Source organism: Paenibacillus sp. MAEPY2, from assembly GCF_000499205.1.
Lineage (GTDB): Bacteria > Bacillota > Bacilli > Paenibacillales > Paenibacillaceae > Paenibacillus > Paenibacillus vandeheii.
In genome coordinates this window covers 1-57671 of record NZ_AWUK01000047.1, presented here as the reverse complement: position 1 = coordinate 57671, position 57671 = coordinate 1, and the positions used below count along the sequence as shown (strand labels likewise).

At 45.6% G+C, this 57671-nt stretch carries 43 protein-coding genes (1 of these 43 running past the window's edge); 8 read left to right on the top strand and 35 right to left on the bottom strand.

The window, feature by feature from the left end; all coding sequences use genetic code 11:
- A protein-coding gene (locus P364_RS0130630) for an ABC transporter ATP-binding protein (RefSeq protein WP_024633822.1) crosses the window boundary here: on the bottom strand, positions 1-477 show its 5' portion. 564 nt of this gene lie to the left of the window's left edge; only the first 477 of its 1041 coding nucleotides appear in the window; its start codon is at positions 475-477; the stop codon falls past the left edge of the window.
- A 370-nt stretch (positions 478-847) separates the two neighbouring features.
- On the opposite strand from P364_RS0130630, the gene P364_RS0130625 reads away from it, so the two are divergent.
- Positions 848-1210, top strand: a complete 363-nt coding sequence (locus P364_RS0130625) for an iron-sulfur cluster biosynthesis family protein (protein WP_024633821.1) — start codon at positions 848-850, stop codon at positions 1208-1210.
- A gap of 243 nt (positions 1211-1453) precedes the next feature.
- The gene (locus P364_RS0130620; RefSeq protein WP_024633820.1) at positions 1454-2227 is read left to right on the top strand and encodes a M15 family metallopeptidase; all 774 of its coding nucleotides are present in this window, start codon (positions 1454-1456) and stop codon (positions 2225-2227) included.
- Positions 2228-2391: 164 nt separating this feature from the next.
- On the opposite strand, the gene P364_RS0130615 is transcribed toward P364_RS0130620, so the two are convergent.
- Positions 2392-2631: a hypothetical protein gene (locus tag P364_RS0130615; RefSeq protein ID WP_024633819.1), complete on the bottom strand. Its 240-nt coding sequence runs from the start codon at positions 2629-2631 to the stop codon at positions 2392-2394.
- A 141-nt stretch (positions 2632-2772) separates the two neighbouring features.
- Here P364_RS0130615 and P364_RS0130610 point away from each other — a divergent pair, with 141 nt between their 5' ends.
- Both P364_RS0130610 and P364_RS0130605 read left to right on the top strand, forming a co-directional pair.
- Positions 2773-3405, top strand: a complete 633-nt coding sequence (locus P364_RS0130610; protein ID WP_024633818.1) for a nitroreductase family protein — start codon at positions 2773-2775, stop codon at positions 3403-3405.
- 348 nt (positions 3406-3753) lie between these two features.
- Positions 3754-4215: an AraC family transcriptional regulator gene (locus P364_RS0130605; protein WP_024633817.1), complete on the top strand. Its 462-nt coding sequence runs from the start codon at positions 3754-3756 to the stop codon at positions 4213-4215.
- A gap of 95 nt (positions 4216-4310) precedes the next feature.
- On the opposite strand, the gene P364_RS0130600 is transcribed toward P364_RS0130605, so the two are convergent.
- From P364_RS0130600 to P364_RS0130590, 3 genes are all read right to left on the bottom strand, one after another.
- A complete protein-coding gene (locus tag P364_RS0130600; RefSeq protein WP_024633816.1) occupies positions 4311-5555 on the bottom strand; it encodes an aminopeptidase in 1245 nt (414 codons plus the stop codon).
- Positions 5556-5656: 101 nt separating this feature from the next.
- A complete protein-coding gene (locus P364_RS0130595) occupies positions 5657-7198 on the bottom strand; it encodes an acyl-CoA synthetase (protein ID WP_236642220.1) in 1542 nt (513 codons plus the stop codon).
- A gap of 344 nt (positions 7199-7542) precedes the next feature.
- On the bottom strand, positions 7543-8547 hold the full coding sequence (locus tag P364_RS0130590) for an aldo/keto reductase (protein ID WP_024633814.1): 1005 nt from the start codon (positions 8545-8547) through the stop codon (positions 7543-7545).
- A 203-nt stretch (positions 8548-8750) separates the two neighbouring features.
- Between P364_RS0130590 and P364_RS0130585 the strand changes: the two genes are divergently transcribed.
- Positions 8751-9596, top strand: a complete 846-nt coding sequence (locus P364_RS0130585; protein ID WP_024633813.1) for an AraC family transcriptional regulator — start codon at positions 8751-8753, stop codon at positions 9594-9596.
- Positions 9597-9679: 83 nt separating this feature from the next.
- On the opposite strand, the gene P364_RS0130580 is transcribed toward P364_RS0130585, so the two are convergent.
- The 13 genes from P364_RS0130580 to P364_RS0130520 all read right to left on the bottom strand — a co-directional run bounded on the left by P364_RS0130580 (position 9680) and on the right by P364_RS0130520 (position 25731).
- Positions 9680-10078, bottom strand: a complete 399-nt coding sequence (locus P364_RS0130580; RefSeq protein WP_024633812.1) for an Asp23/Gls24 family envelope stress response protein — start codon at positions 10076-10078, stop codon at positions 9680-9682.
- 33 nt (positions 10079-10111) lie between these two features.
- The gene (locus P364_RS0130575; protein ID WP_024633811.1) at positions 10112-11191 is read right to left on the bottom strand and encodes an AI-2E family transporter; all 1080 of its coding nucleotides are present in this window, start codon (positions 11189-11191) and stop codon (positions 10112-10114) included.
- Between the two features lie 100 nt (positions 11192-11291).
- On the bottom strand, positions 11292-12743 hold the full coding sequence (locus P364_RS0130570; RefSeq protein WP_024633810.1) for a sensor histidine kinase: 1452 nt from the start codon (positions 12741-12743) through the stop codon (positions 11292-11294).
- Entirely contained in the window at positions 12721-13428 is a 708-nt protein-coding gene (locus P364_RS0130565) for a response regulator transcription factor (RefSeq protein WP_024633809.1), read from the bottom strand. The genes P364_RS0130570 and P364_RS0130565 overlap by 23 nt, the downstream gene beginning before the upstream one ends.
- Before the next feature lie 218 nt (positions 13429-13646).
- On the bottom strand, positions 13647-15077 hold the full coding sequence (locus tag P364_RS0130560) for a 4-hydroxyphenylacetate 3-hydroxylase family protein (protein ID WP_024633808.1): 1431 nt from the start codon (positions 15075-15077) through the stop codon (positions 13647-13649).
- A 137-nt stretch (positions 15078-15214) separates the two neighbouring features.
- Positions 15215-17173, bottom strand: a complete 1959-nt coding sequence (locus tag P364_RS0130555; RefSeq protein ID WP_024633807.1) for an FtsX-like permease family protein — start codon at positions 17171-17173, stop codon at positions 15215-15217.
- Positions 17148-17918, bottom strand: a complete 771-nt coding sequence (locus tag P364_RS0130550) for an ABC transporter ATP-binding protein (protein ID WP_024633806.1) — start codon at positions 17916-17918, stop codon at positions 17148-17150. The genes P364_RS0130555 and P364_RS0130550 overlap by 26 nt, the downstream gene beginning before the upstream one ends.
- A 278-nt stretch (positions 17919-18196) precedes the next feature.
- Positions 18197-19183: a sensor histidine kinase gene (locus tag P364_RS0130545; RefSeq protein ID WP_024633805.1), complete on the bottom strand. Its 987-nt coding sequence runs from the start codon at positions 19181-19183 to the stop codon at positions 18197-18199.
- Positions 19180-19884, bottom strand: coding sequence for a response regulator transcription factor (locus P364_RS0130540; protein ID WP_024633804.1), 705 nt, complete (start codon positions 19882-19884; stop codon positions 19180-19182). Before P364_RS0130540 ends, P364_RS0130545 begins: the two co-directional genes overlap by 4 nt.
- A 76-nt stretch (positions 19885-19960) precedes the next feature.
- Complete coding sequence (gene nagZ / locus P364_RS0130535; protein ID WP_236642218.1) at positions 19961-21289, bottom strand: beta-N-acetylhexosaminidase; 1329 nt, start codon at positions 21287-21289, stop codon at positions 19961-19963.
- 378 nt (positions 21290-21667) lie between these two features.
- A complete protein-coding gene (locus P364_RS0130530) occupies positions 21668-22771 on the bottom strand; it encodes an NADH:flavin oxidoreductase (RefSeq protein ID WP_024633802.1) in 1104 nt (367 codons plus the stop codon).
- A 320-nt stretch (positions 22772-23091) separates the two neighbouring features.
- On the bottom strand, positions 23092-24402 hold the full coding sequence (locus P364_RS0130525; protein WP_024633801.1) for a hypothetical protein: 1311 nt from the start codon (positions 24400-24402) through the stop codon (positions 23092-23094).
- Positions 24403-24681: 279 nt separating this feature from the next.
- A complete protein-coding gene (locus P364_RS0130520; RefSeq protein ID WP_024633800.1) occupies positions 24682-25731 on the bottom strand; it encodes a 2,3-butanediol dehydrogenase in 1050 nt (349 codons plus the stop codon).
- Between the two features lie 400 nt (positions 25732-26131).
- Between P364_RS0130520 and P364_RS0130515 the strand changes: the two genes are divergently transcribed.
- Positions 26132-27169, top strand: coding sequence for a LacI family DNA-binding transcriptional regulator (locus tag P364_RS0130515; RefSeq protein WP_024633799.1), 1038 nt, complete (start codon positions 26132-26134; stop codon positions 27167-27169).
- Positions 27170-27315: 146 nt separating this feature from the next.
- Here the strand turns inward: P364_RS0130515 and P364_RS0130510 are convergent, their stop codons facing one another.
- The 3 genes from P364_RS0130510 to P364_RS0130500 all read right to left on the bottom strand — a co-directional run bounded on the left by P364_RS0130510 (position 27316) and on the right by P364_RS0130500 (position 29351).
- Positions 27316-28290: a D-2-hydroxyacid dehydrogenase family protein gene (locus P364_RS0130510; protein ID WP_024633798.1), complete on the bottom strand. Its 975-nt coding sequence runs from the start codon at positions 28288-28290 to the stop codon at positions 27316-27318.
- Between the two features lie 191 nt (positions 28291-28481).
- Positions 28482-28733, bottom strand: coding sequence for a hypothetical protein (locus tag P364_RS0130505; protein WP_024633797.1), 252 nt, complete (start codon positions 28731-28733; stop codon positions 28482-28484).
- 33 nt (positions 28734-28766) lie between these two features.
- On the bottom strand, positions 28767-29351 hold the full coding sequence (locus P364_RS0130500) for a TetR/AcrR family transcriptional regulator (protein ID WP_024633796.1): 585 nt from the start codon (positions 29349-29351) through the stop codon (positions 28767-28769).
- Between the two features lie 241 nt (positions 29352-29592).
- Here P364_RS0130500 and P364_RS0130495 point away from each other — a divergent pair, with 241 nt between their 5' ends.
- Positions 29593-30813: an MFS transporter gene (locus P364_RS0130495; protein WP_024633795.1), complete on the top strand. Its 1221-nt coding sequence runs from the start codon at positions 29593-29595 to the stop codon at positions 30811-30813.
- A gap of 1 nt (position 30814) precedes the next feature.
- Here P364_RS0130495 and P364_RS37925 read toward each other — a convergent pair whose 3' ends face one another.
- Positions 30815-30973 (bottom strand): hypothetical protein, encoded by a 159-nt coding sequence (locus tag P364_RS37925; protein WP_173405258.1) that lies wholly within the window; start codon positions 30971-30973, stop codon positions 30815-30817.
- A 30-nt stretch (positions 30974-31003) separates the two neighbouring features.
- The gene (locus P364_RS0130485) at positions 31004-31456 is read right to left on the bottom strand and encodes an SRPBCC family protein (protein WP_306440235.1); all 453 of its coding nucleotides are present in this window, start codon (positions 31454-31456) and stop codon (positions 31004-31006) included.
- 109 nt (positions 31457-31565) lie between these two features.
- Here P364_RS0130485 and P364_RS0130480 point away from each other — a divergent pair, with 109 nt between their 5' ends.
- Positions 31566-31958, top strand: coding sequence for a VOC family protein (locus P364_RS0130480; RefSeq protein ID WP_024633793.1), 393 nt, complete (start codon positions 31566-31568; stop codon positions 31956-31958).
- Between the two features lie 126 nt (positions 31959-32084).
- On the opposite strand, the gene P364_RS0130475 is transcribed toward P364_RS0130480, so the two are convergent.
- The 12 genes from P364_RS0130475 to P364_RS0130420 form a co-directional block, all read right to left on the bottom strand.
- On the bottom strand, positions 32085-33176 hold the full coding sequence (locus P364_RS0130475; protein WP_024633792.1) for an HD-GYP domain-containing protein: 1092 nt from the start codon (positions 33174-33176) through the stop codon (positions 32085-32087).
- A 276-nt stretch (positions 33177-33452) separates the two neighbouring features.
- Positions 33453-35288, bottom strand: a complete 1836-nt coding sequence (locus P364_RS0130470; protein ID WP_024633791.1) for a UbiD family decarboxylase — start codon at positions 35286-35288, stop codon at positions 33453-33455.
- 274 nt (positions 35289-35562) lie between these two features.
- A complete protein-coding gene (locus P364_RS0130465) occupies positions 35563-36900 on the bottom strand; it encodes a sensor histidine kinase (protein ID WP_024633790.1) in 1338 nt (445 codons plus the stop codon).
- On the bottom strand, positions 36897-37565 hold the full coding sequence (locus tag P364_RS0130460) for a response regulator transcription factor (protein WP_024633789.1): 669 nt from the start codon (positions 37563-37565) through the stop codon (positions 36897-36899). Before P364_RS0130460 ends, P364_RS0130465 begins: the two co-directional genes overlap by 4 nt.
- Before the next feature lie 28 nt (positions 37566-37593).
- Complete coding sequence (locus P364_RS0130455; RefSeq protein ID WP_024633788.1) at positions 37594-39558, bottom strand: ABC transporter ATP-binding protein/permease; 1965 nt, start codon at positions 39556-39558, stop codon at positions 37594-37596.
- 317 nt (positions 39559-39875) lie between these two features.
- On the bottom strand, positions 39876-41168 hold the full coding sequence (locus P364_RS0130450) for an amidohydrolase (RefSeq protein WP_024633787.1): 1293 nt from the start codon (positions 41166-41168) through the stop codon (positions 39876-39878).
- 80 nt (positions 41169-41248) lie between these two features.
- Entirely contained in the window at positions 41249-41542 is a 294-nt protein-coding gene (locus tag P364_RS0130445; RefSeq protein ID WP_024633786.1) for a hypothetical protein, read from the bottom strand.
- A 282-nt stretch (positions 41543-41824) separates the two neighbouring features.
- Entirely contained in the window at positions 41825-42562 is a 738-nt protein-coding gene (locus P364_RS0130440; protein ID WP_024633785.1) for an ABC transporter permease, read from the bottom strand.
- Positions 42555-43472, bottom strand: coding sequence for an ABC transporter ATP-binding protein (locus P364_RS0130435; protein ID WP_024633784.1), 918 nt, complete (start codon positions 43470-43472; stop codon positions 42555-42557). Before P364_RS0130435 ends, P364_RS0130440 begins: the two co-directional genes overlap by 8 nt.
- Before the next feature lie 86 nt (positions 43473-43558).
- The gene (locus tag P364_RS0130430) at positions 43559-44599 is read right to left on the bottom strand and encodes a sensor histidine kinase (protein WP_024633783.1); all 1041 of its coding nucleotides are present in this window, start codon (positions 44597-44599) and stop codon (positions 43559-43561) included.
- Entirely contained in the window at positions 44592-45299 is a 708-nt protein-coding gene (locus P364_RS0130425) for a response regulator transcription factor (protein ID WP_024633782.1), read from the bottom strand. Before P364_RS0130425 ends, P364_RS0130430 begins: the two co-directional genes overlap by 8 nt.
- A 193-nt stretch (positions 45300-45492) precedes the next feature.
- Positions 45493-57663 carry a non-ribosomal peptide synthetase gene (locus P364_RS0130420; protein ID WP_268870918.1) on the bottom strand — a complete coding sequence of 4057 codons (12171 nt, stop codon included), beginning with the start codon at positions 57661-57663 and terminating at the stop codon, positions 45493-45495.
- Positions 57664-57671: the final 8 nt, after the last annotated feature.

Here is a 57671-nt window from a genome sequence, read left to right as displayed (position 1 = left end):
CAGTACAATTTCGGGATCGGCAGCGAGTGCGCGCAATACACCGATTCTCTGCTGTTGTCCACCAGATAGCTCAGCAGGCTTGCGATCACTGTATGTGGTTCCTTTCAGTCCAACCATGTCCAGCAAAGTATGTACGCGCTCCTTGATTTGCTCTGACTTCCACTTTCTCAGTTCAGGAACAACCGCAATATTTTCGGCAATCGTCATATGTGGGAACAATGCAATCTGTTGCAGCACATATCCGATATTCCAGCGCAACTCATGAATGTTATATTCATCGATGGGTTTTCCATTAATCCGTACGGTTCCATCTGTCAGGTCGATTAGGCGATTGATCATTTTGAGCATCGTGGTTTTGCCGCAACCGCTCGGGCCAATCATGACGAACAGCTCTCCCTTATTAATGTTGAGATTCACCTGACGCAGAGCATGGGTTCCATCAGGGTATTGCTTGGATACATTTTCGAACTGAATCATCCGTTCACTTCTCTCCTTTATGAAACATTCATTCTCATCTATTTCCCCAAAATTATAAACATATAATCATGGTGCTGGACTGAGGCATTGTTGTTTCTATAAAAATCGATTATGGACGGATACCTCCAAAGGTTGAACAATCAACAAAATGACGGGCATCCAGGCACCGTCTTCTTATTATTCAGCAGTATTTACTTCCAATATTTTTATAATGAATGGGGACATCATAAAAAAGGAAGGTACACTTTCCAGACTGATCAGTCAAGAAAATAAATGCTTTGGTTTTTGACAGAGTGGTATAATGATTATAGAAGTTCGATTTATCCAATTACCATTACGATCATGCCAACATATAAAGGAGTGTAGCGATATGCATATTCAAATTACAGATTTGGCTGCTGCGCGATTGACTGAAAGCCTGAATGATCAGCCCGGTTATTTCAAAGTGGTCTATGACATGGAAGGTTGTGGCTGTAACGGAATTATTGCCATACTCATCGTGGATGAACCCGAAGCTCTGGATGTACAGATGGAAACCAATCTGGTGCCGTTCTATGTGGATCCGAAGCAACAGTTAAACCTGGAGCAGCACATGAAGCTGGACACGGAACCCAACTACCCTTCATTCAAATTAAGCAGTGATTCCGGCGTACTCAGCAGCAATGTCCGTGTTCGGGATGCCCGCGCAGTGGCTGATGGAAGCTCCGGCAATTCTGTTTCGTGCGAGCTGTAATTCACAGTTTCTTTTCTAGTAAGACGAGAACTTGATTCGCATCTATGTACACACAAAGACTTTGCACCCAAGGTGCAGAGTCTTTTTTCGTGTTTTTTTCTCGACAGACCATTAAAAACTATGAATCTCGCAAACTTTGTTTACAACTCGGAAACAATTGGAGAATCTATGGATATAATCCTCTAGTATACTCGGTATATAGCAAAGAACGAGATTGATATAACCCGAGGAGGAACACACATCATGAAATCTTTCACACGTAAATCTATCGTATCCACGATACTCATAGGATCTGTCGTAGCAGGCTCAGCATTCACAACACTGCCCTTCACGAATGAGATGAACCCGGTCGCATCTGCTGCCAGCTCCAGCTTCACTCAATTCCTGCACGATAATGCACCTGGACGTACAATCAAAACGAGTGGCAGTCTGGCAACGGTTACGAATCTATCAAGTACAGTTGTGCTTGTGAATAAAAAGAGAAATCTGCCTTCGACCTACGCCCCTCAGGATCTGGTTGTTCCTAACATTCCATTCAGCTTCTCAGGCTCCAGTCCGAAAAAGCAAATGCGTAAAGTGGCTGCTACCGCGATTGAGAACTTGTTCGCAGCAGCAAAAAAAGACGGCATTGATATCAAGGCTGTGTCCGGCTATCGCTCTTATGCGACGCAAAAATCCATTTTCGATCGAAATGCGAGTATCAAAGGCGAAGCCGTTGCCAATAAAACCAGTGCTCGTCCTGGACAAAGTGAACATCAGACCGGCCTTGCAATGGATATCTCCAGCGCATCAGCGGGATATGACTTGCAGCAAAGCTTTGGGAACACCAAGGAAGGCAAATGGCTGAAAGCCAATGCACATAAATACGGATTCATCATACGTTATGGCAAAGATCAGGAGAAACTGACAGGCTACTCTTATGAGCCATGGCATGTGCGTTATGTGGGCGTGTATATTGCTGGGGAAATTACGAGCCAAAATCTTACACTTGAGCAATATCTGGAGCGCGCCAAATAAAAAACCAGGAACCTGAACAATCAAGTAACATTCGTTCCGCTCTTATGACTATAGTATGTAAACGAATAGATGAACTTACAGGATGGGGCCCAGGATCGGGCCTTTCGTTCCTGTACCACATCTACACCTACATAAATAAGCAGCAAATATCATACTTCCTTAGATTAAGGACCTACAATTTTCCTGAAAACGACTGGCAGTCTCTTTACGCTTTCCGTTCCGGCCCAAGAACCCACACCAGCAAGAAGTGCATTATGAAACAGATAAAGTGCAACATTGTACGCAAGGGTACCCAGCACCATCTCCACCACTAAAAAACGTTTTAGCGTGGAGGATTCGATGACATAGACCTGAAACTCATTTCTGGACTTCCCCTCCCTATACCTTGTAAGGAGTGTTTTCATGAATCACCTCTACTGTTTTATTTTTATCGTATGGCAGGCAGATCTTGTCTTATTCAAAAATAATACTAAATAACACTTACATAAAGTAACTAAGTGTGTTATAGTCAGTTTATAAATCATACATAAGCGAGGGAAACAACCATGAGTGAACTGGAGAACCTAGTTAAAAACCGCAGATCCGCCATTATTTTTGAAGAAGGAATTGAGATTCCAGAGTCGGAACTGCAAGAAATGTTTGCCCTGAATAAATTCGCACCTTCCGCCTTTAACCTCCAGCATACGCACTATCTGGTGCTGACGGACCCGGCCCAGAAAGAGAAAGTATACGAAGCTTCACAGCAATATAAAGTGAAAACCGCCTCTGCGGTCATCGTTGTCCTCGGCGATATCAACGCACACCATCATATCCGCACAATCAATGAGGGCCTGCTGAACCTTGGCGCGCTTACTCCGTTCCAATACGAACAAGAATCGCAGAGCGTCATCGAATTTTACGAAACGCGGGGAAGGTTCTTCCAGAGGGAAGATGCAATTCGTAATGCCAGCCTGTCAGCGATGCAATTGATGCTGATCGCTCAGGATCGTGGTTGGGACACCTGCCCCATGATTGGCTTCGACGCTGAAGAGTTGCAACGTAGCTTGGATATTCCCGACCATTATGTACCTGTCATGCTAATTACGATCGGTAAAAAATCAGACGCCAAACAGCGCCCACGAGGATACCGCAAACCGATTAACGAATATGTCAGCTTTAACAAAATGCATGCCGAATAACGAAAAGATACAAACAAAAAGCCACGATCTCGTGGCTTATATACGTTTCATATATAAGCGTTTCAGACATTTCAATTTTATCGTCAAACGATGCATAACGCGATTGACAGTGATGTAACGGTATCGATGTCGCTAGACTGAATATAACCTCGATAATCGCAGAGATGCACCAGCACCCATTGTTTAAAAGTTCGTCGGTAAAATCTCGGGTAATATCCATTACAATCATTCTCCACAGACATAAAGTCCTACGATCTTTCTTTTCCCAAAAATACATATGAATATTTTTTTATACCATGATAGCATTCGAAATGTACCCCATAACCGTAACGGAAGGAATGAAAACCAATGGAATTTCACATTGAAAACCTGCCAACATCCCGAATTGCCTATGTACGAGAAGTGGGCCCGTATGGTCCTGCCAACAGTCAGACGATGGAGACGTTAAAGACTTGGGCCAGATCCAAAGATCTGCTTACGGAAACAGCCATCTTGTTCGGCATTCCGCAGGATCACCCGGAAACCACCATCCCCTCTCAATGCAGGTATGATGCTTGTATTGTCATATCGGAGGATTATTGTCTGGGTGAATCGACTCCCCAAATTGAAGAAGCTGAACTTCCTGGCGGGCAGTATCTGGTTTGCAAAGTCAAACATACCGCAGAGGATGTGAAGCAAGCGTGGACTGAGATTTTCCCGTATTTGGAGAGTAGCGGTTACACAATGGCCAACAAACCCATACTGGAAAGATATACGGGTGATCTCCTTCCTCTGGATGTTTGCGAAATATGCGTGCCCGTAAAGTTATAATAAGCTAATGCAAAGTTAGTGCAATACGCATACGCAAAAAAAAGTGACTTCAATGTTGAAGTCACTTTTTTGTCTTTTTGCAGATGATTTACCAATTAAAATGCCCAGTTTCCTTTGCGGAATACAGGTTCTACTGTACCATCCTGCAGCTCACCATCAATGTCGAGCTCTGCGGAGCCGATCATGAAGTCTACATGGGTCAGACTGACGTTGCATTCATGTTTCAGCAATTCCTCGTTAGACATCGTCGTACCATCTTTCATATTGAACGGATATGCACTTCCGACAGCCAGATGGCAGGATGCATTCTCGTCAATACCGGTATTATAGAAGATACGATTCAAGTTGGAGATTGGGGAATCATGCGGCACGAGGGCCACTTCGCCAAGGTAGCGTGCGCCTTCATCGGTGGCAAACAGATTTTTCAGATGCTCTTCACCCGAAGCTGCTGTAAAAGCAACGACCTGTCCATCCTTAAATGTAATTCTCATCTGGTCTACCAGCTGTCCGTTCAGGTTGAGCGGCATTGTGCTGCTGACGAATCCGTTCACTCCACTACGCTTCGGCATCGTAAACACTTCTTCTGTCGGCATGTTCGCAACGGTATACACACCTTGCTTGTTCTCGCCACCGCCGCCTCCCCAGATATGATTGTTCACTAGCTCAATTTTCAAATCTGTTCCTGGTGCGCGGTAGTGCAAGCTTTTATAGTTTTTCTTGTTCAGCAAATCACTCATGGCATTCAGGGTGTCCAGATGTTTTTTCCAGTTCTGTACTGCGTCTCCGCCATCGACACGGTTCATTTTGAAGATGGTTTCCCACATAACGTTAATCCGATCTTCCTCAGGAATGTCGGCAAACACTTTGTTCGCCCATGCCTTGGTTGGCGCTTTGATCAGACACCAGCTAATCTCGTGGTTACGTGTATATTTCGAATAACCGCGTCGTGCATGAGCCGCCGCCTTGGTTGCACGCGAAACGTTGTCGGAATTGATGCCCTTGTACAATTCAGGGTCAGGTACTTTGATCGTCAGGGTTGCGCCGCCTGCTTCTGCAAACTTCTCAATCATTTCCGCCTTCCAGGCCGGGTAATAGTCGAAGCTGTCATCGGAGCCATGTTGAAAACGACTGCGTGTAATATCGTCGTCATCAAAATCAACCTGTACATACTTGGCGCCAGCTGCGTACGCTTTTTGTACGATGAGACGGGTGAATTCCAGTGTTTCGATGGGTGCCGTTACCAGCAGATCCTGCCCTTTCTGGATATTCACTCCGACTTTGACAACCAGCTCCGCGTATTGTTCCAACGACTTTTCAAAGGTTTGTTCAAAATTACTCATGGTTGTGTTCACTCCTAATTCATATTTGAATGTTTAGAATCGATTCCTTCCCCTTCACTACTTATGCTAATATTTCCAACTCTTTGATTACACACAATGATCTAAGCCTTACGTTTTTCCTGCTCACGCAGCTCAATGCGGCGAATTTTACCGGAGTTTGTTTTCGGCAGATCGGCTACAAACTCGATTTTGCGTGGATATTTGTATGGTGCTGTCCATGCCTTCACATGATTTTGCAGTTCACGCGCCAGTTCAGGTGATGCGAGAGACTCGTCTCTCAGCACAACAAATGCTTTCACTACGTTGCCACGGATCTCATCGGGGCTTGCCACAACTGCACATTCCTTCACGCTGTCGTGTTTCATCAGCGCTTCTTCCACCTCGAACGGTCCAATCGTGTATCCCGAACTGATAATGATATCATCACTGCGTCCTTCAAACCAGAAGTAGCCTTCTTCGTCTTTACGTGCGCGGTCACCTGTTACAAAATAATCCCCGCGCTGATTCGCTTCCTTCCGTCCCTCATCCTGATAATAGGCACGGAACAAGGCTGGCATGTCCTTATGCACCGCGATATCTCCTACTTCACCAGCAGGTACAGGTTGTCCCTCTTCATTGATGATCTCAATGAGGCCTGGTGTAATCGACTGCCCCATCGAACCGATTCGTACGGGAGCATCCTTCAAACTGCCGATCAGCAGTGTACTCTCGGTTTGTCCATATCCGTCCCGGATTGTCAGGTCAAAGTGACGTTGGAAAATTTCAATCACTTCCTGATTCAACGGTTCACCTGCGGACACGGCGCTGCGCAACGCGGACAGATCATGCTTACCAAGATCGTCTGCCTTGGCCATTAAGCGATATTCCGTCGGCGTACAGCAGAGGACATTGATATGATGCTCCTGCATCAGTTCCAGATAACGTTTGGGTTGGAAGGATCCATTGTAGACGAGTCCGGTCGCCCCTCTTCCGAGTACGGACAGAAACGGACTCCAGATCCATTTTTGCCATCCAGGTGCTGCGGTTGCCCAGACCGTATCCGAAGGCTGTATATCCAGCCATAACGATGAAGCGATCCGCAAATGGGCATATCCCCACCCATGACTATGTACTACCCCTTTTGGATTCCCGGTCGTACCCGAGGTATATGCGAGAATGGCCATATCGTCACGATGGGTTTCCACCGCAGCCATCGTATCAGATTGGCCTTGCATTAACTGATGTACGTTAACCCAGCCTTCTCCAGGTACGCGATCATCACCATTTGGTGAAGCGACGATGCGGTGTGCCAATGCTGGCAAATCTGCATCTATCTTTTCAACTTCAGCGGTAGTCTCGGACCAGACAATGACAGCCCGCGCCTCGGAATGCCGGAGACGATACTCCAGATCTTTCGCACGCAGCATCTCGGAAGAAGGAATAACTGCAATGCCCAGTTTCAGGCAGGCAATGTAAATGACATAGGCAATAATCCGGCGTGGTACCATGACCAGCACCCGGTCGCCCTTCTCCAAACCAAGACCACGCAAGCCTCCAGCAAGACGATTTGCCTGCTTTAATAACTCACCATAAGTGATCTCTTCCAATTCTTTATGATCGCTCAGCCATCTAAGTGCAACCCGATCCGACGGGTGATTCTCCATCTCGGATGTCAGGTTATAAGTTTCAGGCGAAATCCACTGTTGAAAATTCAAATGGAGCCTCTCCTTCATATTTCAAATGTATAGCATCTATATATTATACCCTAAATCCTAGGACCTGGTGCTATGATATGAACTAGTTTAGAAAAAAAATAAACATAGGTCAATTAAATGATGCCCTTTAAGGTACATCTCCTAAATAAAGAATGTTTCGTAAAACAAAAACGTGTCCTCCTGACTACAGGAAGACACGTTTAATTATCCCAATATATCTATATCATAGTTTTTATATTTTCCCATGGTAGACATGACTCTGAATCTCCAAAGTCATATCTCTCCGTTACAAGTTACCAAGCATAGTTTCCGATGCCATCCAAGATGCTTTCGATTTCATTCAGCTCTTCCGTTGTCAGGCCTGGTGCCTGAAGGGCGGCTACGTTTTCTTCGATCTGGGACACACGACTGGCACCAATCAGGGCTGAGGTAACCCGGTTGCCACGCAAAATCCAGTTCAGCGCCAACTGGGAGATCGTTTGGCCTCTCCGCTCGGCAACCGTCTGAAGTGCTTCGAACTTGGCGATTCGTTCGTCCGTATAGGCTTCTTTTCTCAAATTGCCTGTTGGGTTGGTGCGCTCTTCCTTGAGCTTGTCCACATATTTATTCGTCAACTGACCGCGGCCAAGCGGACAGAAGGCAATCGAACCTACACCGTGCTCATCCAGCACATCCTGCAATCCATCCTCAATCCAGCGATGCAGCATTGAATAGTTTGGCTGGTGAACGAGACAAGGCGTACCGAGACGACGCAAAATAGTAATGGCTTCCTTAGTCTGTACAGCATCATAGTTGGACAAACCTACATACAGCGCTTTGCCCTGTCTAACGATATGATCCAGCGCAGTCATCGTTTCTTCGAGCGGTGTATCCGGATCTGGACGGTGATGATAGAAAATATCTACATAATCCAATCCCATACGACCCAAACTTTGGTCCAGACTGGCAATCAGGTTTTTGCGGGAACCCCATTCGCCGTAAGGTCCGTTCCACATATGATAACCTGCCTTGGTCGAGATGAGCAGTTCGTCACGATAAGGACGCAGATGTTTTTTGAAAATGACACCAAAATTCTCTTCAGCTGATCCTGGAGGTGGACCATAATTATTTGCCAGATCGAAATGGTTAATTCCCAGATCGAATGCGCGCAGAATCATCTCTTCCTGAATATCAAGGGTACGATTTCCACCAAAGTTCTGCCATAGGCCAAGAGCAATTTGCGGCAGCTTGATTCCGCTTTTGCCGGAGCGTGCGTACTTCATTTCACTGTATCGTTGTTCATTCGCAGTATAGGGCATCGTTATTCTCTCTTTTCCTGTAAAAGTTATTGAATACCCTTTCATCTTAGACAGTTTCAAAGCAAAACGATATGGCATTTCACTACAACGATATGGAAAAATGATTGTTATCTTCATCAAATGATATTCATAAAACGATTCCTTTTCACCTTTTATATGTTAAAATGCAAGGTATAACGACCTCATAACAGGAGTGAATAGCCTTGATTACATATTTGTGCAAAAATAATCACTTTCAGGAGCTGCAGCTCCTTCATTACGGTACAGAAGCTTGCGCACCCGGTCACTACTTTGGTCCGGCCATGCGGGATTACTACAAAATCCATTACATTTTGGACGGAAAAGGCACCTTTGAAGTTGGAGGCAAAAAGGTTGAGCTGCGCAAAGGACAGGGATTTCTCATCGTCCCCCATTCTGTCGTTCATTATGAAGCAGATCAGTCTGACCCATGGGAGTACAGCTGGGTAGCTTTCCAAGGAAGCACCTGCCCTTCGCTATTGCAGCAGGCCTGCCTGTCTGAGCACCATCCGATCTTTGAGCTGGGCAATGAAGATGACGAGCTGCGCTCCTGTCTGCACCGCATGATCAGCTCTCGTAATACCCATAAAGGATGGGAGATAAGCATGACGGGATTGCTATTTCAGTTTTTCTCCATATTGATTGATCGGGCCAGTGAGGACAGACCTATTCTGTTCCAGGATTACACGAAAGAAACCTATGTCACTCAGGTCATGGATTTCATTGAGATTAATTATGCCAACGCCATAACCGTACAGTCCATTGCTTCTCATGTTGGGTTACAGCGCAGTTACTTGTGCTCCCTCTTCAAAGACAAGATGGGCACCAGCATTCAATCTTATCTGGTCAATTACCGAATGCGCAGGGCGGCTGAACTGACGCTGGACCCGACTTTGACCATTGGGGATATCTCCCGTTCCGTTGGATACGCCGACCAGCTGCTTTTCTCGAAAATGTTCAAAAAAGTCATGGGCGAAGCCCCCACGTATTATCGCAAACACAAAACAGCACCTTCCCATTTATGCAGCTAATGGAAAGGTGCTGTTTTTGTATTTTTACACAGGATATGATGACCTGCTTATAGCTGGATTCCATTCATTCTACTCGTTTTGCTTTAAATCTGCTCCTGCATGGTCACGCCTACCACTTGCACTTTAATTTCATTCACCATAATGCCTGTTAATTGCTCCACAGCTTGCTGCACATTATGTTGAAGCTCCTGACAGACTTCATGCATCTTGCTGCCATATTGAACATTGATTCGTAGCTGGATGGATGCCTGGTCATCTTTGATCGCCACATCAATCCCTTTTTGCAAGCTTTTCCCGCTGATGCTCTTGGCGATTCCTTCGGTAAGACCAACCGACATGGAGGTTATTCCTACGGTCGTCTGAGCGGCCATGCCGACAATTTTGGACACAACATCGTTGGAAATATGAATGGCGCCCATTTGAACAGATTGTGGCTCAATATACTCAGGTTCAGTGTATGGTTGTGGGATGATTTCAGACATGATTTCCACTCCTTTTATATAAGTTATCCATGTTTAAGCATTCTGCCATTTGTCCTTGAAGAATAGCTGGTAGATTCGAACCAAAATAATTTTAACGATCATGTAGACAGGGATGATAATCAGAATGGCAATAATACCACCCAGATCCCCTGCACCCAGCACCAATATAATGGTGGTCAGCGGATGAATATCGAGTTTTTTGCCGAATACATACGGTGCAACCAGATTATCCTGTATTTGCTGTGCCACCAGAATAATAATGAGTGACCAAATTGCAACCGAAGGGGATACCACCAGTCCCATAATGACAATAGGAACGGAAGACAGGATTGCCCCGATAAACGGAACAAAGTTCATGATGACCGCAATCACGGTTAACAGCAGAGCATACGGGAGACCAATGATCAGAAAACCGATATACATCAGCACGCCCAGAGCCAGATTCACGAGCACTCGTCCCACGATAAAGCCACTTAACGCCTGATCGATTTCAAGTACAACTTCACGGCTGTCTTTTTGGAAGCGTTTGGGTGCAATGTGCACCAGCTTACGACCGAACTTCTCTCCCTGCTTCAGCATGTAGAACAAAATGATCGGGAAGGTGAACAGAACAATCGCAAAGCTGGATATGAGTGAGAAGAATCCACTCACATAGTTCGTTACAAAGGTGAAGCCTTTGTTAATGTAATCCGTAATCTGAGAAAACGGGGTCGATCCTTCCGGGAACAAAGCCGTAATGGCACCGTTCTGTTCGAGCTCTTTGAGCTGCAAACTTAGTGAATTAAGCAGATTTGGTGCATTTTCTACCAGGTTAACCAGCTGCTCACGTAAAGAAGGCCATAGTCCTATAATAAACAGGGCGAACAGTATACCAAACACCAGATAGATCAGCAAAATGCTAAGTGTGCGATTCAGCTTCTTTTTTTCCATGTAATTGACGAGTGGCCTCAGCAGATAATAAAAGAATACGGACAGCATCATCGGCACGGTAATCACCGTAATCATGGTAACAAGCGGTTGGAAAATGAAACTGACACGTGATAACAGGTAGATATTAATCAGTATCAGTGCCAGTGCAATACTGAAACGTACAAACGAATTTACTTTGAACAAAAAGTTTCCCCTCCACTTAACCTTTTCTATATGAGTAATTTGCAAAATGCGATCAGCATGACAGAATGCTTATGTCAACCTTATCCTTTATGTCGGTTCTTTATTTCGGAATCTGTATAGTGAACACCGTCGTCTCCTGACCGCGCCGGGAAAGGGTTAATCGCCCACCCATCTTCTCGGTGTTCCGCCGCGCAATCGCCAGTCCAAGTCCTGTCCCTCCGGTTCCCGAACGCGCTTCATCCCCTCGGACAAATGGATCAAAGATGGTTGCCCACAATTCCTGAGGGATACCTACACCGGTATCAGCGACCTCAATAACCACATGGTTGTCCAGTGAAATTAACTCCACACGCAGCTCCGTTCCCCTTGGATTGTAGGACAAAGCGTTCGTGATCAGGTTCTGAATCACTCTGGACAACAGTTCCGGATCATATCTTGCATAGATCTCTTCATCAGGGACGAGCACATGCAGGCCAAAATGGTTCTGCTCAATCTCCCCATACGTATCCGCCATAATTTCACGTACGAATTCGCCGATTTCCCGCTGCTGAATGTGCATACGGAAGTCAGGTGAATCCACTTTGAGCAATTCCAGCATATTCTGAATCATGCGCGCGACCTGGACGGACTTGTTGTAGATATATCCCAGATATCGCTGCTGTCTGTCCTTGTCTTCCCCACGCCCTTCCACCAAAGCCTGAGCGTACCCCTGAATACTCGTGATCGGGGTCTTGAGATCATGTGACAGGTCCACAATCAGTCGCTGTTTGCTCTCTTCCGCATATCGTTTCTCCGCAGATGTATTCTCAATAACGTCCGCCATATAATTGAAGGTTTCACCAATCTGGACAAATTCCCTCTCAGCCGAGATAGACATGCGTGTACTATAATTCCCCTGAATCATCTGGGTAAGACCTAGAGAAAGGATACTCAGCGGTTTTTTGATTCGCCGGGCGACCCAATAGCTGTATACAAATATCAGCAGCAAGACCAGCCCGATCCCAATCATAATGTAAAACGATAACGGATGCTTCAAATTGGTAATCAGTTGATTATCGTTAATTCGCACACTGACCAACTCACGCGGAATCTTTAGCAAAACGTACTCAGCAGTTCCATCTGTCGATAGCGGACTAATGGAGTAGTAGTAAGGCTGTTCATTTCGGTTTTCGAGTCCTTCATACAGTTCGGCTTCACTGTATTGAGTGAACGTATCCTGCTTGTCCCCGATATAACGAATGACCCTGCGATCCGCATCGAGCACTTCAATCCATCCCCCGCTGTCCTTGAGACGCTGAATCTCGGTATTATTGGCCTCATCGGAACTACCGGACAACCATTCGTTCTCCAGTTCTGTCACATACACATGCGCCTCCACATTCAGATCGGGATCAACCACCTGATCCGAAATGCGGAAATCGACCACATCCAGCGTAATGATAATGTACACGATGGCTACCAGTAGTAACAAAAAGAAGTTGAACAGCAAAAAGTCCAGGGTCAGGGACGTTTGCAATAGTCTCTTTTCTCTAGCTTTCCATGGGCGCTTCAATTTTGTATCCCAGTCCCCTTATCGTTTTTAAATATTCCGGTTGCCTGGAGTCACGCTCGATCTTCTCCCGAATATTACTGATATGTACCATGATCGTGCTGTCCTCGTGCGCATAATAGTCTCCCCAGACGGCTTCGTATATTTTTTTACGCGTGAAAACACGGCCTGGCTGCTCCAGCAGAAGCTCCACGATTTTGTACTCTGTAGAGGTCAACGTCACAGGCTTCCCCGAGCGAAAAAGGATACATTGAGATCGATCAAGCCTGAGCTCACCGAGCACAAGATTTAACTCTTTGGCAGCAGGCACGTCCGGTGCATCAAATTGATTGACTCTTCTGAGCAAGGCTTCCACTCTGGCGACAATCTCCAAGGGATTAAAAGGTTTGGAGATATAGTCATCGGCACCTAATCCAAGTCCAAGGATTTTGTCATGATCCTGGCTTTTGGCCGACAGGAACAGAACAGGCATATGGTGTGTGGACCTGATTTGTTTGATCAATTGCAGTCCATCCATCACGGGCATCATAATATCCAGTATGACCAGATCGATCTGAGTTGAACGGATACACTGCAGCGCATCGACGCCATTAACGGCTGTCACAATGTTGTAGTCCTTCTCCAGGTACAGCTGAAGCAGCTCCACAATTTCGGGCTCGTCATCTGCAATTAATAGTGTGTATCTCATGCGAATCCTCACATTCCTATTTCAATAAATTCAGTTCTCATTCGAATTTGTATCCGTACTTCAGCTTCCTTTGGTTCACATGTCTATACGTTACTACTATATACTACGTCTCTTAATTCAATCTAAACCATTTCTAAAGATAACCTAAATAAAAAGCCCGGGCATCAGGCCAGAGCTTTAAATCCAAAGAAAAATAAGCAGCGTTTCTTCAGTTTCATTCATCCCTTGCTATGTAACCATGGTTCAACCCGTGCATATAATCGGTCCTTGTCATACTGCATATACTGACTCGCCCGATTGCGTACCGGGTCGCCGGCGTAGAAACGTTCATACAGATCATGTCTGGCTCCCAAAGGACTTCCCGTCAGCTCCCAGGCGAGCTGGAATAGTCGAATTTTCTCCGGTGCCTGCATCGTTACACCGCCAAGATACTTGTTCATCATGGGGCTGATACTATTTTGCAGCTCCAGATTCCCGGAAGGGATCTGAATGAGACCACCGGCGGCGATCGTCTTCAAAATCTCAACAGCGCGTGGATAATAACGGTTCCCCAAATTGCGGGCTGTTTCGATATATTTGAATGATGGGAGCCAGTTCCCATGAACATCCGGCGCAGCTTGTGCCTCGGAGGCAATGATGAGTCCTTCAATCGTGTGCATCTGACTAATCATTTCCCCAAGCTGTTCCTGTACGTTCAGGAAGGAATCCACTCCAATCTCCTTGGCAATGGAAGACGTGATGGCTGTGATGAATTCCAGCTTCGAATGCAGCCGAATAATGCTCTGATGATAAGCCAGACTGGAGGATGCGGCGTTGCAGCGAATCTGCCATACCGCTTCCGGATTGTTGTGCAGCAGTACGCGCTCCCATGGTACGAATACGTCGTCAAAAAATAATACGGCATCCATCTCATCATACTGCATGCTGAGCGGATGAGCGGTATCTGAGTCTGATACAGCAAAAGATTCTCTACATACCATATGTAAACCTGGACTGCCTGCTGCAACGATAACCATATGCGCCAGTTCTGGGCGATGTCCGGGAATGCGCTGAATTGGATATGCAATGATATCATCCGCATATGGAGCCGCAGTTGCCACCATCTTGGCGCCCCGGAGGACAACACCCTCGTTATTGGTACTCATGATTCGGAGCATGGCATCTTCATCTTCCCCTACAGGCAGAGCGCGATTAATCTGCGGGTCACGCTGAACAATGGTCAGGAAGGCATCCTTTCGTTTGGCTTCATCATAATAGGCAGCGATTTTACCTCCAAATGCTGGGTCGTATACAGCCATGGCGTCACGCGTGGCATACCATCCAGTCAGGCGGGATCGAGCGTAATCCGATAGACGGCTCATGACCCCATAGGTGTGATCGGACCACAATCGAAAGGCTGCCGCCCTGTTGTTGATTTCCAGCGAAGTTCGAGGTACACGAAAAGCCTGATGCACATATCCCCCCGTCTGCTCATCCCAATAAGCCACTGTTTCTCGCGTGTCCGCATCGTCCACCAGATTGAACAAACTTTCAATCGTATGCAAGGTTCCCCGGAAAGCAGGATGCTCCGTAACGCGAATACGTTCTCCATCCAGCCATACATTGCGTTCGTCATTCAACCGTTGCAGATAAGCTTGTCCACGAGACATCGTTATGCTCAATGTAATCCTCCTTCTCGGTAGCTATGACGATACAAATTGTATCTATTGAAATAGTACTTTGCTTTGGAGGAAAAAGTCAACAAACACCGAACCTAAGGTCCGGTGCCTGTTGTATTAGATTTATATCAGATCAATTTGGCATACATGTTGCGTAAATAACGCCAGCGTACTAGCAGGAAGAACAGAATCTGCATGGATGCAAATACCAAGAAAATACGCAAGGTATAACCCATGACTGAGAAATCTACCAACTGCTGCAATGCAACAAAGGCAACGGAGCTGTGGATAATGGCCAAGACGATTGGCAGGAAAAACATTAACATCAGCTGTCTGGTTACGATGTTACGAAGCTCGGGGCGACTCAGTCCCATCTTGCCAATCATGCGGTACTGCTCTTCATCCCGTTCCAGATCCGCATATAACCGGAAGTAGGTAAAGCTTGCAGCAAAGGTGAAAAAGACGATGCCAATCAAGCCGCTCAGAATAAGGATGATGCCATTGGTTTGTTTGGAATTAAGCCAATCCAGTACGAGAGCGCTGAGCTCGAAGTAGCCCTGACTACCCGAGTCATTTTGAATGGATTCGATCAGATCAGGCGCAAACTTCCGCGTTCCCATCCAATCGGTCACAACAAATTGAGTTTTTCTATCGAAATAAAAATTTTCATCCGCTTGGATTGCATTCTTAAATTCCTTATTCATTTTATCGTACAGCTCATTGGATACCACATATACGTCCCTTGTAAATTCAGCCGGGATCACGATCTCGGTTTCAGGTGTTGTTAACCGAACCTTTTCATGAGCTTCTCCGACCCACAAATCGAAGTTATTCTGAGAGGAACCCTCTCCTGCCTCTGCACGTAATGCTTTACGACTTGTAAGATTACCTGGAGTCATAAACGAGTCATTGGTATTCTCCAACGTTCGCTCTTTATAACCTAAAGCCTTGGCAAGATGATTATACTCACTGAGTTTGATCATATAGTTACCCTCGTTATCCGTCAGCGGAATATAACTTCCTTTCTGGTACGGAACTTCATTATCAATGAGTGTCTCTTCGATCTTTCTGATGTGGCGTTCTGCACTAGATGTATCCCATGAATTTTGGTAAGTAAACGCATATGGATTCGTCATGGATGACAAGCCCGGATCAGCGATCGCCAGCATTGTGCCAATGCCCGTAAAGGCTGAGGCCGAGATCACACTTACCATAAAAAACATGACCGCATTATCTTTCATTCGATAGGTAAGTTCAGACAGAAATAGCAAATTCGTTTTGCGGAAAAACAACCGTTTATTGCCTTTGAGCGCCCGAATGGCATATACACTAAGTTGGGTGAATAACAGATACGTGCCTGCAATAACCAAAACAACGCTGCCGACCAGCAAAGGGAAGGAGAATGTGATCCATACAAAGGTAAATACACCCGCATATCCACCCCCAATGAGTATGACGGAGAGCAGTGCTAATAGACGTGAAGCCTTAGGCTCAGGTTTCGGTTTTTCCTCTGATTTTACAAGGTCAATCAATGACCCTTTTCGCATCAGCAGGGATGAGGTCAACGCAATCACAAAAAACAGAATTAAAAATGCTCCGACAGTAAGTGCAATAGCCTTTCCTGGAAAATAGAAACGCAGACTTTCTTCCACAGCCAGCATGGAACCGCAGATTAAAAGGATTAGCTTGGCAAACATCATTCCTAATCCAACGCCTGTCACAATGGCAGCCAAACCAATACACATGTTTTCCATAAATAACAGTCGGTTCATCTGTTTGCGAGTCATGCCAATGATTTGAAATATGCCAAATTCCTTTTTACGTGTCTTTAGAAATGAACCTACGGAATAGAGCAGAAACAGAAACGAAAAGATGAAAATAATAATCTCTGCAATCAGAAACCCCTGATTCGCAAGCATGGTTACTGTATTACTTGAACCTTTTAATCCTTCCTTCAGATCCGGGTGAAACAAAAGCAGTGCATACGTAAAAAAGATCATGACCGAAAACGTACTGCTCAGAAAATGGGCCAGGTAAATTCGTTTGTTGCGAACAACATTATTAATGGCGAACTGGCGAAAATTCATGACCCGAGCCTCCCATCAGGGATAATACGTTAATAATTCGCTGATAGAACGCCGATCGGTTATCTCCATAATGAATTTCGTTGTAGAGTCGCCCATCCTTAATAAATACAACCCGGCTGCAATAACTTGCAGCAACAGCATCATGCGTGACCAGCAGCATGGTGGCCCGATCTTCCTGATTGCGGCGCTCCAGCATTTCCATTACATCACGCGCTGCCTTCGAGTCGAGATTTCCTGTAGGCTCATCTGCCAGCACCAGCTTGGGAGAATGAATCAGGGCTCGTGCAATTGCTGTCCGCTGGGCTTGACCGCCGGAAATTTCATACGTGCGTTTGTTCAGAAGATCTGCAATACCGAGCTTCTCTGCGAGCCGATCAACACGTTTATTCATCTCTTCAACCGATACTCCGTCGAGCGTGAGCGGCAGGACAATGTTTTCTTTTACGGTGAGTGTATTGAGCAGGTTAAACGACTGGAATACAAATCCCAGCTCTCGGCGTCTGAACAAGGCCAGTTCATCATGATTCAGTTCAAACGGATTCTTTCCTGCAATCTGCAATTCTCCTGAAGTTGGGTGGTCAATAGTTGAAATCATGTTCAGTAACGTTGTTTTGCCGCTGCCTGATGGACCCATGATGCCAACGAATTCACCTTCCTGAATACTGAGATCAATACCTGACAAGGCTTCGTAGGACACGACTCCTTTATAAATTTTGCTAATCTGTTTCACTGAACATATCTCCATAGGTTGATGGCTCCTTTTCGAATTTGAATTTGAATTAAAATAAGTTGGGCTGAACATCATTGCCAATCGATGTCGTTCTCTTACTTTCTGACTTCAGTCTATCGAAGTTTCGACTATTCTCCTATGGATTAACCTTTCATCTTCATGACATTATTGTAAGGTTACGTTATCACTTGATTAAAAGAGCCCTCTTCTATATAGAACAGAGAAAGACGCCGATACCTGTTGAGGGGTACCAGCGTCTTCCCGTTTTGTTTTGCATCCTGCAGATATAGTTTTCATGTTTCAAATGTAATGGTTACGGTTGTCCCTTTTCCCTGAACCGATGCCAGATCAATTCGATGATTCATCCGTGTCAGTACATCCTTTACAATATACAGTCCCATACCCGTGGATTCTTTAAAATGACGTCCATTCTCTCCAGTAAAGAAAGGCTGGAATACACGGTTAAGATCAGACTTTGGAATGCCCACACCCTGATCCTTCACTTCAAGGATGATGGACCTCGCGGATTCGTAAGCCTGAATGGTGACCTTTTGCCCGTCGCTGCCAGAAGAGTACTTGATGGCATTGGATAACAGCTGTACAAGGACAAACCGAATCCACTTGGCATCCGAGTGGACCATTAACGCCGAGTTAATTTCCATCTCGGGATACACATGGTTACGAATAAAGAATCGTTTCAGTTCATGAATGGCCTCTTCTGCGGCCGCCTTGAGTGATACCGGCTCCACAATGAAGTCCTGTTCAAATGTCTCCAGCCGCGCCACGTACAACACGGTTTCCAAGCCCCGCCTCATCTGGTCTGCTTCCTCTCGAATGCTAATGAACCGTGGATCTTCATCCTCCTGGTCCTCAACCGTCAGTTCAATGACGGACAACGGTGTCTTCATCTGATGTACCCATTGGTTCATAAATGTCAGGTATTCCTGCTGTCGCTGTTCCAAACGATGCAGATGGGCATGGTAATGACCATACTGCGAATCCAGCAGTTCCGCCAAAGCCTGCGGCAAAGGTGCGGGCTCATTCAGTGGAACAAATTCTTTTAAATCATTCATTCGTTGGGACATCCGGGAATAAAACATACGATGGGACAGATAACGATAAATCAGATAACCTGCGTAAAGGCATAACCCTAGAGATACCGCATACGTGGCCGTTAACCAATGGTCATAGCCGTCATACCAGAAGACTGCAACGACAGTAAGAAGCACAACGATTACCCAACAGGTCAATACGATATGTTCTTTGATAAACAACTTCATGAGGGCGACGATGCCTTCCAATTACTGTTGAGTCGATAACCCGAACCTCGAACCGTCTCCAGCGCATCTGTTATTCCCAGCTCAGTCAATCGTTTACGTACTCGAGTCACATTCACGCTAAGTGTATTATCATCCACAAAGGAATCATCCCACAGCTTTTCCAAGATGGTTTCACGGCTAACCAATTTGGGACTGCGCCGCAGGAGCGTCTCCAGCAAAATGGTTTCTTTCTTGGTCAGTTGTATCTTGCGGTCACCCAACTGCATCTCCAACCGTTCCAGATAGACCGTCAGTCCATCCAATTCCACCTTGCGTTCTTCATGACTTGCAGCATAGTCGCCGTACACCCTGCGCAGCTGACTACGAATTTTGGCCATGACAATTTCATGCTCGAACGGCTTCGTGATATAATCGTCCGCACCGTTCTCAAGCGCCATGACCTGATCCATCTTGCCACTCCGGGCCGAGATGAAAATGATCGGACAAGTGGAAATGGAGCGAATCTGTCGACACCAGTAGAATCCGTCGTAACTTGGCAAGTTGATATCCAGCAGCACAACATGAGGCTTCAGTTGTTCAAACTGCCGGACAACCTGCTCAAAATCCTCAACCGTAACAGCCCGGTCTCCATATCGCTCGATATGGGATTTGAGAAGACCCGCAATCTTCGGATCATCTTCAATAATCATTATTGTATACATAATAAAAAGGTCTCACCTCTAACCTGTCATAATGGAATATGCGATTCTCTTTCCAAAATCATAACACAGGTGGGTACTATCGGGCATCGACCTGCTTGCGCCAATCCAGAATGTCAGCGTTCAGCTGCTTCAAATCTCCAGACGACTGCTTCTCATCAGACAAGTTATACTTCTGTTTCAATGCCAGAATTCGATAGACACTTTCATCAATGCGAGATTCGGAAATCTTCCCTGACTTCACCGCGCTCTTCAACGTATCAAAAATGGTCTTGGCACTCTCATAACTGTGCGCTACCAGCAGAATATCGCTCCCTGCCTGAACCGTAGCCACGGCGGCATCGTCCAGTTTGTAATTTTTCGCGATTGCGCCCATGCTCAGATCATCTGTGATGACCACACCGTCATATTTGAATTTGCCACGTAAATGCTGACCTATGATGACGTCCGACAAGGAGGCTGGATGGTCGGGATCGAGTTTCGGAAACAGAATATGAGCTACCATAACCGCTTCCACCTGTTCCTTCACCGCAGCCTCAAACGGAATCCATTCGAGCTCGGCAAGCTGCTGTTCTGTTTTGTTCACGACAGGTAGATCCAGATGGGAGTCCACGGACGTGTCCCCATGACCGGGAAAATGCTTCACCACAGGAATAATTCCTTCGCTGCGCAGCCCCTTCATCTCGGCTATACCCATACGCGAAACCAGACTGGCTGAGCTGCCAAATGAACGATCCCCAATTACCGGGTTATTCGGATTACTGTTTATATCCAGCACTGGAGCAAAGTCAACGTTAAAGCCAACAAGCTGAATTTGTCTTGCCAACAATTTACCCATCGTTTCAGCCAAATCAGAATCCTTCGTCTTACCCACTTTCCCATTGGAAGGAATGGACTCTACTGTTTCCGGCATACGACTCACTTTGCCACCCTCCTGATCCACACTCATGAAGATCGGAACCGGATTGGAACGATTGGCATCCTTAATGGATTGCACAAACGTTGCTGTCCCCTGAAGGGTTGAGACGTTATTGGCATAGAAAATAATGCCTCCCACCTTCTGATCCATGATCATCTGTTTCGCTTGGGCATCCAAAGTGGTCCCTTGAACACCTGCGAGAATCATTTGTCCAACCTTCTCATCCAAAGACAATTGATCAAGCTGCTCTTGTACCGGATCTTTCTCCTCCTGCGGAGGCACTGTATTCTGCTGATCATCCTGATCATTTGCGCCTGCGTTTGAATTCGCATCTGTCTTCGTTCCGGTATTATGGTTACTTTGCTCTGACGAGGAAGGCTTCTGCGACTGCCCACATGCAGATAAAAGCAGGAGTATTCCGAATAGAAGGAACAGCATTTGAAGCGTGCTTATGTGTTTATTTTTTGAATTGCGACTATGGATATACAAGGATGGTCATCCTCCTTAAGCGTTGTTGTCATTCAGACTGAATATGGTTCAGGCATAACCTTATCATAAGGTGCTTCATTTTCAAAATGGAGACAGCTCGCGCACAAATAAAGATAATGGAGTCGGAATAACGAAAAAAATTCCCTTTTCGAGGTTAAAGTGTGGTATTTTTTGGCGTTATTCATTAAGGCGTGTGTGATTGGAGCAGATGAGGAAAGGTGTCAGCGGTGCGAAAAACGGTTTTCTATTGTGAATTTTTCATATGATGAAATTATTATTGAAGGAGGATGAAAAGGCCGCCCTTCGGCGGCTTCACGTTTGTTTTCAGTTTTCGTTGCCAATGGCGTTTGTTCTTACAAATCTTTTCTGAAAGTTCTCTTAATAGAGTGTTTGCAACACTTTTGTTGTGAAAGGTACGATTTCAGACTGGCGTCCTTCGCGAACTTTGTTCGGCCATTCCGGATCGCTCAACAGTACACGCCCCAATGCAATCAAATCAAATTCATTTTTCTCCATCTTCTCGTTCAATTGATCCAGGTGAGCATCGCCAGCCCCCTGGTTTTCGTTCGCTCGATCCACGAATTCCGCTTCAAGCCCTACCGATCCAACAGAAATCGCCGGTTTGCCACTTATTTTCTGTGTCCAGCCTGCCAGATTCAGCTCTGAGCCTTCGAATTCCGGCAGCCAGAAACGACGTGTTGAGCAATGGAAAATATCTACGCCTGCAGCCGTCAGAGGGGCAAGGAACTGCTCCAGTTGTTCTGGTGATTCCACCAAACGTGCGTCATAGTTCCCCATTTTCCATTGGGAGAAACGAAACATGATCGGGAAGTCAGGACCTACAGCAGCGCGACATGCTTCAATAACTTCGACAGCAAAACGCGTGCGCTGCACCAGATCGCCTCCGTACTTATCCGTACGACGGTTGGTGTGTTGCCAGAAAAATTGATCAATCAGGTAACCATGAGCTCCGTGAAGCTCAATACCATCGAAACCGATGCGCTGTGCATCGGCTGCTGCCTGTGCATACGCCTGGATAAGACCCTTGATTTCGTTCTCTGTCAGCGGTTCTCTCTCCGGTTCACCTGCCATACTTTGTCCCGATGGACCTACTGGCTCAGCTTCTGCATTAGGCAGATCGCCTGAACGGCGGGCTGTGCCCACATGCCACAATTGTGGCATGATTTTGCCACCTGCCGCATGGACTGCCTTGACTACATTCGCCCAACCCTCTAGTGACTCTTCGCCATGGAACAGCGGAATGCTTGCGCCACTAACGGATGAAGGGTGGTTAATCCCTGTTCCTTCGGTAATGATCAGCCCTACACCTCCGGCTGCTCTGCGACGATAGTATTCCACGACCTCTGGCCCGGGTACGCCTTCGGGTGAAAATCCACGAGTCATGGGCGCCATGACGATCCGGTTGGACAGGGTGAGCTTGTCCGAGGTAAATGGTTTAAACAAAGCTGTCGGTACATTCATTGTGTATTGCTCCTTTTCGATCAGATTGGAAGAAAAAATGTACACGTTCTAGCACATGTTATTGTATGCCTACCACAGATGTTTTTCAGGAGTCGATTAAGATATCTTCTTTCTATATTATAGTTTCTGATTTTTATTTTCAAATTTTTGAAAAAAAGAAATTAATGTCCTTTTGAACACAAAAATAGAGCAAGCTCGATGTAGCTTCTTCTAAGAAGTTCTACCATTTCGGCCTGCCCTACTTTTAACCTAAATTGGCCTCGCTGGAACCAAAAATGTGGATGCAGCATAGTATATAATATCCATAATCTTCCTTACATTTACTTAGAATTAGCAGGGATATCATTGCGATTAACTCTTAGCAATTTGCCTGATGAAGTGGATAGAACATCGGGGTCCGTGCCTAGCCCAAAGTAGAAATCACCTTCATGTTCTTCAAAAGACCTGGCGTACGTGTCCTGGTTGAAACGGAGAATTTCATTCCATGTGTTCAGATCCGTCGATTGATATACGCGGTTTATATAGAGATTCGCACTTTTGCGTGTGTAGGTAAGCACATAGACTTTACCATCTCGCAGCAGCAGATCAGTAGGAAGGGCCTGAGTATCCGGCAAAATGACGCGCTTTGCCTGATTAATATCAGTCATGATATTCAAGGATTTGGGTAACAGCTGCCCATCATTGAATACCCCTCCGGCAATATAGAGCAGCTTATTTTTGAAATTAATATTTTTCCCGATTTTATTATAGGGGACTGTTCCAGTTTGATAGGATAGCCCTGGAAGCATTTTGCTGCCATAGATGAGCACGTCTTTCTTTTCAAGCTTCTCGTTAATCTCTAATATATTCGTTTTGTCGCCCCAAATATTATTGGCAGGATACATCATGCCGGATGCATATAATTTGCCCTTGATTTCAAACAGCGTATACACCCTGAAGCCAAATGTATTGATGGTGGCGAATTTTTGCCAACTTTCACCTTGATCATGAGAGATTAATACGGTAGGCTTCTGCTCGGTACCCAGTGCTGCAAATAGTTTGCCCTGATAGGACGCCAAATCGTACACATGTACACCCAGCGGCAGATTACGATACTTGGTCCATACATCTCCATCCAACCGGTAGAAGTTCCCCATATCCCACTGCTCGCCATCCGAATCATTTCCGGGAATATACAATTTGTCATTTAGCACTTTGTAAATGTCAATCTGTTCCTCATCTACAAACTTTTTGGTCGAAGAAACGATGCTCGGATTTCTATTCGTAACGGATTGGGTTACAAATTTGGGAGTGGCTGTGTCGTAATAAATGACCGGAATTGGGCCCGCATTGGGTGAAACACCTAAATTACTGCTGTTCCCATGCCCCATATATATTTTCCCTCTGTACAATTGCAAATCCCAGACATTGTTGGCATAAGGCGCTTTCTTAAAAGGCCTTCCAAGCAGCTCGATCTTGGACGTCACATCGGCAGATGTGATAGGCGCATTGGACACCTTGGCAAGCATCCGCTCGGCAGTCGGCTGCTCTGTTACAGTATCATTCTTGGGTTTCGAATTGCCCATAAGCAGCCACCCCATACCTGCAACGAGGGTCAAAATCACAGCTGCCCATTTCGTATTCCTCTGCATGTCCGCTTCCTCCTTCATTTAATGAAATAACACCTTTACACCAAAATGATACAAATTGTATCTTTTCATATTATGTAAAACGAAACCTACTTGCAACAAATTCCGCCCGATCTGTGCAAAAAAAATAGACAATCGCATCCGGAGATGCGTTGTCTATTCGTCATAATTCAAGTGCTTGCCTGCTAATTGAGCATCAGCTCCAGTTGAACTCCAACTGGGTTGCCTATCGCCATTTGCTGACTTCCACTCTATTATATTCTGATGTTATTAGCCAGGAATTTACTCTGCTTTCACCAGAATTTTAACCTGGTTTTTCTCTTTGAGCAGTGCTTCAAATCCATGCTCTACCACTTCGTCCAGGTTAATTCGTTTGGTTACCAGCTTGTCTGCCGGGAAGAAACCTTTAGCCATCAGACTAATGACCGCCGGGAATACATCACGGTAACCGATAATGCCATTGACCGTACGCTCCTTCATGACAATGGAGTTTGGCAGAATCGGTGCTTCCTGTTCAAAAATGCTGACGATCATCAACTCACCACCAATACGTGTTGAATCAATCGCTTGCTGCAGTACCCGTGGAACACCGGTCACTTCATAAGCTACGTTCACCCCGCCTTGGGTCCGTGCATGAATTTCTTCCACAACATTGTATTGTGCAGGATCAATAACGATAGCGCCAAGTTCTTCCGCTTTGGCTTTACGTTCCTCGGATAATTCAACGACGTAAATATCCGATGCACCAGAAGCTTTCAGCGCTTCTATAACCAGCAAACCGATAGGACCCGCACCAAAAACAGCCGCAGTGTCGCCGACTTTCAGTTTGCTCTGACGCACAGCATGAAGAGCTACTGCGGAAGGCTCCACCAAAGCTCCTTGCTCGTACGAGATGGAATCCGGAATGGCATGCACCATATTTTCCTCAGCCGTTACATACTCCGAGAAACCTCCGCCTCCACCAGCCAGGCCCAAGAAACCCATCTGATCGCATAAATTATATTTTCCTTGCTTGCAGGCTTCACAATGACCGCATGCATAGATCGGTTCAACCACAACGCGATCACCTGCCTGAAAACGTGTCACGCCTTCGCCTACTTCAACGACTTGTCCTGAAAACTCATGCCCCATCACAAGAGGTGCTTGTTCCCCTGTTAGCGGATGCGGTGCTTGAGCCGGAATGAAGATCGGGCCAGCAGTGTACTCGTGCAAGTCACTGCCACAGATTCCACACCACTCCACTTTTATTTTAACCTTTCCCTGTTCAGGGCGGGGTTCATCAATATTTTCGAGACGCAAATCTTTTACTCCGTGCCAACGCAATGCTTTCATTTGTTTCATCTCCCAGATCATAAGTTTTGATATAATCGGAAACGTTTCCGTAAATCAAATATGTCACATTTTAAATAGACTGTCAAACATAATTTGTCACACTTATGTCTATATTATGAATTTTACGCCGATAATTCTGGAGTAAAGCCAGCCTTCAATACACCTGCCACTCCAATGACAGAACAACCTCCCGAGCGCTATTATCCCCAGATTTTTTTGGATTCTATTTTTCAAAACAGCTAATCAGCTCTTTTAAAAAATAGATACCTATGACCTTTCAATCGTATTCACAGGATACTTATTGGCTCAAATGTTATAATCAAGGTATAGTTTGGTCATTCCATTTGTACATATTTTCAAAATTCGGAATCGTTTCCGATTGAAGTGAGGTTAACTAAACGTGAATAAAGATCAGAAGGTTACGATCAAGGACGTTGCAGAACTTGCAGGTGTAGGCATCGCTACCGTCTCCAGAGCCATCAACAACTCGGAAGGTATCAGCAGCAAAACACGTGAGAAAGTCATGCAGGCCATTGAGGAGCTTGGTTTTGTCCCCAATACCTCTGCCCAGAGTCTAAAAATACGCCAGACGCATCAGATTGCACTGGTTGTACCTGACATACGCAACGCCATTATTCCCGAGATTTCCTGGTCTGTTGAACAAACAGCGAAGCAGCATGGATATCATGTGGTCCAAATCAATACGGCGGGAAATGCAAGAACGGAACTGGAAACCATTCGTAACATCAAAAAACTGCACGTGGACGGGCTTATTTTCATGCCTTTGGCCTATCCCAAAACATTACCGGGCCTAATTGATAAAGCTCCCCTTCCCATTTCCATGATTAATTACGGCAAAAAGCTGGAGCCTGGCATGAAAGCAGATGTCGTTTCTCTTTCACAACCCGAAGGGAAACTGGTCATGGAACATCTGATTAAAATTGGGCGGACCCGCATCGCCTACGCCGGTGCCCCTAAAGACATTATCGAAGAACGTTATCGGGCTTATGAGAAGGCCGTAGGTCATGTAGATATCTCCCTCGTTTATTTCGGAGAAGATTTTTCATTGAATACGGGAGCCAATGCAGCGGATTATTTTCATGGGCTGACTCACATGCCAGATGCCGTATACGCCATTAATGATATGGTTGCCATCGGATTGGTCAATCGGTTTAAAGAACTGGGCGTTCGTGTACCCGAAGATATTGCTGTTGTGGGCGTTGACAACAACCAATTCACTACCGTTTCGTCTCCGCAGATCAGTTCAGTCTCGATTATGGGCGAAGAAGTGGCCAGACTTGCAACGGAATTGCTGTTAAAGCGAATTCGAGAGATGAGTACCACCGATTACGAGCATATTCAATTCGAGCCAAGGTTAATTGTGCGCGAGTCCAGTGTTGCCATGATCCGTTCATCATCACAAGGACCACACGCCTAAGCGTTGTCGTGAAGACACGGATCTATTGGACAACATTCGAATAACACAAAAAAAGGTGTTCTCCAGGAATGAATTTTAGTCCTGAGAAACACCTTTTTTCATCTTCAAACACCACACACTTATAGCTCAGCCCCACCTACGAGCAATCACTTTTTCGGAAGCAGTTGTCTAATCGGTGTTCCCTTCAGGAACATCTCAATATCTTCTACAGTATGGTTAAAATAAATAGCATAGTTGCCTTGAGTCACGTAACCAATGTGCGGCGTTGCCAAGAGATTAGGCAATGTGCGCAGGATATGGTTTACAGGAAGAGGCTCCTGTTCATATACGTCGAGACCTGCCCCAGCAATCCACTCATTCTGTAAAGCCTCGACCATCGCCTCTTGATCCACAATGCCTGCACGAGACGTATTGATCAATAAAGCGGTATTTTTCATCCGTTGGAACTCGGCTCGTCCAATCAGATTATGAGTGCGGTCACTGAGCACCAGATGAATGGAAACTATATCGCTTTGTTCAAGCAGTTGTTCCTTGGTCTCTGCCCATTGAACTCCCTGTTCTTCTGCACTTGCCTGTGTCAAATTCTCACTCCAAGCGACCACTTTCATGCCAAAGGCTTGTGCAATCTGTGCCATTCGGCTGCCAATCTTGCCTAATCCGAGCAGTCCCAATGTTTTTCCGTACAAGTCCATGCCAACTGTACTCTGCCAGTTTCGATTCGAACGCAGCGCGTTATTTTCGGTCACCAACTGTCTGGACAGGCCCAGAATCAGCGCCCATGTCAGTTCCGTGGGTGGATTGGAGCTTCCTTCCGTGCCACAGACGATGACACCGTTTGTTTCCGCAGCCTGGAGGTCAATGGAGGCATTGCGCATGCCGCTTGTAATCAGAAGCTTGAGTTTCGGCAATTGAGTGATCACGGATTCAGGGAAAGGTGTACGTTCACGCATCAACACAATCACTTCAAAATCCCGCAGTTCCTGAACAACCTTCTCTTCTGATCCCAAGTAATGATTAAACGTCTGAACCTCAACCCGATCCAGGATTGGAGTCCAATCCGCTGAAGAAAGGGCAACATTCTGGTAATCATCCAATATGGCACAACGCAACTTCGTCTGCATGGTTGAATCTCCTCCTCATATATGTGCATCATCGAACAATGTTTGAAAATGTTACCCCGCATATGTAACTCATAATATACATTCCTAATTTAATCTATACCCTATCTGTATTGTATCAACTCAGCCCCCATCTGCCCAATGCCCTCAGACACAAAAAAAGCAGGAGTAGACTCCCGCTTCTTGCTAACCGTTCAAAAAAGTTTAAAAAGCAGCGCCGTAATGAGGATCGCAATCGCCACTTGAAATAAAGACCGTATTTTCCAGAACATTTTATCCAGTTTCGATTGATCATTCTCAGTCAGGGAACCCACGATAGCAATAAAAGCAAGTATGCCAATCACAATCAAGCTGAACTCAATGATCCCCAGCCCGCCATATGTCGTCAGCAGCACACCGATAATGTATAAAACGACAAGGTAGATCCTATGAAAATAACGTTCCATATGAACACCCCTTCTGTAAAAGAAATACTTCCCTTATGCCTCAAGCAACGATAACGTAACCTTTATACTCTGCTGCACAAATGAACGGTCCGGCTCCGATTTCATCATAACGGTTAATCCAATCATCGATACAACCAGAGACTTGGAGAGCGCAATTGCGTCAAGATCATCAGACAATTCCCCGGTTTCCTGTCCCCGTTCAATCGTCTCCTTGAAAATCGCCGCCAGATACATCTGGTGCTCCCGTGTAAGAACAGCCAATTTGGGATCATGCGGAGCCAGTTCAACCATCGTATTGATGCAAAAGCAGCCGTGACGAGGATCAGTTACATCCCCTTCAGCTCCAATATGTTCAAACAATGCACGGAAGGCCTCTTTTACAGAGGATGTATGCTGAAGTCTGGATCTGACCTGAGCGGCATGTAAAGTCGTATACCTGCGAAGTGCCGTTTCAAACAATTCCTTTTTGTCACCAAAAGCCGCATATAGACTGGGGCGCTGAATCCCCATACTCGTTGTCAGATCACTTAAGGATGTCGCTTCAAATCCTTTATCCCAAAATATCTGCATTGCTGCTTCCAATGCCTTATCCGTATCAAATTCCCGTTGTCTAACCATACATTCACCCTCTTTGTGTATCGATCAGTATAAAATTATTCTAAGCTATACTGAATTCCCATGTCAAACCCATCTCAATATACTAAAAAGAATATAGCCTTATCCCTTCAACTCTTGACATCATCTCCAAGCATAAAGTATGTTTATTCCGAATCATAATGTACTGATCAGTATATTTAAATCCAACAGCTTTCATCCCGCTTCCAACGTACCACATTCGAATACGAAAGGTGAATCATTCATGCAAAATCCATCTCATCTAGCACATCCCTCCAACGAAGGACGTCCGAGCATGTCCCGGCTTGTGGCGCTGTTATTTGCCCTATGCAGCGGACTGGTGGTAGCCAATATTTATTATGCCCAGCCTTTGCTCGACTCCATTGCTGAGGAGTTCAGTCTCCCTCATTCATCCATTGGGATCGTTATCACCGTAACCCAGGTCTGTTACGCCCTCGGATTGCTATTACTCGTTCCCCTTGGTGATCTATTGAATCGGCGCAAGCTGATCATCATCCAGATGCTTTTATCCGTAATCGCCCTGATTGCAGTCGGTACCTCATCATCCAGCCAAATTTTATTCATTGGAATGGCGGCTATCGGGCTGCTCGCCGTCATTACTCAAACACTTGTTGCCTTTGCCGCCTCCCTCGCTGCACCGTCTGAACGAGGGCGCATTGTCGGTCTAGTCACTAGCGGGATTGTCATCGGCATATTGCTGGCGCGAACCATTGCAGGTACCTTAAATGATTGGATTGGCTGGAGATCGGTCTATCTCTTCTCTGCCAGTCTGACGTTACTGGGGATTATCGCCCTGTTTCTTGTACTCCCCAAACACGAACCGGAGCGAGAAAAACTAAGCTACACCCAATTGATCGTTTCTGCCCTGCAATTGTACCGTGAACTGCCTGTTCTTCGAGTACGCGGCGTTCTCGCCATGTTGATTTTCGCAGCCTTCAGCACCTTGTGGACTTCCATGGTTTTACCCCTAAGTGCTGCACCATTCTCCTTGTCACATACTGCTATTGGAGCCTTTGGTCTCGCGGGAGCTGCTGGCGCACTGGCTGCTGCACGTGCAGGAAAACTGGCTGATCGGGGACTTGGACAAAAGACAACGGGTATCGCCCTTGTCATATTGCTTCTATCCTGGCTGCCCATAGGCTATGTTAACCACTCTTTATGGCTGCTTGTAGCCGGGGTAATTATGCTGGACCTTGCCGTGCAGGCCGTGCATGTCACCAACCAGAGCTTGATCTATGAAGTTCGACCTGAGGCGCAGAGCCGCTTAACGGGCGCCTACATGATCTTTTATTCGATAGGCAGTGCTACCGGCTCCATCGCTTCCACTCAAGTGTACGCCTGGGCAGGTTGGACTGGTGTTAGCTTGCTGGGTGCAGGCGTTAGTACCGCTGCGCTTCTGTTCTGGGTCTTTGATCGATCCATCCATCGGAATACGGGTCACTAAATTAATCCAGCTTATTCCACACCACGATAAACAGAGTGGCTAACGGACCAAATAACAGGGAAATCAGAAACCAGTTACGTCCACTTCTGTTTTTTCCCTGAGCAAGTCCGGCATTAATAAGGGCAAGCGTGCCCCAACCTACAACGTATTCGTTATCCATCACCTATCATCTCCTCTTAACAGATCGGCTCTACCTGTGGCTCTCAAGCAACGCCTTAAGTTTCAAATTACGACTCTCCAGAAAAGCCTGCATGTACCTCTTGAGTACAATACGCTCTGCAACCCATCCCAGAACACCAAGAGGAGCTTCAAATCTCAGTGTGTCTCTCATACAAGTGGTCTGCTCGCCAAGCTTACTGAAGCTGTGTTCATGTCTCATGCTCTTGAAGGCGCCTTTCTCCATCTGATCCACAAAAAGATGCGGCCGATTGTACTCGGCGATCCGGGAAGTCAGCTTCTGCCTTATCCCGAAATGGCTTGCTTCGAAAGTTACCGTATCGCCTTCGCCAATTTTTCCCGTTATAACACCTGCTATAGCCCGCTCACGGGTATGTTTCCAGACCGTACGGGTATGAATATCAATATCCCTTGCATAGTCAAAGCATCGCTCAATGGGGGCATGTATTGTAATCTCGGTTACCACTTCAATCAAGGACTATCTCTCCTTTTCCGCTTCCGTTACAATGAATGAATAGGCGGTTCACCCCGTCTGCAACCTATTGAAGATCACTGAAAGGAGTTGTATATAATTCATGAATGCGTCATCCAAAATCACAACGTTTCTGATGTTCTCTGGACAAGCGGAGGAAGCTATTCGCTGGTACACCTCTTTGTTTGCTGACTCGGCCATTCAGCATATGTTTTATCAGGATAACGGCAAAGTTCTGCATGCCATATTTACGCTGAACGGGCAGACCTTTATGGCGATCGACAATACTAGCGCTTACCACGCATTTACGCCAGCCATCTCATTGTTTGTCAACTGCGAAACGACCGACGAGCTTACCCGGCTGTTCGAAGCCTTATCCACAGAAGGAGAGGTATTGATGCCACTGGCTGCATCCCCCGTCAGTCAACAGTTCGGCTGGGTTCAGGACCGTTATGGCGTGAACTGGCAGCTCAATCTGCCTAAAAAGGAAAATTAAGGTCAATGCAAAGTATACTCCTGGCCCCCATGAAGAACAACGTCAGGGGTAGGATAAAAAATAAAAACGGGTCCCCTGTCTCGTACAGGAGGCCCGTTTTGCGTATGAATTCATTTATTTTCAAACTCAGATGATTAACTCGTTAATGGCAAGCGTGCGTTCTTTGGACAGATCACGATATTGTTCCGACTCCACCTTAATCAGTGGTTTGAATATATCGGATGTATTGTTCATGACAATCACGCCCCGCTCGCCGTTGCTCAGAAGCACTTGTTTACCAATAAAATTAGGAAGCAGATGCTGCATCAAGGCCTGAACCGGCTTCTCATTCAATTTGCCAAATCCCATTGCATAGATATCGCGTAGGTTGTTGATCAGATTCGGATTGCTGCTTCCGTGACTGCCGGATCTCATCCCGATGTATATGTCGGCGACTGATACGATCTGTGTGTATGGGTGAATTTCTTCTTTTTTAAGTTGCATCGGATAACCGGTACCATCTTCCAGTTCATGATGCTGAAGAGCTACCAGCGCAGTGGCTTCATCCGTCATGGAGCTTTTGATAATATCATGCCCATAGATCGTATGACGCTGCAATTCAAGCTGTTCATCTGCAGTTAACGGTTCCATCTTGTTGCGAATCCGGTGGGATACTTTACACTTGCCAATATCATGAAGATAGCCACCACGACTGATCTGGTAACTCTCTTTTTGAGAATAACCAAGCCAGTTAGCCAGGTAAAATGACAACAGTCCAACCTGAATGGAATGCGTGTAGTTATTGACATCATCCCGTTCCAGCATCATCAGGAGATGTACGACATCCTTTTGCTCGTCAAGTCCCTCCACCATCGGTTGAAGTGCATCATCCACCATTGTTGCGTTGAACTTGCCTACAGTCAGGGCTTCGAGAAATGCAGATTGATAGTTATGTACAGTTTGTATAAATTGGGATTTCATTTCTTCTTCAGGCGGTTCTTCCTTGGTGCTTGTGCTTGCTCCAGATGCAAATTTTGCCGCAGCAGCAAAGAATTCCGCTTCCGTGATCTCTTCCTCGCGTGGTTCAATATCCACATAGTCCACGCGGTGCTGCATCAGCAAGGTGATATCTTCACTTTTGATCACAGTACCTTGACCCAGAACGTGTAATCCCGCTTCGCTGAAAGTATCCGCAGTCAGACGGTCTCCATCTTGCAGGTTCATAATATGGATTCTCAAATCGGTATTCCCCCTGAACAATCATTTATAGTCAACAGCACCCGTTAGACGGATCCTATAAATCCCTATACTACTTTATATCGATATAATCTTTCTTTTTCTCCATAGTCCAAACGACCTTAATCACAAAAGGAAATACGAACGTATAAGACTTTATTCTCACTCCCATTTTCAAAAAAGTCCCGGTTTGAATCCGTATTCAGATAACTGGTATCTTGTTTTACACATATATAACCAAAAAGCCCAAAAAAATCTTTGGGCTTTTATTGAATTTCACTATATTTTGATCGAACTCAGACTCGCTCCCTGCACGAAAAAGCGTTCAATACTCTTCTCAACAGCTGGGTCCGGAATTAACGGTGGCGCCTGATGCGGCTTTACTCTGGCATCGATAATGATCTGGTCGCAGCCCCAATGTTTATAGTTGTAGCCGCTATTCACACCGTACATATCATGGGACGGGTTACTGCGGGTAAATGTCGCCCACAAGAAATTGCTGAGATTCACACTCAGGAAAGAGCTATCGTCACATAATACGATCATTGGACAGGAGGACAAATCTCCTTTTTCCTTCAGCATGTCTGTTAATGCCTTCATTTCCTGTTCTGTATCCGCATAACTGGTGAACGGCGTACCCTGAATAGCCACAATTCCTGGCATCACGAGCTGTGGATTGTTATAACCTCGAATTTCTTTCAATGTCTCCGGTACTTCCCGGCTCAGTTCCCGGATCTTGTCCCCGTAGGCTGCAAATACAACCTTACTGCCGCTGTTCAATCCGGTTCCCGAGTAATCCAGCGTATCAATCGTTGTATTGGTATGGAAATGAATGTCCCGCTGCAGATCCATTCGTTCGAGGATATACGTTAGGAATTCCACTTCCCGATGTGTATCCAGCGGTTGCTGATCCTCTGCTGTGATAAACAAATACTTCGCCAGACTGAGCTGGCCTGTACCCAGGATACGACTCGCAATCGTCAGCAGCTCTGTTGGCTGTTTTACCGTCTGATACGGCGTATAACGTTCACTGCCAATTGCGAACAGAAGCGGATGAACCCCTGCTGCATCGACTGCATGGACTTCTTTCACCCCCGGAATCTCCTGTTTAATGGCATCACCCGTAATTTCGTGAATCAAATCCCCAAATGCGGTATCCTCTTGCGGAGGACGACCCACCACGGTAAAGGGCCAGATTGCGTTCGGCTTGGCGTACACTTTATGCACTCTCATTAACGGGAACGGATGCGTCAGACTGTAATATCCCAGATGATCACCGAACGGTCCTTCAGGCTTCGTCTCGTCCGGGTAAATATCACCCGTGATGACAAAATCGGCGTCATTGCTGATGCAGTATCCATCCTTATAGCTGTAACGGAAGCGACGCCCGGCAAGCAGCCCGGCGAAAGTCATCTCACTGAGTCCTTCAGGCAAAGGCATCACTGCAGAGAGCGTATGTGCTGGAGGGCCTCCGATGAAAATGCTCACTTTCAGGGGTTCTCCCTTTTTGACAGCTTTGGCCTGATGAATTCCGATTCCGCGATGGATCTGGTAGTGAAGTCCAATTTCCTTGTTCAGTTCATAATCATTGCCACTTAGCTGTACACGATACATGCCCAGATTGGAGTTCATGATGCCTTGCTTGTCCGGATCCTCGGAATAGACCTGAGGCAGCGTAACGAATGCTCCGCCATCCATGGGCCAATGCTTGATTAATGGCAGATCCGAAATCTGAATCTCCTGTGCGGTTACTGGCAGACTGATCGACTTCTGCTTGGGCAGAGCCTGCCAGGCGGCAAGTCCTGTGCTGATATGCTGAAATGGCGTTTTGAGTGCCTTCATTGGATCGTCCCGGACAGCCATGACACGTTGTACGCCTTCAAGCGTTCCACGGAACATGAATTTGCTTCGCTCCAGTGTACCGAACAGGTTCGAAACGGCCTGGAACTTCGAGCCTTTCACATTTTCGAAAAGCAATGCTGGGCCTTTCGCCTCATGTACTTTCATATGTATTGCTGCCATCTCCAAATGAGGGTCCACTTCTTCCTTCACTCGAATCAAATGTCCATGCTGCTCCAGATCGTTAATGCAATCTTCCATATTGCGATATTTCATTGGATGGCTCCATTCTTTATATAATCATATTATGTTCATATATTCACATAGGTGTGAAGTAGCGGGTTGAATATAACGTTGAATCTACTTTGTCTACTTTTCACCTAAAAAATGATTAATGCTAGCGTCTCTTCTATATTATCAAATGATCTGCCGCTTAACAAAACAATATATATAATTTATCACGAAGCACTCACCAAAAAGCAATATTTAGGCAACCTGAGTCCAGTATTCATAAGGACCACAATTGCTTCAATATTGCTAATTGACTTACTTATGGTGTAGTCGAAGGTCTGGGGATCGTAACCGTAAACTGCGTTCCTTCTCCAACCCTGCTCTCTACATCTATTGTACAATCATGCAATTTCAAAATTTTAATTACGATGGAAAGCCCTAATCCATTCCCTCTTAAAGCACTGCTCCGTGCTTTGTCCACCATATAAAATCGATCGAAAATATACGGAATGGCTTCCTCCGGTATTCCTTGTCCTGAATCTCTAATCGTTACCTTCACGAATGAAGTAGACTTCTCGATTTCTACATGGATGTACCCATCAGGACCCGTATATTTTATAGCATTGTTCATTAGATTCTGCCAGACCTGCTCAAACAGATCTTTATCCACCGTGATTTCACAAGGCAATAGATCCAATTCAATCTTGATATTTTTTCGCGCCCACTGAGGTTCCGCTAATACGATCGTTCTTCTTAATTGTTCATCTAATTGGAATGTGGTGAGATTAAACGGATGGTGCTCCGAATCAAGTGAGGCTAACCGGAGTAAATTATCACTAAGCCTGGACAGACGTAATGTTTCCTCATATATGATATCCAGATGCTCTTTCTGCTCTTCCAGCGGAATGACACCATCTTGCAGCGCTCTTGTAAATCCTCTAATCGATGTAAGTGGAGACTGCATTTCATGAGAGACGTTACTGACAAAATCATCCCGAACCGAATCCATTTTCTGCAACTCACTAGCCATGTGATTAAAGCTCTCCATCAGCTCACCAAACTCATCCTGATTATGATGTTTCAACCGTACTGTTAGATCGCCTGATGCCATTTTCTTGGCCGCAGCCGTTAGTTTTTTGATAGGTCTCACCACGTACCCTGACATAAACATGATTAATAAGCTTCCTATAACCAGGACAGTTAATAGCGATATCAATAGTGTGCGTTTCACATTATGAAAAATCGATGAAAAATTAATTGTGATCAGGAGCGCATCTTTCTCGTCATTCAGCCTGGGAACACCAACGAACGCTGTTTCATCTTTATTGGAAAGAATAAACGCTTCCGTGGTATTTTCGTCGAATAATTTATGAACTTTACTATCCGAAAAGGAAGCAAGCACTTCACTTTGTTCATTCACAGCATTTATGTTCAAACCGTATCGCGAAAAAATATTCAAGCCAGTTTTCACCTTTTCCGGATCATCGATCAGGTTTATCATCGCAGCGATATCTTCAGCAATGGTAACCAGGGTATGATTCGGTGTCTTTTCCTGAGGTCGCATATTTAGTATGAAGGAGAGAATCAAACTGATGATCACAATACCAATAAAGGTAGCTACGATTCGTATGCGCAGGCTTTTACTCACTATTTTCATACAAGCTCCAGGCGATACCCCAGTCCTCTGATCGTCGAAATAATCAGTTCAGGGATAGGTTCCAGCCGTTCTCTTAACCTTTTAATATGCACATCAACGGTACGCTCATCACCTTCATAATCGAGTCCCCATATATCTTCTATAAGCTGTGTGCGTGTGAATATTTGCCCTGGCAAACTCGCCAAAGCAAACAACAATTCACATTCCTTCTTTTTCAATTCAACCGTTTGCTCTCCTGCAGCGACTGTCAAATTGCTTAGATCAATCGTTACACCGCCGATATGAATCACATTCGAGGATACCTTGTTGTATCTCTTCATTAAAGATTTCACACGCAAAATTAACTCTACAGGATCAAAAGGTTTTACTAAATAATCGTCTGACCCTGCATTAAATCCTTTGACTTTATCCTTGGATTCTCCTTTGGCCGTCACCATCAGAATGGGAATATCCATATAAGATCGAATATCTTCGGTCAGTTCAATACCATCTACACGGGGCATCATCACATCTACAATCGCTAAATCAATTTTGGTTTGAGACAAGATGTTCAGTGCTTCTTGACCGTCCGTCGCTTCCACGACGGAAAACTGATTTTTTTCGAGATAAATTCGGATTAATTTGCGGATATGGGAATCATCATCAACCACAAGAATCGTGTTCATTCATCTATTATCCTTTCAATAATCTTATTTATTCATATCGTAAGGATTCCATCGGGTCCAGCTTGGCAGCTTTGGATGAAGGCATCAAACCCGCAATGATACTGATTAATGTACTTACAGCGACGCCAAACACGATATAATATCCAGATAGATTAATCAATTTTGCTCCAAAAGCATTGTCCAGGAAGATGTTTAGCACATAGCTGATGATCGCTGCAAGGATAACGGCAATAACACCACTGAATATACCTAATAAGGCGGATTCGGAAAAGAATATTCGTTTAATATCCTTTTTCCTTGCTCCAATCGCTCGAAGAATTCCGATTTCCTTCGTCCGTTCCACTACACTAATGTACAGCACCACCAATATCATAATCCCTGAAACGATTAATGAAATCCCGGCAATGCCAGCCAGAACAATTGTAGCCATGCTTACGTAGGTCGTGATACGCTCCATGATTTTGGCCGTTTGGGAGCCTGAGAAACCTGCATCCACAGCTGCGGCATTAATATCATTTACATATTTCATATCGGTTGCATAAGCATTAACTTGAATCGGGCCAATGGTCATTCCATTATCAGTGTACATCTGTTCCAGCGTCTGTGAAGGAAGATACCCTGGTGTCTGCTGCATCGGTGTTTGTTGACCCGCCGCTTCATAGATACCGGAGATCGTAACTTCTTTTTCTAAAATGATCGGTTTGTGGTTAGCATCCATTTCATTAATATATAGATGGATGGATTTGCCTATCATAGAATCAGGTTGATCATTTCCACTTAATTTATTCGCCGTTTTCAATGGTAACAGAATTTGATTGCCTTCTGGAAAAGTTCCTGCCGTAATCGTTTCTTTATCAAAAGCATCTGTAAGGGTCGTTAACTGAGTGAGCCCCTCCGACTGTTCTTCGTACACCAGAGTCGATTTTCCATCCACAGAGGTGATCGTCTCCACATGATCCACATTCTGAAGATTACGAATGGTTTCGATATCAGCATCTGTAAATGCCTGTCCTGTTGCCATCAGAGCTTCCGGGCCGCGCAGGTCACTTGCTTCTTCACTCGGTTTAGTGATGTCCACTAGTAATGGGTCCATGCTTGCATTAATTTCGTTATTCATATAACTCGTAATTCCATTTCCCAAGGATAACATCAGGAGTACGCTTAAAATACCTATCGATCCACCCAATGCTACTAGTACATTACGCTTGCCGTTGAGTTTCATATTTTGGAGAGCCATTTTGAAAGAAGCGAATAAGCCCAGGTTTCTGGAAGCCCCATTACTACCCTCATAGGTCGTTAAGGAACGATCTTTCAAATGAATATCATCCTTAATCCGTCCCTCCTCTACCTTCACAATACGTGTACCGGAATCAGCTACTTTCTGCGAGTGAGTTACGGCAATTACCAGCATTCCTTTTTGCGCAATACTGTCCAGTAAAGCCAGGATTTGATCTCCATTTTCCTTATCCAGCGCTCCTGTTGGCTCATCGGCCAAAATAATGTCTGGATTGTTTGATAATGCGCGCGCAATGGATACCCGTTGTTTCTGTCCACCCGACAGCTGATTGGGGCGTTTATTCAGATGATTTTTCAGCCCAACCTCGGTCAAAATATCTATAGCGCGCTTATTACGTTCCTTCTCACTTGTATCCGTCATTTGCATAGCGATCGTAACATTTTCCAGCACAGACAGATGCGGGATCAAATTGAAATTTTGAAACACAAAGCCGATATTATTCTTCCGATAATCATCCATTTCCTTCTCAGTCATGGCACTTAGGTTCTTTCCACGAACGAGAATATCCCCTTCAAAATCGGAGTCCATTCCACCAATAATATTCATAAGGGTCGACTTTCCGCAACCCGATTCACCAAGAATCGAGACGAATTCTCCTGTCTCAAAGCTCAAATTCACATCATGGAGCACGGGAACCTTTTCTTTACCATACAACGTATATGATTTCTTTACATGTTTAACTTCTAATATGCTCATCCTAATCTCTTCCTCTCCAAGTCATACACTCTATCTATTAGTTTGATTTACTTTTCACATTCTAACAAATTTGTGTGAACTGATAATGAACTGGCTACCCACGTCGTCCTGCAAAAATACACCTTCGGCTGCTTGAAGTGACTTATTTCAAGTGTTTGAAGGTGTCAAAATCAATATGTAAGCATAGCAAACTGAGCCCTATTTATAAGGACTCAGTTTGTTTGTTTTGCTTGAAAGCGTTCATTGGGTTCATCATTTAAAGATGGTTGTTGATTTATACAGTCTGCTCAAATTAAATTCAGATCCGTCCGGTTCTCCTATATCCCTTCAACAATACGCTTCGCCCGGGCCTCTACCTGACGGAATAGTTCCTCCTCATCAATCGTCACCAGCTGCCTTCCCCTCATCAGTACACGACCGTTCACAATGGTGGTATCTACATCGGCACCATTCGCGCTGTATGCAAGCAATGATTCCAACTCGTGAACAGGCTGCAAGTGCGGCTTCATCAGATCAATCAGAATGAGGTCCGCCTTACGTCCAACTTCCAGGACCCCTACATCGTGCTGAATATTTAGGAGCTCTGCACTTCCGCGGGTAGCCATTTGGAGGATTGTTTTTGCCGGCAACCGGGCAGGATCACCATGATCCAGCTTCTGCAGCCAGGTCGCAGCCTTGATCTCTTCGAACATATCGACGGTTGTCGCACTTCCCGCTCCATCGGTTCCAAGACCCACGTTAATTCCCTGTGCAATCATCTCGGTAATCGGAGCGATTCCGCAGCCTAGCTTCAGATTGCTGACCGGATTGTGGGCTACGCCGCCACGCATGCCTTTCAGTCTGCCAATATCTCTACGATTCAGGTGTACACCATGGGCGAGCAATACGTGTGCACGTTCGAACATGCCCGCCTCTTGCAAATACTCCGTAGGTGTCATGCCATAGTGCTCACGAATTTTTACAACTTCTTCTTTGGTCTCAGCCAGATGAATGTGGATGGGTACGTTTTCTTGCTCCGCCATTTCAATTACTTCCCTTAAAGGCTCTACTGGGCAAGTATAGGGAGAATGCGGTCCATACATCGTCGTAACTCGGCCCTCTGCCTTCCCAGACCAACGTTGAACCAAATCCACCGCTTCTTGTAATCTGCGTCCTCCATCATCCTCTATGAACACCATTCCACGTGTGAGTGATGCCCGAATACCTGTTTCCTTTACCGCTTCTGCGATTTCATTCATATGAATGTACATATCGGCGTAAGCTGTGGTTCCTGAACGAATCATCTCGGCGATGGATAATTGTGCCCCCCAGTATATATCTTCAGGAGTCATCCGCGCTTCAGCGGGCAGCATTTTACGGTCAAGCCAGTCCATGAGCTTCAGATCATCCGAAAATCCTCGTAACAGACTCATTGAAGTATGCTGGTGAGCATTGATCAGGCCGGGCATTGCCAATTTATGTTTTCCGTCTAGGATATCATCACCCGGTTGAGCCTGAATGTGGGGGGCAATCTCCGCGATGCAGTCTCCTACAATGCGAATATCCCCCGTGAAGGGGGAATCGGCGTCTTTCATCGTTAAGATTGTGGCTTGCTGGATTAACATACTCATTCGTTTCACAACTCCTCTAGGTTTGGATGGCCATACTTCCAAATTCGAGGATAAGCCTTCACGTAACGGCAAGGTCAAGGTTAAGTTAATTTTTGAGTCGTCATTGTTCTGAACGTTTGGATAAAAGGCTTGGGATCAATATTGACCATGTAAGGATAGACTCCCGTGCTTGTATGGAGATAGAAAAAGCCACCTTCATTGCCCATTCTCCGAAAAGACATGTCGAACACTTCCGTAATATGAAACTCGCGGTATTTCGTTACAATCTTGTCTGAATACAGTATCATGGACCGATCACTCTGCAGTACTTCCTGTGCGAGACCCGTCACTTCTCTCTGTATTTTGTAATAAGGCAATACAGCAATACAGTTCATGATCTCCCTCCGTTCTAGCCATAATTATTTGTTTCATCATAGCAGATCAGAGCGTCTGAGCAAAAAAATGATCCAGCAACATATATGATTTACGTGATCTTCGTTGTTACTTTCAATGGATAACGAAGTGCTTCCTGAATATTCTGCAAGGGCTTGATTCATTAATTGAATGTAGCTGATATGTACTTTCCGAAAAATCCCCTCTCCGTAAACAGGATGGTGAACTCATCACTCTGTTTACGGGGAGGGGATTATAACGATTTGGCGTAACTTCTTTTTTTATTAATGGATATCTATTTTCTTGAAATAACCGATGGCCAGTCCAAGACAGATGATAGACGTAGCAGCGATCGAAATATATGAATACTCTGGCGGATATTTGGCTTCCAGTGTTCCATTGGCAATATCCAGTGCTGCGGTCCATGGAAATAATCCGCGATGTTCACTTGTAGCGAGCATCACATTCACCAGTGTAATAATAATGGTTACGATAATCGCCGGAACAAAACTTTTTAATACGAGCGTAATCAGAATGATTGGGGTCGACAGCAGAAACAATAAAAGACCTGCCACTACATAATTGCTGAGCGAGTTGAGCACGAACTGTGGAGTAAGACCTGCAAATTGACCCAGCGAACCAAAAATGATCGCCAGCGCCCAAGCGGATAATGTAAGCAGTATAATCCATCCCAGCAGCATAATCCATTTGGACATCAGCAGAGCGACCCTGGAAACGGGAATGGTCAGCAGATTCTTCATTGTATCCTCTGCATATTCCCTGTTATACAGGTAAGCGGTAATAACCCCATACAACGGAACCCCAATGACCAATACAGCATATATGCTTGTGTTGGACATAAGCACACTGAATTGTGCCACAAGGTATGGCTCCTTTGTTTTCATTTGCACAAACATGGCTGCAGCAACCATCAAAGGGGCAACAGCCGCGCCGATGATACTAAGCAAAAACATTTTGGATCGTTTCAGTTTCAGAAGTTCACTGTAAAGCAGATTAACCAATGGTTCCACCTCCAACCAGCTTGGTGAAATAGTCTTCCAACCGATCCTCACTCACCATAATTTTGGTTACATCGATGTCATTCTCCATAAAGAGCCTGTTCAGCTTCCCTTGTTGTCCAAGGTGGGAATAAACCCTGATGTTGCGTTCATCATGAACTTCATATTCAGCCTGATCCAAACCGTCGAGAATTACCGTGGCCTTATTATCATCTGAAACTTGAAATTCGGTGTATTTGCGGTTTCTTTTACGAAGCTGCTCAAATGAAATTTCCTCCAGCAGATTCCCTTCGTGAATAATGCCCATGTAATCAACCAGTTGTTCTATTTCCGACAAAATGTGGCTTGAGATCAAAATGGTAATATTCCTCTCCGCGGCCAGATTTTTGATCAGCCTGCGAATTTCCTTGATCCCAATCGGATCAAGTCCATTGGTAGGTTCATCAAGAATCAGCAATTCAGGATAATGCAGCAGGGCTCGGGCAATGCCTAACCTTTGTTTCATTCCCAAAGAATATTTGCCTACCAATTTTTTGGTTTCATTTTGCAAGCCCACGATTTCAAGTGAGTCCTCAATTGCATTCTTTTTGTATATCCCCATGATTCGAGCGTTGATGGATAAATTCTCGCGGGCAGTCAGATTCTCATAAAATCCGGGTACTTCCACGATCGAGCCGGTTCTTCTTAATATTTCTTTTTGATTGGTAAACAGGTTCTCTCCAAATATCTCAATCTCGCCATGTGTTGGTTTGATTAGACCAAGAAGCATACGGATCGTCGTTGTTTTCCCTGCACCGTTGCGTCCAAGAAAGCCGTATATCCCACCTTGGTGAACAGTCATATTCAGTGAATTGACTGATTTTTGAGTCCCGTATTCTTTGGTAAGATTCGTTGTTTTGATAATTACACTCACGTCCAGCGCACCTTCCTTCCAAGAACTGATAATTTCATTCTAGGTTTCAGATTTTAAATAGCGCTTATCCAAATCTTAACTATCTCTTAATTGTGTTGTGACTGTGACACCCGTGTATACTCGGGGATCGTGAATATAAAGGATGTTTTCACTCCTGGTATGCTCTCTGCCTGCAAATGTCCCTCGTTTTTCTCGGCCAGTGTTCGGGCAATGGAAAGCCCAAGTCCACTTGCCCCAAGGACAGGACTACGTGAATGGTCACTGCGATACATTCGTTCAAACACCAGATTAAGCTCTTTTTCCGATATCCCTGGACCCTGATCCCACACGGTTAATTGAAAATGGATATGACAACGTGCCATTTCAATACCCAGAACGCCCCCTTCATGCCCATACTGGATGGAATTTTGAATCAGATTGCTGATTAAGCGATGGATACTTAGCCGATCTGCCATCACGAAACAAGAGTAATCGGGAAGTTGAATGTTCAGATCCATCTCTGCTTTTTTGAGACTTGGCATAAATTCAATCAAAATCTCCCTGGTCAATTCGGCCAGATCCAACGGCTCAGCCCGCATGGGCATCTCGTCTGCATCCAGTTTGGCCATGGTGAACATCTCATCTATCATTTTTTTCAAGTCCTTGGACTTTCTCGATAAAATATCCATATAATCGCTTCTCTCTTCTTCTGTTGATGCAATATCATCCTTGAGCGCGTCCACATAACCAATCATTGAAGTCAGCGGTGTACGAATATCATGTGAAATACTGGAAAGCAAACTTTTTCTCGCTGCCTGGGAACGCTGTGCATCGATATTTACGTTTTCAAGCTGTTCCATCAGGTCATTCGCTGCAAAAACGATCTCATCCAGCAGAGCATTCCCTTTGCTTAACATTCTTCTTTTCCCTTCTCCATTGACCGCCCGATGCAGCTCAGAAGCAATCGATTTCTGCTTGCTTCGAATCTGATATTGATTAACGAGTACCAAGATGCTGGTGAAAACGAACGCTGCAAACAACCACATTCGTGAACCATGCGACAAGCTAGTGTAGTATTCCAGGGCAAGTGCCCCAGCTCCGATAATCAACTGTAGACCGGATAACATCAAGACGGCATCTCTATTCATCCCGTTCACCTACAAATTTATATCCGATACCCCAGACGGTTTTTATAAATTGCGGATTCGAAGGATCGGATTCAATCTTCATTCGCAGCTTTCGAATATGTACCATAATGGTATTGTCATCATCCAAATACCCGTTATCCCATACATTTCTGAATAATTGCGCTTTGGTGAACACCTGACCTGGATTGGACATCATAAATTTGAGCAATTCCGTCTCTTTGCCTGTCAAATCAATCTCTTTGCCTTGAACATCAACGGTGTATGTTTTCAAATTCATCATCAATCCTTTGAAGCGAATAAACTCACTGTGGTCAGGGACCTCAGTACCAAGAACCATAAATCTGCGCATAAGCGCCTTAATTCTCGCAACCAGCTCATGAATGCTAAATGGTTTGGTAATATAATCATCCGCACCAATGCCAAGACCTATAATTTTGTCTGTTTCGTGATCTTTGGCAGTCACCATCATGATGGGGACGTTGCTGGTGCTGCGAATTCTTCGACAAGCTTCCATACCATCCATTTGAGGCATCATCAGGTCAAGAATGACCATATTATATTTGTGCTGTTGAAACAGCTGCAGCGCTTGTTCTCCATCTGCGGCAGTGTCTACGATATACATCTCCCGCTCCAAATATTTTCGGATCAGGTCTCGAATCTCCATATCGTCATCCGCAATAAGTACACGAATATTTTGCATAATTTCAACCTTCTTTCCTGTCAGCATTTTGCATAATTCGATTCAACTCGCTCCCGGGTATAAGATCTAGACGAATAGAAGCATTTCGATCTATATCTTCCTGATTGAAAGACACTCTTTGGATTTATGCAAAATGCTCATGTGTAAAAAAAAGGTTGGCGTTTCTGACTCACGAAACGCCAACCTTGAAATGTTATTTAGTACTTGTCAGCAGGAGTTCGTTGATGAGCTTTGCATTCTGTTTCACAATTTCCGGATAGTTTTTGTCGATCATCTCCATATGTTTGCCATAACCTTTCACTTCTCGGAATTGTCCTGTGGTGGATTGGGCCCACAATGCAATTGAAGCATTGGCATCGGAAATCCCTGAAGTCACATAACTGATGTTACCATCAATCGTACCAAAGGTTATGGCTTCATGAACATACAGGTAAGACTTTGTAATCAGCTCCAGCAAATAGTCATTAGCCAATTTCTCAAGGTCTTGATATTGACTCATGTTGAACTTTTGCTGAATCTCCTGCCTGATCTGTTCTTCAGTCAGACGATGCTCTTCCACTTCTGTTCGGTATTTTGAGTCCAGTATAATCAGGTCACGCACTTCATATCCTCTGCGGTTAAGCTCCTTGGCGACATCGAAGGCCAGTACTCCACCCGAGGAATAACCCATTAGCGTGAACGGGCCCTCCTTTTGAATATCAATCATCATTTGAGCGTAACGAGCAATCCGATCTTCTGAAGTGATGAAATTAAAGCTGTAAACTCCGAACGAGTCCAGATGCTGAGCAAGCGTCATGTAGGCAATCCCCATGGAAGCAGCGGGAGGAAAACAGAAAACCATCCGATTTTTCTCGCTTGTCCGGGTTAGCTGCATGCAATCTTCGGTGTAGTCCTCCAAGAGATCTTTGGCTTTCTCAACAAAGTTCGCCAGATCAGCAATGGTTGGTTTCTCAAAAATATCTTTAAACGGAATTCTAAAATTCAGCAGACTGTACAAACGGGATACAAAAGACATCACATTTAACGAATTTGCACCCATCTCAAACAGATTTGCGTGTATACTGATTGGCTTTACGGGAAGAATGTCCTCCCAGATATTTGCCATGTGGCGTTCCAGTTCCGTTTCAGGTGGTGTGTAGGCTTGCTGAGCTGTCACACTGCCCTCTGGCTCAGGCAATGCCTTCAAGTCCACTTTCCCATTCACTGTCAACGGGAGCTGATCCACCACAATGAAGAATGCAGGGATCATATATGCGGGAAGCTCGTCATGCAAGCCCTGTTTTAGTTGAACGATGTCCATCGCTCTACTCGGGTCCGCAGGCACGATGTACGCACAGAGATAGCTCTGCTGAGCATCATCTTTCCGCGGGGTCACAATGACATCTTTAACTTCCGGTTGTTGCAACAAACGATGTTCAATTTCTCCCGGCTCAATACGGTATCCCCTAATTTTCACCTGATGATCGATTCGTCCGAGGAATTCCATGTCGCCATTTGGCAGCCATTGCACCAGATCACCTGTCCGGTATAGGGTAGTCCCTTCTTTGAACGGATTGGGTACAAACTTCTGCATCGTTAGTTCCGGACGTCCGAAGTATCCTCGGGATACTCCATCACCTCCAATGTAAAGTTCCCCTGGCGAACCAGCCGGAAGCAGCTGATGATGTTGATTCAGCACATATAACTGCACATTTGCAGCAGGTTTCCCAATAGGTACTGAGATTCTCGTGTCCGTCTCGGGATTGTACGGATGGATCATGCAGCCTACAACCGTTTCCGTTGGCCCATATTCATTAAAGATCTGAACCTTGCCTCCAAAACTCTCGTACACTTCCCAAGCCAATTCCGATTTCAGGTCCTCACCGCCTACAATCAGGCACTTGATACTGGATCGGGTATTGTCCATATCCTTAATCAGATTCAGATGTGATGGTGTCAATTTAACTACGCCTGCTTGCCGATCCCTGAATACATTCAGGATCACCGGTTCATCTCCACTGGTTGGATATACCACTATTTTATTTCCAGTAACCAGTGGTGTAAAGATCGAAGTGATCGTCAAATCAAACGCAAAGGAGGAGTACAGGGCAAAATCAAGCTCCTGATTCTGCAAATAAACGTCCTTCGCCCAGAAAATATAATTGATCAGACCGCTGTGCGGAATCATTGTGCCTTTTGGTTTCCCGGTCGATCCTGAGGTGTAGATCATATATGCTACATCCTCCGGCCCAGCATGCTGCTCCAATGGTTCTGCTGAATAATTGCTATAATCCGCATCAATCACTACGGATGTTCTTCCTGGCCCGGTATGGCCTTCTCCCATTTCCAATAGGATCGATGAACCGCTATCCTCCAGAATCAATGCAATCCGCTCTGCGGGATATTCCGGGTCAATGGGCACATAAGCTCCGCCTGCCTTCATAATAGCAAGAATGCCAACAATCATCTCGGGTGAGCGCTCAACCATAATTCCTACCATGGAACCTGGACCAACATGGATAGCCTTTAAATGTCTTGCCAATTGATTCGATTTTATGTCGAGCTGTCTGTAAGTCAGCACATCATCGCCCAACGCTACGGCAATATGTTCAGGGGTTTTGGCGGCCTGTTCACTGACCAACTGATGCATCGTCTTGCTCTTTGGATAGACTGATGCCGTATCGTTGTACTGATGCAACAGGGTAACCTGCTCTTGTTTCGTCATGATTTGTATGTCATCGACCCGCATGTTTTCATCTGTTACTATTCGTTGCAACAGAGTCAGCATATGATTTTCCATGAGTTTCATTAAGGATTCATCATACTTGCCGGAATCATAAGCAAACTTGATTACTAGCTCTTCACCAGGTATTGCAATCAGATTGAATCCATAATTCGTCTGTTCCTGACTATGGACGTCCTCAATGACAAACCCAATATCATTCGTGTCCTGTTCCACAAGACTTGAATCCACCGAGTAATTTTCAAAAACCATGATATGATCGATCAAATCTCTTTTTAGACTGCTCAAAGATGCAATTTCAGCCAGACCCAGATGGTGATGCTGACTTCCTTCAATGGATGAGGCCTGCATATCTCCAATCAGTTGTTTGAAGGTATGTCCCTCATCCCATTGAATCCGTGCGGGAATGGTGTTAATAAATAAACCAACCATGTTTTCGATCCCTCTTACCTGCGCTTCTCTCCCGGATACCACCGTTCCAAATACGACATCCGAAGTATCGTTGTACTTGGCAAGCATGATTCCCCAGACACACTGCATAACCGTATAAAATGTGACATGGTTTCGGTTAGCGAGATCATTCATTTGCTTCGTGAGCTGTCTGGAAATGCGGAATTGATGCTCCTGTGGAGTTGCCCCCTCGTTCAATGAACGAGAAGTTCCTGCTGGCAGCTGAACCTTGTTCTCATATCCGCCCAGATAATTCTTCCAGTACGAGATGGCTTCATCCTTGTTCAACGCCTGCAACCATTCCACATATTCACTATAAGGTACAGGCTCGTGGAGCTGAATGTTTTTCCCAGTACGTTTGCATTCATAGAGATGAACCAACTCTGCAAGAATGATGCCTCTTGCCCAGCCATCAAGCAAGATATGATGGTTACTCCAGATTAACGAGTATTGCTCCTCATCGGTCTGCAGCAGTTCGAATCGAACCAGTGTATCTTTGCTAAGATCAAAGCCTTTTCTTTTATCCTCCCTAGCAATTGACAATACACGAGAGCCTCTATCCTGTTCTGGCACTTCTCGAAGATCCCGGTATACAAAAGCAGCTTCTCGGTTTTGACAAATAATATTCCGCGGCTCTTCTGTAACTTGGTATTCAATGGACGCACGAAGCATTTCGTGACGCTGCATCAACAGGTTCAGACTCTCCTGAAACCGGTCAATGTCAAGATTTCCTCTGATGTTCATGATCAGCTGCTCAAAATAAACCCTGTCTCCGCGATTCTCAAGTGCATGGTACAGCATCCCGCGCTGCATGTTGGCCAAAGGATATATTTTCTCAATTCGCTCTGGGCCGAACTTTTGCGTAACCACTTTCAAATTTTGCAGCGTTACATACGGATCTCCATAATCGGATGGCGTTTTTTCGGCCTGCTGCTGCACACAATGTTCAATGACCAGCTGGAGCATTTTTTGGTAGGTTGTCGCCAAGTTCTCAACAATGGATTCATCAAACAACTTGTGGTTATAGGTGATGTTAATCACCAATTGACCTTCGGCCACATATGCAATAACTTCCATTGGATTGGCACGAATGACATCATCGCCAACCGAATTGCCCGCTGACAACCAGGAAGAACGAAACAGGCCGCTGTTGATATCCTGATCCATTTGTCCCAAATAATTAAACAACAGGAGCGGTGTCTGCTCTTTCAACGTTGGCAATTCATTGGTCATATATTTCAATATTCCGTAACCAATTCCTTTGGCTGGAACCCTTCTTAGCTGCTCTTTTACCTCCTTGATGGTTGTACCGAGCCCTTCCTCATTCCCGAGATCGATACATACCGGATATTTGCTTGTAAACCAGCCAACCGTACGACTGATATCCAATTCGTCTCCCATAAGCTCGCGACCGTGACCTTCCATCGTTACCTTAACTTTATTCGCTCCTGCACATTCCTTGATGGAGAGAGCTAGAGCAGCCAGCAGAATGTCATTAATTTCGGTATAGTAGGCCTGGTTTGTCTCTCGCAAAAGTTGAGTAGTCATCTCCCGGTCCAGCGACACACTGCTCATTCGATTATCACCGTAACGGTATTCATCTAGATGAACTTCATGCCTTGGAAGAAAACCGGTCTCTTCTTGATCCGTCTTGATCCAATACACCCGCTCCTTCGCGAGACGACCTCCCTTCGCATAGTCGCTTAGGAAAGCTGCATAGTACGGGTAAGAATCCGTAACCGGATAAAAAGAAAGATCTTGTCCTTCCAGAAGCTGCTGATATCCTATGGCCAAATCTTCCAGCAGAATTTTCCAAGATACCCCATCAATCAGCATGTGATGGATTACAATGAGCAGATGATCTCCCTGATCGGTTCTAAAAATGACGGCTCTCACTAGAGGTCCCTCGAAAATTTCGATGGATTCCTGTATGTTGGAGGCTGCCTGCTGCACCCTGATAAACAATTCCTGCTCATCAAGACCAATCATGTCCTGTACATCCAGTTGGAAAAGACCTGCTTCATAATCAAGATGGGTCTGCACCACCTTGCCTTGTTCCTCACGATAGGACATCCGCAATACATCGTGATGCATCATTAACCCTTCCATAACCTGCCGGACTGTCTCCGGATTGAATCCCTTCTCCCGGTACAACATCAGGGATTGATTAAAGTGGTTCATCCCTTTACGTTGATGCTGCAAGAAATAAGACTTCTGGATAGGTGTAAGATCAATCGGACCCGTCATACGCTGCTTCATCCGGTCTACACGGGAATCTTCTCTAACATAACGCCCCAGCAACTTGATCTGTGGATTAGCAAATAGCTCTTTCATGGTCAGCTTTTTGCCAGCTCTGGACAGTCTGGATATAATTTGCAAGGCTTTGATGGAATCCCCACCGGAAGCAAAGAAGTGATGGTTAATGCCGATTGGCTTGAAGCCAAGCACCTCTTCCCAGATTGAAACGAGCAAGCTCTCCGCTTCGTTTCTTGCGGCCTCATAGACCGTCTCTCCACCCATGCTTGCATCCGGTTCGGGAAGTGCACGTACATCCAGTTTCCCATTGCCGGTCAGAGGCAGGGTATCCAATTGCATAAAATGCGTAGGAATCATATATTCAGGCAATTCGACACCCAGATGAACGCGAATTTCGTCCAATGGTATCGATCTGTTTGCGGTGAAGTAGGCACAGAGCACGGTAACCTGTTCCTGGTTTGCTCCAGGTACGATAACGGCCTCTCGTACACCTTCCAGAAGCAGCATTTGTTTTTTGATTTCATCCAGTTCAATCCGATAACCACGCACTTTCACCTGATTATCCTTCCGACCTGCCAGTTCCAGCTCACCGTCATGTGTCCAACGGGCAAGATCTCCTGTTCTGTACATGATTCGCCCCGGCTGGAATGGATCTTCAACAAACTTCTCCCGGGTCATTTTTACCTGTTTGAAATACCCGCTGGACACTGATTCACCCGAAACACAAATTTCACCAAATACACCCTGGGGCACCAGATGGTCATGCTTATCAAGCACGTATACCACAGTGTTATCAATCGGTCTGCCAATAACCGGATGATCTATAAAGGAACGAACATTCACAGACGACAGGTTATGAAAAACCACACCAATCGTCGTTTCAGTTGGACCATAATGATTCATAATTCGGCTGTTTGGATACTCCCCAAGATACTTTTTCACATCGGTTGTATTTATCTTCTCCCCGCCAAACACAACAAGCCTCAGCACAAGCTGCCATTCTGCAAATGCAGGATCATGGAGCAGCAGATTGAACAATGAAGGGGTCAGTTTAATAAATGTGATACGTTGCTGAGCCATCAATTGTAATGCTCTGACCGGATTGGTGTAGTCTTCCTTGCTTGGAACGTGAAGCTCGCCGCCTTGCAGCAGGGATGAAAATACACCTGTGTATCCCAGATCAAAAGCACTGGAAGACATCAGCATCGTTCGATCTGCCGCAGAAATTCCCGCTTCGCGGATAAACCATTGAACGTAATTAACAATATTTCTGTTCCGAACCATAACCCCTTTCGGAGTACCTGTTGACCCAGAAGTATAGATCATATAGACCTGCTGTTCAGGCGAAGTCGGCAGAGATAGATCCATGGAGTCAAAGTGCTCGATACTGCCGTCGTTAACCTGACAGACATCCCCACTGAAAGATAACCCCTTGGACAACGGACGATCCGTCAACAGAAGGACAGCCTGACTGTCTTGCAAAATAACATTTGTCCTGTTCACGGTCTGCTCAGGATCAATCGGTAAATAAATGGCTCCCGTTTTAAGAACGGCCAGCATGCTTGTAATCAAATCCACAGATGGACTAACGCTTACAGCGATAACCGAATTCGGCGCAGCTCCTCTTGCTCTTAGCAAGCGGGCCAGTTGATTAGCTCTGAGATTCAACTCTTCATAAGATAACTCGTTTTCCCCCGACACCACTGCCCGTTGCCCGGATGATTTCCTCACTTGCTCTTCGAACAATTCGATCAGGGCTGCATCTGTTCTGTATTGCACAGACTGACCACAGGATAGCTGCATCATAGAACGGGTTTCTACTGAGGTGATGATTGGAATATCCTGCAACCGCAACGCGGCATCGTTACTGATATTATCCAGCAATTCAACCAAGTGGCCTGCCATCCGCTCTATTGTTTCAGGCTTAAACAATTCCGTAGAGTACGTGAACACACATTTGATCCGGCCCTCAGCCTCCATTGCGGTTAAGGTGATATCAAATTTGGATCGGATGTTGGTTGGAAGAAGTGACGTGAACTGCACACCCTCCAATGCAAGCTCCTCACTGTCATAATTCTGAAATACCAGCATCGTATCAAACAAGGCGCTTCGGCTCATATCTCTTGCCAAGGCAAGCTTTTCAACCAGTTCATCGAAAGCATAATCCTGGTTTTCATAGGCCTGAAGTGTATTCTCCTTGATCTCGTTAAGATATTCCCTGAACGTAAACGTGCCTACCGGACGATTCCGAAGTGCCAGTGTATTAATGAACAAACCGATTACATTTTGCAGTTCCGGCTGTGAATTGCCTGCTACCGGCGTCCCCACGATGATATCCTCTTGCCCGGTGTATCGATGTAACAGTGTTGTATAACCAGCAAGCAGGAGCATAAATAAGGTTACGCCCTCTGTTTGAGCCAATTGAGACAGCCGCTGCGACACACTCTCAGATAACTCAAACGGGAACAGTTCGCCTTCATAATTGCGATGTTGCGGCCTTGCATAATCGATAGGCAAATCCAGGAGCGGGACCTCCTCTTGATAGACACTGAGCCAGTAGTCCTGCTGTGCCTGCATCACATCCGTTGTTCTGGACAGTGCTTGCCACTCGGCATAATCCCTGTATTGCAATTGTAGTGGTTCAAGCACTTGTCCTTCATACAGGGCGCTCAGCTCCCTGGTCAAAACGCCCATGGATACACCGTCCGCAATAATGTGATGCATATCCATAATCAGACTGTATTCCGCAGGCCCCATCTGCACAAGTTCAACCCGCAGCAACGGAGCCTGAGTCAGACTGAATGGACGTACAAATCCCGCCTGCCACGCTTCTAAAGTCTGTTCACCCAGCTTGCGAGAGGTGATCCTGAATTCCACCTGTTGATCAATGCGTTGAACAGGCTGTCCATCAACCATATGGAAGGAGGTCCTGAACGATTCATGACGCTTGATCAGATCCTGAAAAGCTCTTTTCAATTGGCGTACATCCAGATTGCCAGATATTTTCATAGCATAAGGCATATTGTAGGCCAGGCTCGAATCTTCCAGCTGATGCATAATAAAAAGTCTTTTTTGTGCGGAGGAGAGCGGGTAAAACTCCTTGGTTTCCGCTTTGGTTATGGTCTCATAGCTGCTGGAACGAGCAGAATCAATCCACTGGGACAAGGCTCTGACCGTTGGCGTTGCAAATACTTGTCTCAATGGTACGGCCACACCGAATGCCTTGTGGACACGAGAAACGAGAGCCGAAGCCTTCAGTGAGTGTCCTCCCACTTCAAAGAAATTGTGGCTTACGCCAATATGGTCATTGTTTAGAAGCTGATGCCAGAGTGCAAGCAATTCCGCTTCCACCCTGCTTCCCGGAGCTTCATAACCCCCAAGTGCAGACATGCCCGCTTCCGGGGCTGGCAGCGCTTTGCGATCCACTTTCCCGTTGGAGGTCAGTGGCAATTGATCCATCTTTACAATGTAGGCTGGCATCATATAATCCGGCAATTGAAGAGACAGCTGTTGTCTGATCTGTTGCGTAACCGCATCATCTGCTACCTCGTTCAGGGTGATATATGCACAGATATATTGTGTATGCTCTTCATCCGCCCTGGCTACAACGAATGCATCCTTGACGACAGAAAGCTGAAGCAATTGATGCTCGATTTCACCCAATTCAATTCGATATCCCCGGATTTTGACCTGATGATCCATGCGGCCCAGGTACTCCATGCTGCCATCTGCACGCCATCTGGCCAAGTCGCCTGAACGATACATTTTCTCACCAGGATAGAACGGATCTTCGACAAATCGTTCTTCCGTAAGGTTGGTTCGATTGAGGTATCCTCTGGCAAGCCCTTCACCTGCAATGTATAGCTCACCTACACATCCTACAGGCTGCAAATGGCGATACTGGTTCAGAATATATGCCCTGAGTGTAGGGATGGGCTGACCTATATTACTTCTGCCCGTTTGTATATCAGACAGGGTAATCTCCTTATACGTAACATGAACCGTAGTCTCCGTAATGCCGTACATATTAATTAACTTTGTAGACGGATAACGCTCATACCATGCTGCCAATAAGGACGGACTTAACGCTTCTCCACCAAAAATGACTTTTCGCAAAGTCAATTCCTTTCTCGCACGTTTTGCCTCTTCATGCAGCAATCGATAGAAGTAGGATGGCGTCTGATTCAGTATGGTTACCTTTTCACGGATTAGCCATTGCAGGAATTCTCCGGGCTGTTGGGCGACCAGATGTGGAACGATAAGTAATGTCCCCCCGTACAACAGCGCTCCATACATCTCCCATACCGAGAAATCAAAACAGAAGGAATGAAACATCGTCCATATATCGTTCTCGTTAAAATCAAATCGATTACGGTCGTTAATCAACAAACGTACAACATTTTTATGCTCAATCAGTGTTCCCTTCGGATTCCCGGTCGTGCCTGAGGTATAAATCACATAAGCGAGATCATGTGACTGAACGGATGTCTCCAGATTTCCTGCATCCTCATGATACGAGTCCTCTTCCTCCAGCACAACGCATGAACCACGGTGAAGACCACGATCCATTCCTTTTTCAGAAACCACCAGCAGGTGGATGCCCGAATCCTCCAGCATATAGCTAATACGGTCATCCGGATAGGTAGGATCAACAGGTATATATGCAGCTCCCGCTTTTAACACTGCCATGATGCCAACGATCATATCGACTGACCGATCCGCCATAATCCCAATGAATTGCTCTGTTCCTCCTGTAAGAGAAAACAGCGTACGAGCCAGTTGATTGGAACGCTCATTCAGCTCCGTGTACGTCATATGACGATGCTCATCCAGGACAGCAATTCGATCAGGCGTACGTCGAACTTGCTGTTGGAACAGCTCATGAATGGTCATATTTCGCGGGTAATCCGCATCAGAGTTATTGAAAGAATTCAGGAGCACCTCACGCTCTTGACCGCCCACAAGCCGAATGTCAGCAAGCTGATGATGATCAGCTGAAGTAACTTGTTCTGCCACACTCCTAAAATGTTGATCCATATGCTCGATGATGGATGAATCATATTTATTACCATCATACGTAATCACAAGGGTCAGACTGTCACCAGGTGTTGCTGAAATCAGGAATCCATAGTTGCTCTGTTCCTCCGCATGCAGTCCGGTAATTTCAAAACCAACCCCAGTGCTGGATTGTTGAACAGCTCCATGATCCAGGGCATAGTTCTCAAATACAAAGACGTGATCCATTAATTCCTTGTTGAGGTCGCTCAATGCCTGAACCTCAGCCAAATTCAAATAATTGAATTGCTGACTTTCAACGGCTTGTTTCTGAACGGCCTGGAGTACGTCGCCAAAATGCTTTTGATGCGGGTAACCAATCCGAACAGGAATCGTATTGATGAACAACCCTATCATCTCTTCTATGCCTTCAACTGGCGCTTCTCTGCCAGAGACTACGGTTCCAAATATGACGTCTTCCGTATCATTGTATCTGGCCAGCACCAGACCCCAGATACATTGAATGACGGTATTCAACGTCACACCATAATGAGCACCTATTTCATTTAATTGGCGGGTTAACTCCTGTCCCAAAGATATCGTCTGTTCTTTTCGCAAATACGGAACATCATGCTCTGTAAGAAGCGAACCTGGAACACTCGACTGTGTGTCATAATTCTCCAGATAACGTCTCCAATACGCTTGGGCCTCATCCTTGTCCTGACGAGTGAGCCATTCAATGTAATGATGATATCGTTTCGGCTCCTTCATATTGTGCGCTTTATTCTCCAGTTTGGCCTTATAGATCTGGAACAGCTCGGATAATATAATTCCCAGACACCATCCATCCAGCAAAATATGATGATGGCTCCATACAAGAGTGTAGGATTGATCAGTGGTGCGAAACAGAGCTGCACGCATAAGTGGCTGTGTATCCAGACGGAAACTGTGAGCCTTATCCTGCTGTAAAAAACTTTCCAACTGCGCTGCTGAGCGATTCGTTTCCATAGCAGTCCAGTCATGAAATTCAAATTCAATGGTGAGATTTTGCATAATGACCTGTCTCGGTTCTTCCAAATCTTGATGTATAAATGAAGCTCTCAATGCTTCATGTCTGTTCATGAGCTCGTTGAAACTGGATTGCAAGTCATCCGGGTTCACTTCCCCGCGAATCCTCATGACCGTTTGCTGAAAATACGCAGTTGATGTCTCATCTTCCATTGCGTGAAAGAGCATGCCTTGCTGCATATTGGTTAACGGATAAATCCGTTCAATGATCACGCCCGGACAGGCAGATTTAATAAGTTCCAACTCCTCAAGTGCCAGGCTCGGATCACCATAGTCGGAAGGTGTATATGTCGTTTCACGCTGACACAAGCAATGGTCCGCAATTTCCGTTAATTGCTCCAAGAACGTCTCTGCAAATCGACTCACAAGCGGCATGTCCGCAGCAGTTTGGTTTGCAGTTACGTTGAGATGTAACTTCCCACCAGATACGAACGTATTCAGTTCAATCGGGTTATTTCGGGCGATATTGCCACCAATCGTTTGCCCCGTAGAGAAACGAGACTCCCGGAACATGGCTTCCCCAATCATGCCTCCGTCCATCTCACCGAGATAGTTAAACGAAATGGATGCTTGGTGCTCCGTCTGCAACTCCGGCATTCGGGCCACATATTTCAGCGCTCCATAGCTGAAGCCTTTATGCGGTACCTTGCGCAATCCTTCTTTCACCCGTTTGATCGTGGTCGAAAGTTCATCCTCCGCTTCTCCCTTCAGCAGCACCGGGTACAGGGTTGTAAACCATCCCACGGTGCGACTGACATCGATCCCCTCCAGCACATCTTCCCGGCCATGGCCTTCCAGGTTCACTTTCAGCTTCAGCTCGCCTGTCAGCTTCCGCACCGCAAGGTATAGCGCACTGAGCAGCAGATCATTAATCTCCGTCT

Coding starts and splice junctions, on each gene's coding strand:
- P364_RS0130620 (WP_024633820.1), top strand. CDS start 1,454: ATGAAATCTTTCACACGTAAATCTATCGTATCCACGATACTCATAGGA.
- P364_RS0130425 (WP_024633782.1), bottom strand. CDS start 45,299: ATGCAAAATATTCGTGTACTTATTGCGGATGACGATATGGAGATTCGA.
- P364_RS0130530 (WP_024633802.1), bottom strand. CDS start 22,771: ATGAATGTACCGACAGCTTTGTTTAAACCATTTACCTCGGACAAGCTC.
- P364_RS0130560 (WP_024633808.1), bottom strand. CDS start 15,077: ATGTCTCGTGGACAAGCTTATCTGCAACGGTTGAATGACGAACGCAAT.
- P364_RS0130460 (WP_024633789.1), bottom strand. CDS start 37,565: ATGAACACGATTCTTGTGGTTGATGATGATTCCCATATCCGCAAATTA.
- P364_RS37925 (WP_173405258.1), bottom strand. CDS start 30,973: ATGGATAACGAATACGTTGTAGGTTGGGGCACGCTTGCCCTTATTAAT.
- P364_RS0130505 (WP_024633797.1), bottom strand. CDS start 28,733: ATGGAACGTTATTTTCATAGGATCTACCTTGTCGTTTTATACATTATC.
- P364_RS0130445 (WP_024633786.1), bottom strand. CDS start 41,542: ATGAACTGTATTGCTGTATTGCCTTATTACAAAATACAGAGAGAAGTG.
- P364_RS0130555 (WP_024633807.1), bottom strand. CDS start 17,173: ATGAATTTTCGCCAGTTCGCCATTAATAATGTTGTTCGCAACAAACGA.
- P364_RS0130495 (WP_024633795.1), top strand. CDS start 29,593: ATGCAAAATCCATCTCATCTAGCACATCCCTCCAACGAAGGACGTCCG.
- P364_RS0130600 (WP_024633816.1), bottom strand. CDS start 5,555: ATGAGTAATTTTGAACAAACCTTTGAAAAGTCGTTGGAACAATACGCG.
- P364_RS0130450 (WP_024633787.1), bottom strand. CDS start 41,168: ATGAGTATGTTAATCCAGCAAGCCACAATCTTAACGATGAAAGACGCC.
- P364_RS0130510 (WP_024633798.1), bottom strand. CDS start 28,290: ATGCAGACGAAGTTGCGTTGTGCCATATTGGATGATTACCAGAATGTT.
- P364_RS0130580 (WP_024633812.1), bottom strand. CDS start 10,078: ATGTCTGAAATCATCCCACAACCATACACTGAACCTGAGTATATTGAG.
- P364_RS0130520 (WP_024633800.1), bottom strand. CDS start 25,731: ATGAAAGCATTGCGTTGGCACGGAGTAAAAGATTTGCGTCTCGAAAAT.
- P364_RS0130625 (WP_024633821.1), top strand. CDS start 848: ATGCATATTCAAATTACAGATTTGGCTGCTGCGCGATTGACTGAAAGC.
- P364_RS0130615 (WP_024633819.1), bottom strand. CDS start 2,631: ATGAAAACACTCCTTACAAGGTATAGGGAGGGGAAGTCCAGAAATGAG.
- P364_RS0130480 (WP_024633793.1), top strand. CDS start 31,566: ATGAATGCGTCATCCAAAATCACAACGTTTCTGATGTTCTCTGGACAA.
- P364_RS0130430 (WP_024633783.1), bottom strand. CDS start 44,599: ATGAATAGAGATGCCGTCTTGATGTTATCCGGTCTACAGTTGATTATC.
- P364_RS0130525 (WP_024633801.1), bottom strand. CDS start 24,402: ATGCAGAGGAATACGAAATGGGCAGCTGTGATTTTGACCCTCGTTGCA.
- P364_RS0130610 (WP_024633818.1), top strand. CDS start 2,773: ATGAGTGAACTGGAGAACCTAGTTAAAAACCGCAGATCCGCCATTATT.
- P364_RS0130500 (WP_024633796.1), bottom strand. CDS start 29,351: ATGGTTAGACAACGGGAATTTGATACGGATAAGGCATTGGAAGCAGCA.
- P364_RS0130455 (WP_024633788.1), bottom strand. CDS start 39,558: ATGAGCATATTAGAAGTTAAACATGTAAAGAAATCATATACGTTGTAT.
- P364_RS0130545 (WP_024633805.1), bottom strand. CDS start 19,183: ATGAAGTTGTTTATCAAAGAACATATCGTATTGACCTGTTGGGTAATC.
- P364_RS0130605 (WP_024633817.1), top strand. CDS start 3,754: ATGGAATTTCACATTGAAAACCTGCCAACATCCCGAATTGCCTATGTA.
- P364_RS0130540 (WP_024633804.1), bottom strand. CDS start 19,884: ATGTATACAATAATGATTATTGAAGATGATCCGAAGATTGCGGGTCTT.
- P364_RS0130550 (WP_024633806.1), bottom strand. CDS start 17,918: ATGGAGATATGTTCAGTGAAACAGATTAGCAAAATTTATAAAGGAGTC.
- P364_RS0130465 (WP_024633790.1), bottom strand. CDS start 36,900: ATGAAAATAGTGAGTAAAAGCCTGCGCATACGAATCGTAGCTACCTTT.
- P364_RS0130470 (WP_024633791.1), bottom strand. CDS start 35,288: ATGAAATATCGCAATATGGAAGATTGCATTAACGATCTGGAGCAGCAT.
- P364_RS0130565 (WP_024633809.1), bottom strand. CDS start 13,428: ATGAGATACACACTATTAATTGCAGATGACGAGCCCGAAATTGTGGAG.
- P364_RS0130595 (WP_236642220.1), bottom strand. CDS start 7,198: ATGGAGAATCACCCGTCGGATCGGGTTGCACTTAGATGGCTGAGCGAT.
- P364_RS0130590 (WP_024633814.1), bottom strand. CDS start 8,547: ATGCCCTATACTGCGAATGAACAACGATACAGTGAAATGAAGTACGCA.